Below are 50,000 nucleotides of genomic sequence, written 5' to 3'. Positions count from 1 at the left end.
TCAGGTTTTTCTCTTCAACCGAACCGGCTGTTTGTGTGAAGTGATTCACATCCGCCGTGTCGATGGAGGCGCATTATAGGGAGTTTCCTGTGGCCCGCAACCCTTAAATGACAGAAAAATGACTGACTGCTGCATTCCACAGCAAAACCCCGCCTTATACCCATTTACACACAGAGTTATCCACAATCATAAGGAAATTATCTGTCAGCGCCCCTGAAAAGGGAGAGAACCGGTATGAAAATCTCTATATAGAAAGAAATTCACTCTACGCTATATAAAGAAGAAGGACCGACAACTGAAGCGCCATAATCCCTACCACCTTTGAATTACGGACCCCATCAGGCAATAATACCCGCACAAACCGTGATTTCAGGACTGTGATGAGATACTCCCTGCAACGTACAGCTATACGCAAACGCCCGATGAAGCTTGGCACCACCGTGATCCTCATGGTTAGTGCAGTACTCTTCTCCGTGCTGCTTGTCGTTCATCTGATTTATTTCTCGCAGATCAGCAACATGACACGCGATGCATTAGCGAGTAAAGCGCTTGCGGTCGCGCGAACGCTGGCCAACTCTCCGGAGATCCGCCTGGGGCTCATGAAAAAACCAGAGGAAAGCGGCATTCAGGAGATTGCCCAGGCGGTGAATAAGAGCAACGACTTTTTGTTCATCGTCGTCACTGATATGCAAAGCATTCGTTACTCCCATCCCGAAGCGCAGCGAATCGGCCAGCCATTTAAAGGCGATGACATATTGCTGGCCCTGCAAGGTAAAGAGAATGTCGCCATTAATCGTGGATTTCTGGCTAAAGCTCTACGTGTATTTACTCCTATCTATGACGAACATCATCGGCAGATTGGTGTGGTGTCAATCGGCCTTGAGCTAAGCCGGGTGACTGAGCAGATCAATAACAGCCGCGGCAGCATCATCTGGTCCATCTTATTTGGCGTGTTGGTTGGACTGCTCGGTACATGGGTATTTGTCAAAGTCCTCAAGCGCATTCTGTTTGGCCTGGAACCTTATGAAATCTCTAATCTGTTCGAACAACGCCAGGCGATGCTGCACTCTATAAAGGAAGGTGTCATTGCCGTTGACGAATGCGGTGAGGTGACGCTGATTAACCAAGCGGCGCAGGAGCTGCTGGATTATCACAAATCGCAAGATGATGCCCAGCTCTCCACACTCAGCCATGCGTGGTCACAGGTGGTCGATTTTTCACAGGTACTACATGACGGAACGCCGCGCCGCGATGAAGAGATCATGGTGAAGGATCGGCTACTCTTAATTAACACGGTCCCGGTACTCAGCAACGGTAAAATCATCGGCGCCATTTCAACCTTCAGAGATAAGACTGAAGTCCGAAAGCTAATGCAACGCCTGGACGGTATGGTCAACTATGCCGATGCACTTCGTGAACGATCCCACGAATTCATGAATAAATTGCACGTGATTCTGGGATTATTGCATCTGAAAAGTTATAAGCAGCTTGAAAATTATATCCTGAAGACCGCGAACAATTATCAGGAAGAGATTGGCTCACTGTTAGGAAAAATAAAATCTCCGGTGATCGCAGGATTTTTACTCAGTAAGATTAATCGCACATCTGATTTAGGCCATAGTCTGGTGATCAGCAATGAAAGCCAGTTGCCGGAAAATAGCAACGAAGATCAGGTGGCGGTGCTGATTACCGTTCTGGGAAATCTGATTGAAAACGCCCTGGAGGCGCTAGGTCAAGAACCTGGTGGTGAGATCAGCGTATCCTTGCATTATCGACACGGCTGGTTGCATTGCGAAGTGAATGACGATGGTCCGGGGATCGCCCCCGAACACATTGAGCACATCTTTGAGAAGGGCGTTTCGTCAAAAGGAACCGAACGGGGCGTTGGTTTAGCGCTTGTTAAACAACAGGTTGAAAACGTTGGCGGCAATATTTCCGTCGAGTCTGAACCAGGGATCTTCACCCAATTTTTTGTACAGTTACCGTGGAATGGTGAGAGGGCCAGCAGATGATCAATGTCTTAATTGTCGATGACGATGCAATGGTAGCGGAATTAAACCGCCGTTATGTCGCGCAACTCTCCGGTTTTCACTGCTGCGGCACAGCCTCCACGCTGGAGAAAGCAAAAGAGATAATATTTCATAGTGGTCATCATATCGATCTGATTTTGCTTGATATTTATATGCAAAAAGAAAACGGTCTGGACCTGCTACCGGTTCTACACAGTGAAGGTTGCAAGTGTGATGTCATTGTTATCTCTTCCGCCGCTGACGCGACCACCATCAAAGACTCCCTCCACTATGGTGTAGTTGATTACCTGATCAAACCTTTTCAGGCATCCCGTTTTGAAGAGGCGCTCACCGGCTGGCTGCACAAGAAAAACGAGATGGAAAAGCATCAGTACTATGAACAGTCTGAGCTTGACCAGTTGATTCACGGTAGCTCCTCCAATGAACAGGAAACGCGGCGCTTACCCAAAGGGTTAACGCCGCAAACGTTACGCACGCTGTGCCAGTGGATTGATGAGCACCAGGATCAGGAGTTCTCCACGGATGAACTGGCCAACGAGGTCAATATCTCGCGCGTCTCTTGCCGTAAATACCTTATCTGGCTCGTCAATTGTCACATCTTATTTACCAGCATCCATTATGGCGTGACCGGCAGACCTGTTTATCGTTATCGCGTGCAGGCTGAACACTACTCATTGCTTAAACAATATTGCCAATAAATACACTTGGGATTATTTGTTATTTGAAAGTAACAATTATTAAAATAATGAAAAATCCCTATTTAACCAGCTAGCACTGCAAAATTATAAATTTGCGTTAGATCAAATATATTTGTATCCAGCATGTTAAATGTATTATTTTAATATTGATTAACGTCACACTGTTTTTAATTTCAAAATCGCTAACAAAAGTTAATTAAGTATTATCTGACTCACAGAGTGTGTATTTTTACCCATAAAGGATTAGTCTGAAATTAAGCAGACATACAAAATCTAGACTGGTAGCAATGGAGACCATGCTACGTACCATGGACACCGTACATTTTTGTGAGCAAATAAAAGTATCCGCACGCCAACCTCATCACATCATGACATGGCGTGAGCGCGATCACATTAATAACCCACTCACTCATTCTGTCGGTGATGCACGTAATAGCGGAAAACGCAAAACAGATAAATTACAGCGTCAACCGCGGCTCTCCATGTTCAGCTCTGCTTCCCATCGCCTGAGGATTCTCTCCTCTGATCAAAGCCACAGAAAAAAACAAAATATCGCCGTAACTTTAAAAAAACATTCTAGCAAGACATTTGAACATTAATCGCAAATACGGACATATCGAATACTGACCATTTTTTGATGCTTATTCTGGCAAAAAAGAATGTGGCACAGATCCATTTTTCAAAAAATTGACTGGGTTTTTCGCGAGGGTAAATAAAATGTTATTTAGTATACAACTTCTCATAATATTAATATGTTTGTTTTATGGTGCCAGAAAGGGCGGTATCGCACTGGGTTTATTAGGCGGTATCGGCCTGGTCATTCTGGTTTTCGTTTTCCATCTCCAGCCGGGTAAACCACCTGTAGATGTAATGCTGGTTATTATTGCCGTGGTGGCCGCATCGGCAACCTTACAAGCCTCCGGCGGCCTTGACGTTATGCTGCAAATCGCTGAAAAGCTGCTGCGCCGCAACCCAAAATACGTTTCCATCGTCGCCCCGTTCGTTACCTGCACCCTGACGATTCTCTGCGGTACAGGCCACGTGGTATACACCATCCTGCCAATCATTTATGACGTTGCCATTAAGAACAATATTCGCCCGGAACGTCCGATGGCGGCGAGTTCTATCGGTGCACAGATGGGGATTATCGCCAGCCCGGTTTCTGTAGCCGTTGTGTCACTGGTGGCAATGCTGGGTAACGTAACGTTTGAAGGCAAGCATCTCGAATTCCTCGACCTGCTCAGCATCACCATCCCATCTACCCTGCTGGGTATCCTGGCGATCGGTATCTTCAGCTGGTTCCGTGGTAAGGATCTGGATAAAGATGAAGAGTTCCAGAAGTTCATTTCCGTACCTGAAAACCACAACTATGTGTATGGCGATACCGCCACGCTGTTAGACAAAAAGCTGCCAAAAAGCAACTGGCTGGCCATGTGGATCTTCCTGGCCGCTATCGCCGTTGTTGCCGTGCTTGGCGCGTTCTCTGAGCTGCGTCCAACCTTTAGTGGCAAACCGCTGTCAATGGTGCTGGTTATCCAGATGTTCATGCTGCTGACCGGTGCGCTGATTATTATCCTGACGAAGACCAATCCCGCTTCAATATCTAAAAACGAAGTCTTCCGTTCCGGTATGATCGCGATTGTGGCGGTGTACGGTATTGCCTGGATGGCCGAAACAATGTTCGGCGCGCACATGACGGAAATCGAAGGTGTGCTGGGCAATATGGTGAAAGAGTATCCGTGGGCCTATGCAATTGTTCTGCTGCTGGTATCCAAATTTGTAAACTCCCAGGCAGCGGCGCTGGCAGCGATTGTTCCGGTCGCGCTGGCAATCGGGGTTGATCCAGCGTACATCGTGGCTTCTGCTCCGGCATGTTACGGTTACTACATTCTGCCGACCTACCCGAGCGATCTGGCTGCTATCCAGTTTGACCGTTCCGGCACCACCCACATCGGCCGCTTCGTTATCAACCACAGCTTCATTCTGCCTGGCTTGATCGGCGTAAGCGTATCCTGTGTCTTTGGTTGGATCTTCGCCGCAATGTACGGTTTCCTGTAATCACAGTTCGCGTGCCGTCCACGTTGGTACGGCACGCCACCATGAAGACACAGAGAATTTTAAAATTCCTGAGAAAAATGAAAAGGCTGGAAGCAAATGTCAAAAGTTGAATTCACTTACCAGGCGGCTTTCCCACTGGGGGAAGACAAAACTGAGTACTACCTGCTGACATCCGATCACGTCAGCGTCGGCGAGTTTGAAGGCGAAACAATCCTGAAAGTAGCCCCTGAAGCACTTACGCTACTGGCCCAGCAAGCCTTCCACGATGCCTCCTTCATGCTCCGCCCAGAACACCAACAGCAAGTCGCCTCAATTCTCCATGATCCCGAAGCCAGCGAAAACGATAAGTACGTGGCGCTGCAGTTCCTGAGAAACTCCGAAATCGCCGCCAAAGGCGTGTTGCCAACCTGCCAGGACACCGGTACGGCAATCATCATGGGTAAAAAAGGTCAGCGCGTATGGACGGGTGGCGGCGATGAAGCTGCGCTCTCCAAAGGCGTATTTAATACCTATATTGAAGATAACCTGCGCTACTCGCAAAACGCGGCGCTGGATATGTACAAAGAAGTGAATACCGGCACCAACCTGCCCGCACAGATCGATCTGTACAGCGTGGACGGTGACGAATACAAATTCCTGTGCGTGGCCAAAGGCGGCGGTTCAGCCAACAAAACCTATCTGTATCAAGAAACCAAAGCGTTGCTGACTCCCGGCAAACTGAAAAACTTCCTGGTTGAGAAAATGCGCACGCTGGGTACCGCAGCTTGCCCGCCGTACCACATCGCATTCGTCATTGGCGGCACGTCAGCGGAAAGTACCCTTAAAACAGTGAAGCTGGCAAGCACGCACTACTATGATGCGCTGCCGACTGAAGGCAATGCTCACGGCCAGGCGTTCCGCGATCTGCAACTGGAACAGGAACTGCTGGAAGAAGCGCAAAAACTCGGCCTTGGCGCTCAGTTTGGCGGGAAATACTTCGCACATGATATCCGCGTGATCCGCCTGCCTCGCCACGGCGCATCCTGCCCGGTTGGAATGGGCGTTTCTTGCTCAGCAGACCGTAATATTAAAGCCAAGATTAACCGCGAAGGGATCTGGATCGAAAAACTGGAACATAACCCAGGTCAGTACATTCCGGAATCTCTGCGCCAGGCGGGCGAAGGTGAAGTGGTTAAAGTTGACCTCAACCGCCCGATGAAAGAGATCCTCGCCCAGCTATCTCAGTACCCGGTTTCTACTCGTCTGTCACTGAGCGGTACTATCATTGTTGGTCGTGACATTGCCCACGCGAAGTTAAAAGAACGTATTGAGTCCGGCGAAGGTCTGCCGCAGTACGTGAAAGATCATCCGATCTACTACGCGGGTCCGGCCAAAACGCCTGCAGGCTATCCGTCCGGTTCTTTAGGCCCAACCACCGCAGGTCGTATGGACTCCTACGTTGACCTGTTGCAGTCTCACGGCGGCAGCATGATCATGCTGGCAAAAGGCAACCGTAGCCAGCAGGTGACTGATGCCTGCCACAAACACGGTGGCTTCTACTTAGGCAGCATCGGTGGTCCGGCAGCGGTACTGGCGCAGCAGAGCATTAAACATCTGGAATGCGTGGAATACCCGGAACTGGGTATGGAAGCTATCTGGAAAATCGAAGTAGAAGATTTCCCGGCTTTCATCCTGGTCGATGACAAAGGCAACGATTTCTTCCAGCAAATCGTCAGCAAACAATGCGCTAACTGCGCGAAGTAACCCATTCGGCCCGGCACTGGACTGACATCAGATTTTTGGCGTCAGTCCAGTGATCCCCCCGGGCCAACTTTATCCCCCCATTTACTGGCGTTGAATTTTTGCCGTTCACAGGGAATAGTAATCTTTTCCATTACTTGTGAATTCACAATGCTTCGCACACTGAACCCCACAATCTTGTACTTTGGCGCACTGATCCTGGTGCTAATCCTTATCTACACCGGTATCTGTGCTACTGAGAAAATCACCTGGCTGATGGAAGTCACGCCAGTCATTATTGTCGTCCCGCTGTTGTTGGCAACCATGAAGCGGTACCCATTGACGCCGCTGCTTTACACGTTGATTTTCTTGCACGCCATTATTCTGATGGTTGGCGGGATGTATACCTACGCCAAAGTTCCCATTGGTTTTCAGGTGCAGGAATGGTTGGATCTCAGTCGTAACCCCTATGACAAGCTGGGCCACTTCTTCCAGGGACTGGTACCAGCCCTGACGGCAAGAGAGATTTTAGTACGCGGCAATATTGTCCGTGGTCGTAAGATGCTGGCATTTTTGGTCTGCTGCGTAGCACTGGCGATTAGCGCAATGTATGAACTAATAGAATGGTGGGCGGCGCTGGCAATGGGACAAGGTGCGGATGATTTCCTTGGCACGCAGGGTGACCCGTGGGATACCCAGTCGGACATGTTCTGTGCCCTGCTCGGCGCATTAACAACGGTCCTCGCACTGGCGGGCTGGCACAATCGGCAGTTGAAAACGGCCGGAGAGCGCTAACGCTTTTCCGGCAATCTACGCTACCTACTGCGATACTTGATAACCAGAATCGGCAAGGCGAACAACAGTGTCAGAAAGTTCGCCATGCTGACGGCAGTATCTTCAATCAATAATCCGTAAATCAGCCACAAAACCAGCCCGCACACAAACATCACATACATCAAACCGGAGATGCCTTGCGTGTTGCGGGTGGTAATAACCTTAATGGCTTGCGGTAAGAAAGAGAGCGTCGTCAGGCTAGCCGCCATATACCCAATCCACGAATGCCATTCCATCGCTACGCCTTCACATCGCCTGGAGCCACTACCGCAATAGCCGGGATATCCGGTTGCTCATGGTGCTGCGGCACCTTGCGATACTTATCCAGTAAATGGATCTGGATCCTGCGCAGGGTGTCGCCATTCAGTCGATAAAAGCGGAAATACAGGACTAAGGTCACCACGAAAAAGAGTGCGGGTAGCGCTATCATAATAAACTGCATGCCAACGATGGTTTCGGCAGACTGCGCGACATTCGGCGCGTAATTAATCACCCCGAGTATCAACGCGATAAAGAAAGCGGCAAATGCTGACCCGCCTTTTACCACCATTGTCTGCACCGAATAAGCGATACTTTCACAACGAACATTAAGTTTGTATTCGCCGTAATCAACGGTATCCGCCACCATAATAACCTGCAACACCCAGAAAAGCGCAGATCCAATATTTAGTAAAACACCAGCAATAACAATCAGTAAGATATTATGGAAATCTGCCAGCGCCATCACCAGTAGTACGCTACAGCTAAGCACCGGCAGCACCGATGCCCCAGCCCACAAGATCCGTCGTGACAACGCGCTTACCAACCGAGGAAAGAAAATCAGCGTCAGCAGGTTTGCCGCACCTGCGTAAGACATGTAGTACGGGAAGAGACTTGCATCACCAATCACGTAGGTAAAATAGTAAATGGCAAAGCCAGCAATGATATTGGATGCAATATTGTAAGCCAGTGCCATACCTAACAGGCAGGTTAGCTGGTCATTTTTATAAATGAGCCCAACGATCGCTTTCAACCCAAGACGACTGCTGTCTGCCGTGGCCTCACTATCTGACGAAAAAACCTCATGCACATTCCGTAGCGTCACAACGGTGGAAACGATAAAGAACGCGATGAGAATCAGCGTAAACATCTGAAAACCAAAACCACGATCGGCTCCGCCAACATAGCTCACAAAAGGTAGCGTCACGCCTGCGGTAACAAACCCGGCAAGGCTGGCGAAGAAACGCGGATACGGCACCAGTTGTTCACGCTCGCGTTTATCCAGTGTAATGGTTGGCACCAGTGACCAGAATGGAATATCCATAATGGTGTAGGTCATTCCCCATAATATATACGTCACGCAAACAAATACGACCTGCGCAGTACCCTCAAAAAGATGTGCGCTAAAAAGCAAAAACAGCACCAATGAGTTCGCCAGCGTACCAAGTAAGATCCAGGGTTTAAATTTTCCCCAGCGCGATCGGGTGGCGTTCACAATCCAGCCCATAATGGGATCGTTTACCGCATCCCAGATCCTTGCCGCCAGAAACAACGTTCCGACCAGCCCCACCGATAATCCCACCACGTCGGTGTAGTAATACATCAGGTACATGTACACAATACCGATGGCGAAATCCTTACCAAACGCTCCAAATCCATAACTGAGTTTTGTTGTCAGAGAGATGCTCATAGGGTATCGGGTCGCTGTTACCAGCGCCCGCCTTCTGTAAGAGGAAACGTCAGAGGTTAAACGCCGGATGCACTGCCCGGCGTGATTGTGTATTAACGGTGCAGCCAGGCCGGCAGCCAGTCGCCGTGAGACGCGATCAGGTCGTCCACCAGCGCATAAATCTCTTCAATCCCCAGTACCGCGGCGGTATGCGGATCCATCATCGCCGCGTGATAAACGCGATCGCGATTCTCCGTCAGGATGGCTTCCGTTAGCAGGGTCTGAACATTGATATTGGTTTGCATCATGGCCGCCAAATGTGACGGAAGAGTCCCGACTTTCGTTGGCTGAATACCATTCGCATCGACCAGACAAGCGACTTCGACGCAGCAGCCTTGCGGCAGGTTATCGATCAGATTGTCATTGCGAACGTTGCCATACACGACGCTCGGTTCACCGGTCCAGATGGCGTTCATGATAGTGCTGGCATATTCACGCGACGGTTTAATGTCGATCCGCTCAGCCGTTTTGTACTCTTCCAGTTCTTTTTTCCAGTTCGCCAACTGCTCCACACAACGTTTCGGATATTCATCCAATGGCACCTTATAGCGCTCAATCAGATCTTCACGCCCCGGCTTGATAAACCACGGCGTATATTCAGCGAAGTGCTCCGACGATTCGGTGACGAAATACCCCAATTTTTTGAACATTTCATAGCGCACAATGTTCTGGCAACGGGTATTTCCGTGAATATTGGGTTTCGGCGCCTGACCGGATTCATAGGCCGCCAGCAGCTCCGGGTAGAGGTTCACATAGGCACCGTCCGCCGTTTTGCGCTCCAGCTCCAGATAAAACGCCATATGGTTGATCCCGGCACTGCGATAGCGCAAAGAAGCAGGATCGATGTTCAGATCGCGGGCCAACTCCTCCGCCGTCCCCTGCACCGAATGACACAACCCAACCTGCTTAATATGCGGATAGCGCGCATACATTGCCCAGGTGTTCATTGCCATCGGGTTAACGTAGTTAAGCATTGTGGCCTGCGGACAGACTTCGGTCATATCCTCACAAATCTGCCATAAATGTGGGATGGTGCGCAGCGCGCGCATGATGCCGCCCGGCCCCAGCGTGTCGGCAATCGTCTGCTCCAGACCATGGCGTTTACACACCGTAAAATCGGTGACGGTACAGGGTTCATAGCCGCCGATCTGGAAAGCGACCACCACAAAATCGGCATCCTGCAATGCCGCTTTTTGATCGGTATAGCAGGTGATACGCCCGGACGCGCCCGCAGAATCCATCAACTTGCGTACAACAACGTGTGACTCTTCCAGACGCGTAGGATCGAGATCCATCAAGGCGATATGCGCAGATTTAAGCGCATCGCGGTGAAAGACGTCCCCAAGAATATTTTTGACGAAAATCGTGGAACCGGCGCCGATAAAGGTAATTTTGGGTGCAGACATCATGACTCTCCAGAACATTAGTGAACACAGTCATGGTGGCACAGCGCATAGATGAAAACCTCCGACTTCCCTGCTGAGCATTCCCATAAACTCAGATCATCACTCTGCGCCCTATTGGATCTGAGTTTATGGGACAAAATTACCCAAAAAGCAGAGTATGCGGTCGCAAAATGTCGCTATGCTCAATGGTAACGGTCCAATTTGTGTCCTGATTCTCAGCCTTAATACGTGTTAAATGACATGATTCTGATAATTCAGGAAATGGAGCAACCATGAGTACATTACCGACATCGCCTCTTCCTCCCGATCCGCACATGTGCAGTAGCGATGAAGAACAAACTCGCAGCCCGCTATCGCTGTACTCAGAATATCAACGGATGGATATCGAGTTGCGCTCACCGCATGCTATGCCTGCCAGCCACTGGCATGGGCAGGTGGAGATCAATGTCCCGTTTGATGGTGACGTCGAGTATCTTATCAACAATGAAGTCGTGCAGATAAAACAGGGACACATCACGCTATTCTGGGCCTGTACACCGCATCAACTCACGCGTCCGGGCAGTTGCCAAAGTATGGCTATCTTCAATTTACCGATGCACCTTTTCCTCTCCTGGCCGCTGGATCGCGAGCTGATCAACCATGTTACCCATGGAATGGTCATCAAATCGCTGGCATCGCAGCAGTTGAGCACCTTTGAGGTTCAGCGCTGGCAACAGGAACTGAGCAACCCGAACGAACAAATTCGCCAGCTCGCCATTGATGAAATTGGTCTGATGCTCAAGCGATTTAGCCTTTCCGGCTGGCAGCCTATACTCGTCAATAAAACCTCGCGAACCCACAAAAACAGCGTGTCGCGGCACGCCCAGTTTTACGTCAGCCAAATGCTGAGCTTTATTGCCGATAACTACGATCAGGCGCTCACCATCAACGACGTCGCGGAGCACGTGAAGCTCAACGCCAACTACGCGATGGGGATTTTCCAACGCGTAATGCAACTCACCCTGAAGCAGTACATCACGGCAATGCGGATCAATCACGTCCGCGCATTGCTTAGCGATACCGATAAAACCATTCTCGACGTTGCGTTGACCGCCGGATTCCGATCCAGCAGCCGTTTTTATGACACCTTCAGCAAGTTTGTCGGCATGTCGCCGCAGCAGTACCGCAAACTAAGCCAGCAGCATCGGCAAACAATCGCTGGTTAATATCATTCGGCAATATCAGTATCAGCCAAAAAAATATTCCCCCTGTCGATAAACGGCGGTAAAAAACCGCCAACAAGAAAACATAACCCTCTGTTTAAAAACAAATTAAATACAAAACAGACTATTTTTCACCCGCTTTACAGCCCATTTTGACAGGATAATACTTGCCTGCGTCACATTCATACGGTGTGTCTGCAATTCATAGATTGCAACCTTTCCACAACCGGGTAAAAGATGATGAAAGTATTAATTGTTGAAAGTGAGTTTCTGCATCAGGACACCTGGGTCGGTAGCGCTGTCGAACGTCTGGCTGACGCATTAAGCCGCCAAAATGTTACTGTCATTAAGTCCACCTCATTCGACGATGGTTACGCAATCCTCGCCGCCAATGAAGCCATTGATTGCCTGATGTTCAGCTATCAAATGGAACAACAAGACGAACACCTGAACGTCAGGCAATTGATCGGCAAGCTCCACGAGCGCCAGCAAAACGTTCCTGTTTTCCTGCTGGGCGATCGCGAAAAAGCCACCGCATCGTTGGATCGCGACCTGCTGGAGCTTGTCGATGAATTCGCCTGGATTCTGGAAGACACCGCAGACTTTATCGCCGGTCGCGCCGTTGCGGCGATGACCCGCTACCGCCAACAACTTCTGCCGCCACTGTTCAGTGCGCTGATGAAGTACGGCGACATCCATGAATACTCCTGGGCAGCTCCGGGTCACCAGGGCGGCGTCGGATTCACCAAAACGCCAGCCGGTCGTTTCTACCATGATTACTACGGTGAAAACTTATTCCGTAGCGACATGGGTATTGAACGCGCATCCCTTGGCTCGCTGCTGGATCATACCGGCGCGTTTGGTGAGAGCGAAAAATATGCCGCCCGCGTGTTTGGCGCTGACCGTTCCTGGTCCGTAGTGGTCGGGACTTCCGGCTCTAACCGCACCATCATGCAGGCCTGTATGACCGACAACGACGTCGTAGTTCTGGATCGTAACTGCCATAAATCCATCGAACAGGGGCTGATCCTCACTGGGGCAAAACCGGTGTACATGGTGCCAAGCCGCAACCGGTACGGCATTATCGGGCCTATCTACCCGCAGGAAATGCAGCCTGAGACATTGCAGAAAAAGATCAGCGAAAGCCCGCTGACCAAAGGCAAAGCCGGGCAAAAACCGTCTTACAGCGTTGTGACCAACTGTACCTACGACGGTGTTTGCTACAACGCCAAAGAGGCCCAGGACCTGCTCGCGCAAACCAGCGATCGCATCCACTTCGATGAGGCCTGGTACGGCTATGCCCGCTTCAACCCAATTTATGCGGATCACTACGCCATGCGTGGCGCACCGGGCGATCATAACGGTCCTACCGTTTTTGCCACCCACTCGACCCACAAACTGCTGAATGCGCTTTCTCAGGCATCTTACATTCACGTTCGTGAAGGTCGCGGGGCCGTGAACTTCTCCCGCTTTAACCAGGCGTACATGATGCACGCCACCACTTCTCCGCTGTATGCTATCTGCGCCTCAAACGATGTGGCGGTCTCCATGATGGACGGCAACAGCGGCCTGTCACTCACCCAGGAAGTGATCGACGAAGCGGTCGATTTCCGTCAGGCCATGGCACGGTTGTATAAAGAATTCACCGCCGAAGGCGACTGGTTCTTCAAACCGTGGAACAAAGAAGTGGTAACCGATCCGCAGACCGGCAAAACCTATGACTTTGCCGATGCGCCAACCCAACTTCTGACCACCGACCAGAACTGCTGGGTAATGCGCCCGGGTGAATCCTGGCACGGATTTAAAGACCTGCCGGATAACTGGAGCATGCTGGACCCGATCAAAGTCAGCATTCTGGCACCGGGGATGGGCGACGATGGTGAACTGGAAGAGAACGGCGTACCGGCCGCACTGGTCACCGCCTGGCTTGGCCGCCACGGCATCGTGCCGACCCGTACCACCGATTTCCAGATTATGTTCCTGTTCTCCATGGGGATTACCCGCGGGAAATGGGGCACACTGATCAACACGCTGTGCTCTTTCAAACACCATTACGATGCCAATACCCCGCTGGCACAGGTGATGCCAGAACTGGTTGAGGAACATCCAGACACTTACGCCAACATGGGCATTCACGATCTGGGCGACACCATGTTTGCCTGGCTGAAAGAGAACAACCCTGGCGCACGTCTTAACGCGGCCTACTCCGGCCTGCCTGCTGCTGAAATCACCCCGCGTGAAGCCTATAACGCGATCGTCAGCGATAACGTTGAGATGGTGGCCATTGAAAATCTGCCGGGTCGTATAGCCGCGAATTCCGTTATTCCTTACCCACCAGGAATTCCGATGCTGCTGTCCGGGGAAAACTTTGGCGACGCCAATAGCCCGCAGATTAGTTATCTACGTTCGTTGCAGTCCTGGGACCACCACTTCCCTGGATTTGAACATGAAACCGAAGGAACGGAAATTATTGACGGTGTGTACCACGTTATGTGCGTGAAAGCATAATGTCGTTTTATAGATAGTCCGATGTTTAAGGTAGACATGTCATGCTTGAGTAATTCCTGAGTATTGCTGCAAAACAATAACATTGTCATACCTTTTTGCGCGGGACCACCCCGCGCTTTTTTTATACGCAAATAGCACCTTTCCACTTGCGTACAAAAATGTGTACATAAGAAAAACCCCACCAAACATTGTAATTAATTTCAGACACGTTATTTTATTGCAGTCCTGGTTTCATCATACAATTTCAATTTTGCCGATTTGGCTCATCTGATGTTGAGCTACGGTGTTTTATGTTCATATTCCTGGAGTTGGGTATGAGGCTTTGCAGCAAAGAAGCTTGTGTTGTTGTATTAACGGAGAAGGATGTTTGGTTAAGGATTAACGGTAAAGAAGCCATCAGTTTAAAAGCTAATCATATGGCACTGGTGGCATGCGATAATAATATTATCGATTTCTCATCACTTAATAACGCATTGGTCGTACATATCAACCGCGATATCATTAAAGATTATCTGCGATTTTTAAATAAAGACCTTTCACAGATCCCACTCTGGCAACGCAGTGCCAGCCCAGTGATGACCGCAGCGTGTCTGACGCCGGATGTCTTCAGGGTGGCAGCCCAACATAGCGTAATGGACACAGTGAACGAAGCTGAAAGAGAGCGTACGCGCTCGCTACTGTTCACGGTGTTATCCCGCTTTCTCGACAGCAAAAAGTTTATTTCTTTGCTCATGTATATGCTGCGCAACTGTGTCAGCGACAGCGTTTATCACATTATTGAGAGCGATATACATAAAGACTGGAATTTAAGCATGGTTGCCAGTTGCTTATGCCTGAGTCCCAGTTTGTTAAAGAAAAAGCTCAAAAGTGAAAATACAAGTTACAGCCAAATAATTACCACATGTCGCATGCGATATGCCGTCAATCAATTACTGATGGACGGCAAAAACATTTCTCAGGTCTCTCAACTGTGTGGATATAACAGTACCTCATACTTTATCTCCGTATTCAAAGAGTTCTATGGGATGACGCCTCTGCATTATGTTAGTCAACATAGGGAGCCATCTGCCGCCTGATTTTTAATCAGTCAGCGATAAGCCATAATAATATCAGCATTAGCGATACCCCAGCTCCGTCATCATTAAACAGACTTTTGACGAGGTATGATAAGGCGTCATTTATCCTTATCAGGAGTTAAAAAATATGTCGACGGATGCTGATGCTCACAAAGTGGGCTTAATCCCCGTCACCCTTATGGTGTCGGGGAATATTATGGGTTCCGGTGTATTCCTGCTACCCGCAAACCTTGCGTCAACTGGCGGGATTGCAATCTACGGATGGTTGGTCACGATTATCGGTGCTCTGGCACTGTCGATGGTGTACGCCAAAATGTCGTCCTTAGACTCCAGTCCCGGTGGTTCTTATGCTTATGCCCGCCGCTGCTTCGGTCCTTTTTTGGGCTACCAGACCAACGTGCTGTACTGGCTGGCCTGCTGGATTGGTAACATCGCCATGGTGGTCATTGGCGTCGGTTACCTGAGCTACTTCTTCCCCATCTTAAAAGATCCGCTGGTCCTGACGCTGACCTGCGTCGTAGTGCTGTGGATATTCGTATTACTGAACATTGTCGGACCGAAAATGATCACCCGCGTGCAGGCCGTCGCAACGGTACTGGCACTGGTGCCAATTGTCGGGATTGCCGTCTTCGGCTGGTTCTGGTTCCGCGGTGAAACCTATATGGCGGCCTGGAACGTCAGCGGGATGAACACCTTCGGCGCGATTCAAAGCACTCTGAATGTTACCTTATGGTCATTTATCGGGGTAGAAAGCGCCTCCGTCGCGGCTGGCGTGGTTAAAAATCCCAAACGTAACGTGCCTATCGCCACCATGGGCGGTGTGCTGATTGCCGCCGTGTGCTATGTGCTCTCCACCACGGCAATTATGGGTATGATCCCTAACGCGGCACTGCGTGTTTCAGCCTCTCCGTTCGGTGATGCCGCACGTATGGCGCTGGGTGACACCGCCGGGGCAATTGTCTCCTTCTGCGCTGCGGCCGGGTGTCTTGGTTCTCTGGGCGGCTGGACGCTGCTTGCCGGGCAAACCGCCAAAGCCGCAGCCGATGACGGCCTGTTCCCACCTATTTTTGCCCGCGTGAACAAAGCCGGTACGCCAGTAGCCGGGTTAATTATCGTCGGCATCCTGATGACTATCTTCCAGTTCAGCAGCATGTCGCCGAACGCAGCGAAAGAGTTTGGTCTGGTCTCTTCGGTCTCCGTTATCTTCACCCTGGTGCCGTATCTTTACACCTGCGCCGCGCTGCTGCTGCTCGGTCACGGACACTTCGGCAAAGCGCGTCCGATGTACTTACTGGTGACCTTTATCGCCTTTGTCTACTGTATCTGGGCGGTTGTCGGTTCCGGTGCCAAAGAAGTTATGTGGTCGTTCGTCACGCTGATGATCATCACCGCGCTGTACGCACTGAACTACAACCGGATCCATAAAAATCCGTATCCACTGGATGCTCCGGTAAACAATAACTAACGCCAACAATCGTCGTGGCCCGATGGCGTAAGTTCATCGGGTCAACGTTCTCCTACCGCGCTTCAAAAAATCAACATTAAGAACTTAAGGTTGGCTTAATTTTACTTTGAGAGGATTTGCGCCACATAGTCGATGGAACTCCCTTAATGTTAAAGCTCTTGTTTAAAAGGCCCACTCTCGGGCTAATCAGCTGGCTTCTGCTGATCTCATTTTATCTTGCGACCTTCCTGAACATTGCGTTCTATAAACAAGTGCTGCAAGACCTGCCTCTGGACTCTGTGCGTAACGTGCTGGTATTTTTATCAATGCCGGTGGTCGCGTTCAGCGTCATGAACATCGTGCTGACGCTGGCCTCATTCCTGTGGCTTAATCGCCTGGTGGCGTGCATTTTCATTCTGGTTGGCGCATCGGCCCAATATTTCATCATGACCTACGGCATCATCATCGACCGCTCGATGATCGCCAATATGATGGACACCACCCCCGCCGAAACCTTTGCTTTGCTGACACCACAGCTGCTCATCACGCTCGGGGTGAGTGGCATTCTGGCCGCGCTTATTGCCTGCTGGGTAAAAATCAAACCGATCGCGCCAGTCATGCGCAGCATACTGTTTCGTGGCGCGAACATTCTGATCTCCGCGCTGCTGATCGTGCTGGTCGCTGCGTTCTTCTATAAAGATTACGCCTCGCTGTTTCGCAACAACAAAGAACTGGTGAAATCCCTCAGCCCATCCAACAGCATTGTGGCGACCTCATCCTGGTATTCACACCAGCGACTGGCCCACCTGCCGCTGGTACGCATTGGCGAAGATGCACATCGCAATCCGTTGATGGTGAAAGAAAAGCGTAAGAACCTGACGATTGTGGTTCTCGGCGAGACCTCACGCGGCGATAACTTCTCGCTATCCGGCTATTCGCGCCAGACCAACCCACTGCTGGAAAAAGATGATGTAGTCTATTTCCCCCGCACGACATCCTGCGGAACGGCAACGGCAGTATCGGTGCCCTGTATGTTCTCGGATATGCCGCGCGCGCACTACGACGAGGAACTGGCGCAGCATCAGGAAGGCGTGCTCGACATTATTCAACGGGCAGGAATTAACGTTCTGTGGAACGATAACGACGGTGGCTGCAAAGGGGCATGTGACCGGGTTCCACACCAGAATATGACTAAGCTGAACCTGCCAGGGCAGTGTATTGACGGTGAATGCTACGATGAAGTCCTGTTCCACGGACTGGAAGAGTACATTAATAATCTGAAAGGCGACGGCGTGATTGTATTGCATACCATCGGCAGCCACGGTCCGACCTATTACAACCGCTATCCTGCGCAGTTTAAGAAATTTACGCCAACCTGCGATACCAACGAAATCCAGACCTGTTCGCAGCAACAGCTGGTTAATACTTACGACAACACCATTCTTTACGTTGACTATATTGTTGATAAAGCAATCAATATACTGAAAGAGCACCAGGATAATTTCACCACCAGCCTGGTCTATCTTTCCGATCACGGCGAATCCTTAGGGGAAAATGGCGTCTATTTGCACGGCCTGCCGTATTCGATTGCACCAGATACGCAAAAACATGTGCCGATGCTGCTGTGGCTCTCCGAGGATTATCAGCAACGCTATCAGGTCTCTCAGACATGTTTGCAAAAACGGGCAAACTCAGAGGATTTCTCGCAGGATAATCTCTTCTCGACCCTGCTGGGATTAACGGGCGTACAAACACAGAAATATCAGGCGGCGGATGATATTCTGCAACCCTGCCGGGGAGGCTAAACGAATGAAAATCCTGATTGTTGAAGACGATACGTTGTTATTACAGGGACTGATACTCGCCGCGCAAACAGAAGGCTATGCCTGCGACGGCGTATCAACGGCCCGCGCAGCGGAGCAGTGTCTGGAGACCGGACATTACAGTCTGGTGGTTCTGGACCTGGGTTTACCGGATGAAGACGGCCTGCATTTTTTGAAGCGGATCAGGCAGAAAAAATACACCGTACCGGTGCTTATTCTCACCGCCCGCGACACGGTGAAAGACCGGGTCAGCGGACTGGACGTGGGCGCCGATGACTATCTGGTCAAACCTTTCGCGCTGGAAGAACTGCACGCCCGCATCCGGGCGCTGCTGCGTCGTCACAACAATCAGGGTGAAAGTGAATTAATTGTCAGCAATCTGACGCTGAACATCGGTCGTCGCCAGGTGTGGATGGACGGACAAGAGATTATCTTAACGCCGAAAGAATACGCGCTCCTGTCACGCCTGATGCTCAAAGCAGGCAGCCCGGTACACCGGGAAATTTTGTATAACGACATCTACAGCTGGGATAACGAACCGTCGACCAATACGCTGGAAGTGCACATACATAATCTGCGCGATAAAGTCGGGAAATCACGCATCCGCACGGTCAGGGGATTTGGCTATATGCTGGTTGCCACTGAGGAAAGCTAAGTGAAGCTGCTGCAATATCTAAAACAACCGCTTCCGCTTCGTCATCGCCTGATGTTGACGATTGGTCTTATTCTGCTGGTCTTTCAGTTGATTAGCACCTTCTGGTTGTGGCACGAAAGTACCGAACAAATACAGTTATTCGAACAGGCGCTACGCGAAAATCGTAATAACGATCGCCACATCATGCATGAGATCCGCGAGGCCATCGCCAGTCTGATCGTCCCCGGCATCTTTATGGTCAGTCTGGCGCTGCTAATTTGCTATCAGGCGGTGCGACGAATAACCCGCCCGTTGGCAGATCTGCAAAAAGAGTTAGAAGCGCGAGCAGCCGATAACCTGGCTCCAATTGAAATTCACAGCTCCACCGTTGAGATCCAGGCCGTTGTCTCAGCGCTCAACGAGCTGGTGACGCGGCTGACCAGTACTATTGAAAACGAACGCTTATTTACCGCCGATGTCGCCCACGAACTCCGTACACCGCTGTCAGGCGTTCGCCTGCATCTGGAATTACTGTCCAAAACCCATAAGGTCGACGTTTCGCCGCTAATTGCCCGCCTTGATCAAATGATGGACAGCGTATCGCAGCTGCTGCAACTCGCCCGCGTCGGACAGTCGTTTTCGGCCGGGAGTTACCAGCGCGTCAAACTGCTGGAGGACGTTATTCTGCCCTCCTACGATGAACTCAGCACCATGCTGGACCAACGTAAACAGACGCTGCTCCTGCCACAAAGCATGGCGGACGTTGTCGTGCGTGGCGATGCTACGCTGTTGCGGATGCTGCTACGAAATCTGGTGGAAAACGCACATCGTTACAGCCCGGAAGGCACCCATATTACGATTAGCCTGAATACCGAGCATGATGCCGTCCTGGCCGTCGAAGATGAAGGGCCGGGCATTGATGAAAGTAAATGCGGGGAGTTGAGCAAAGCGTTTGTGCGTATGGACAGCCGCTTTGGCGGAATTGGACTGGGGCTGAGCATTGTCAGTCGTATCACCCAGTTACATCAAGGGCATTTCTATCTGCAAAATCGCCAGGGAGCTAGCGGCACTCGCGCATGGGTGGAATTGGCGCAAGATCAGTAAGAGTTCACCCACACATACAAAAAGCTGCTGACGATCAGCACACTGCACACGGTGGTCAAACTTTCATAAATACGGGTTTTCATGACACTCTCCTCCGAAACTATGGAGGAGAGTTTGCCTGACACAGATTAAGCCAACCTTAAGCCGATATCATAAGACGCTTTATCCGGCCTACTGAGCACAGAGCTGCCCGTAGGCCTGATAAACGTAGTGCCATCAGGCAATAACACAATTACTCATCAATACGCGGATGCTGCTGCACCAGACGCGTACGCTTAACCTGTAGCTCAGCAATTTCCTGATCGATATCTTCGATTTTCTGTTCAATGTTATCGTAGTGTTCGCCGAGGATCTCTTTCGCTTCCTGAATATCCGAAGCGGCAGGTGTCGCGCCTTTCAGCGGCTGATTAGCCGTCTCTTTCATGGTCACACCGGTAATCAAACCTATTACCGCAATCACCATCAGATAATAAGCAGGCATCATCAGATTCTGCGAGCTTTCCACCAGCCATGCGGCCAATGTCGGAGTCAGACCGGCGATTAATACCGAAATATTAAACGCGGCGGCCAGCGCACTGTAGCGAATATGCGTTGGGAACATCGCCGGTAACGTTGACGCCATCACCCCGGTAAAGCAGTTGAGGATCACCGCCAACATCAGCAACCCGGCGAAAATCAGGCCGATAACGTTACTGTTAATCAGAATAAATGCCGGAATTGCCAGCACAAACAGCGCAATACTGCCCATGATCACAAACGGACGACGCCCGAAACGGTCGCTGAGCAAACCCATAATCGGCTGCACAAACAGCATACCAATCATGATGGCGATAATAATCAACACGCCGTGGTCTTCAGAGTAATGCAGGTTATGCGACAGATAGCTCGGCATATAGGTGAGCAGCATGTAGTAGGTGACGTTGGTGGCAATCACCAGACCAACACATGCCAACAGGCTGCGCCAGTGCTTAGTCGCAATCTCTTTAAACGAGACCTTAGGACCTTCCTGCAGACCCTGACGATCGCCCTGCTCCAGTTTATCCACGTGCTGCTGGAACGCCGGAGTCTCTTCCAGCGCATGGCGCAGGTAAAGACCAATCAGCCCTAACGGCAGCGCCAGGAAGAACGGAATACGCCAGCCCCACTCAAGGAAGTTATCCTCGCCGACGATAGTTGAGATCAGGACCACCACGCCCGCACCCAGCACAAACCCGGCAATCGAGCCGAAGTCCAGCCAACTGCCCATAAATCCGCGCTTACGGTCTGGCGAGTACTCTGCGACAAAAATCGATGCCCCGGTATACTCTCCGCCGACCGAGAACCCCTGCGCCATCTTACACAGCAACAGCAGAATCGGCGCCCAGATACCAATTGAGGCATACGAGGGAATAAGACCGATACAGAAGGTACTGATCGACATAATCACAATGGTGATAGCGAGTATCTTCTGACGGCCGTATTTATCGCCGAGCATACCGAAGAACAATCCGCCAAGCGGTCGAATCAGAAAGGGAACGGAGAAAGTAGCGAGTGCGGCAACCATCTGCACGCTGGGGTCAGCCCCCGGGAAGAACACTTTACCTAATGCGTAAGCAACAAACCCATAAACACCAAAATCAAACCACTCCATCGCATTACCTAACGACGCTGCGGTAATGGCTTTTCGCAATTTACCGTCATCAATGATGGTAACGTCGCGCAGCGTTATTGGTTTTATTTTTTTCCTTTTTAGCATACTCGTCCTCTTAGACTTAGCCCTGTCACGCTCCAGTTCGAGTCCCCCAACGCCCATGCGTCAAGGTCATCACCGAGCGGGGAACGCACAGGCGCATTCCCTGTAACAAGCGTAGCAGGTTTACTTACACTGACGAGAAACACGCAGTACAACCGAACCTGTTGACGCCTGATTGGGCGGTTAATGACCTCTTTACCCTAACAGCGTTTAAATTTGTGATCAACTTCACATATAACTTTTAATTTCGTCAACATGCGTAAATTAGGTCATTCTTAGTCAGCTTTTTTACATGTAATGCTTGCGATTTACTGACAATTAAATACAAGAATAAATCGCTTTATTACACCAACAATCACAGCGGTCACTATTATTCTGCTAGCAAAAAAAACACCTAATCCCTTCACAAAAAGATCACAGCTTTTTTAATAATCAGAGCGACCGGGAACTTTTGCTCGGAATATGTGATGAAGATAACTAAAACATCGTTTTATTTTGATTGAATCAATGTTCCCATGAATGCAAACTAATTCCAGACGCAATATCCCTGGGAGCAGCAACACGCTCAACGTATGCCGCGTTAGATTTTATAAAACAAAGAGATAGCGATTTTCTTTGTTAAGAAACAAAAGTAACTATTTGAATTTATTAATTTTTACCCTCTTGCGCGAGTTTTAGAAGCGACAAGACATGAGGACGTTTATGAAAATTAAAGCCACGATTGAACGCATCCCCGGCGGAATGATGTTGATTCCTCTGTTATTAGGCGCAGTGTTAAATACGTTAGCTCCGGATACCGGTGCGTATTTCGGTTCGTTTACAAAAGGAATGATCAGCGGAACGGTACCGATTCTGGCAGTGTGGTTTTTTTGTATCGGCGCATCTATTGATTTACGGGCTACTGGTACGGTATTACGCAAGTCCGGTACGCTGGTAATAACAAAAATAGCCGTGGCGTGGGTAGTGGCAATGATTGCTGCTTCATTTATTCCTGATACCGGTATTCAAACCGGGTTCTTTGCAGGCCTCTCAGTTTTGGCAATTGTCTCCGCAATGGACATGACCAACGGCGGTTTGTACGCCAGCCTGATGAACCAGTACGGCACGAAAGAAGAGTCCGGCGCATTTGTGTTGATGTCTCTGGAATCCGGTCCGTTAATGACCATGGTGATCCTCGGCTCCGCGGGCCTGGCCTCCTTCGAGCCACACCATTTCATCGGTGCGGTATTACCGTTCCTGATTGGTTTTACATTAGGCAACCTGGATCACGACCTGCGTTCTTTCTTCAGCAAAGCCACACCGGTACTGATCCCGTTCTTCGGCTTCGCGTTGGGTAACACCATTAACCTGAGCGTGATCGTTGATACCGGTCTGCTGGGTATCCTGCTGGGTGTCGCGGTGATCGTCATCACCGGTATCCCGCTGATTATTGCTGACCGTGTTATCGGTGGCGGGAACGGTACGGCAGGCGTCGCAGCCTCTTCAGCAGCAGGCGCTGCGGTAGCAAACCCGGTGATTATCGCCCAGATTAACCCGGCGTTCGAACCGGTTGCCGCATCCGCTACGGCGCTGGTTGCCGCCAGCGTAATTGTCACCGCCATCCTGGTGCCGATTATCACCGCGCTGTACGCCAAACGTTTTAATAAAAACCGGGTCGCCAACGAAGCGGTGGCCACCCCGGCAGACTCTCTGCACCACTAAACCTGTCTTTATCCTACTCACCAGCCCTGCTCAATTGACGAGCAGGGTCGGTGCAAAAATCTCCTCAACCATCGCATCGACCAGCCGTTTTGCCGAACACAATCGCGGCATTCCCAGCGCCACATTTTGCCAACGCTGCGTCACCGACCAGCTCACCGGATGACGCTGCGCATCGCACCAGCTCCCCAGCCAGCTCAGCATATCGTTATACTCGCCCGATCCACCGACAGCTGGCGCGCTGAGCCAATGATGATAGTAATGACGCGTAGCAGGCGCAGCATTCACGCTGTCCGCCAACATCTGAGCAGCCATGGTTCGCAGGTTGTCTTTTAGCATTAACACCACATCGGCATTCGCTAACCGGCAGGCATCACCAAAAGCTCCCCAACGTAGCTCTTCCAGCGCGACAAAACAGCGTCCTGGTAACGACCAGCCGTCATACGCGCCAGCCCGCCAGCGGGTAAAAATTTGTTCGCTATGCTCGCCCGCCTGAACCGTCAGGCCGCGCTGGGTCAGCGCCTTCTCTTTATACGCAGCGCGTTGGGTAAACCAGTCAGTTAGTGAATTTATTTGCTGTAAAAGACCGGGAGTTGAAAGTCCACGCGGGTGTTCGGTTTGTTGCAAAAACTTCAGCCCTTCAACGATCCGTACCAGCGCCAGATGACCCGGATCAATCATGCCTGCCAGCTTCTCCACCAGCTTAAGGCGCATCACCAGATGTTCGCTGGACACTCCCGCCATCACCCACGCACGCAGTTGCGTTTGGGATAACACTTCCTGCGTCAGACGCGCGCGCAGCCGCTGCTGCTGTTGCAGAAAACCGCCGGAACGTTTGGTTTCATCTCCCTGAACCAGATCGACCATAAACTTCGGGTAGACACACTCCAGCGTCCTCCCGGGGCCTTCCAGTAAAACGTTAGTCATGTGTGCTCGGTTGCAAAAAGGGTATTGATATCATCACGCAGCAAACGGGAATCTTCATAAAGCCATGCCGCAATCGTAATGCGCTGCTGCAATTGCTCATTCATTGCATTTACCGCGGATTCATTTTGTTGGCGTAGCGTCAGACTCTCACTCAGACTCGCCTGCAATTGCGCCAGGCACAGAGAGAAATCAGCAAAAAATGTGGCCATGCCAGCCGTAACGGAAATATCGACCTGGGCAGCTAAAGCTTTACGAATTTGTTGGCAAAACTGGGAGACGTACTGCACAAGATTCTTATGCAATGCGCCCATATCTATGAGATAACGCGTTTTTGTTTCGACGTAATCATTCCATCCCCAGTTGGGTTGATTTAGCCAACGAGAGAAAGTGTCACGCACCACACCGCCAGTAGACGGCGCATTTTCTGCCGGAATATCCTGCTCAATGGCCTCGTTAAACAATTGGCGGGTATTGAAATTAAACATCGCCGTATGGAACGCGGGAAAACGGATCCGCGCACGAAAACCGGCGTGGTTTAGCTCCTCTTTCACCCTTTGCTCAATTGGCCGCATCGCATCATTTAGCGCCCGGGAGAGCGTCGACTCAAGCTGTTCAAAACGCAGGGCTAAGTCCCGGCTGATACTTTCCTGCGCCGCCAGCAATACCCCCTCACAGGACGAGCGAATTTTATCTAATACAATTTTCGCCTGCCCTTCATCATGCAGCACTAACATCTCTCCGGCCATTTCTGCCGTATTCACAGCAGTCCCCAGACCGTGTTGAGACATCATCAGGACGTTTTCTTTGACAAAGAACGTATTTATGCCGCAAAGAATCTCGGTTTGTTGCTCACTGAGATAGGTTGCAGCAGCCTCCAGCGCCAGTTCTACTTCATGGCTGACTTCATCGCTCACCCGCCCCTGGCTCACTTCTAACTGCTGCATATCCTCTTCAATATGCGTGATGTTCAGCCGCAGTTTGTCATAGGCGACCGTTAACCCGTGGGCACGAAATTCCAGATATTCGTGCACGCTTTGTGCATAGTTCAATAACTTATGTGACGCTGAGCGAAGCGCATACAGCGAAGCATTGGCATAAGCGGCGTGAATCACTTTCTGGATCGGCTGTTCAAACAGCGAGTCTTCCCACAACAGGTCGGCGGCATGACGGATGTGTTCCGTATCGTCAAGATCGGTGGTGCGCCAGCGCCTGCCAAGCGCCGCTTCGGCAAAATCCTGCACCCAACGTTGCTCCTGATGATCCGGCAGTCGCCCGTGCGTCGTCAGCTCATGACGCGCCCTGTTTGCCAGATAGCCCCACATTGAGGAAACCGGATAAATTCTCTCAGGGGCGATTCCGCCTTGCATCAACGTGCCGGAAATCAACGCCCGCACCTGCTCTTCATCGTCACTGTTGCGGTCTTTCTGATCGAACTTGTTCACCAGCGCATACAGCGGTACTGACTTGCCGACCGCCATGATCGCCTGACGCACTTCCTCATCGGAAATCGATTTCAGTTGGGTGTAATCCAACACCGCCAGCACCGCAGAGGCCCGTACCAGCTGTTCATTGAGCATTTTTTGTAAGTGCGGTTGTCCCGCCTCGTTCGGCCCCGGCGTATCCAATAGCGTTAATTGCCCTGGATAGCTTGCCTGTCCGGCCAAATGGACAAACTCAACCTCAATAACCGGAATATGCTCAATCGCGGCATAGGCAGCAAAAGGAAAATCAACGTCCAATGCTTTTGACAGGCGCACCAGGTCGTTCAGGCTTTTAAGGCAATGGAAAATAGGCTGTGCGCCAAGATAATACCGTTCAAATGCCACGCCGTTTTCAATATGCTGCAGCAGGACATTCATATCCTTGTCAATTTCCAGCGTCTGCGTAAGACGCAGGCGATCGCACTCGCGCACGCGCTGCTGTAAAACCTTCATTAAGGCATCAATCGGCGCGACATGTGAAAAATGCAGGACCGGCTCTTTCTGCCCCGGCGTATGGCGTATTAGCGTTGGTAACGCCGTCATGGGGCGATTACGATTAGGTAAAACTTCTGTCCCTACAATGGCGTTAATCGTCGTCGATTTTCCCGCTTTCATCGTGCCAACAATCGCCAGCACCATTTCCAGACGCGTAATCTTGCGAAGCTCATTATTGAGCGTTGCTTGCTGGACATCCATGCCACGCGCGCTGAAATGCAGGGGCTGAACAACCTGACTGCTATGCTCTCCTTTTTTTAGCGCGACATCATCTAACGACGTCATAGGCAATTTTTGCAATTGCCTGAGATGTTCAAGCGAGAGCATCAGCAAGCGTTCCGCTTCCTGACTTAATTCATATATTGTCTGTGTGTGCATGGAAAATCTTTCCTTAACGCAAATGGCATTGCTTTTATTTAGCCCAATCGTTTTATTTATAGATTTTTTGGCTTTTATAATTACGTGTGGAAATAATTAAAATCAAAACAACCAATTGATATTATTAAAATAAATTTGGCGTATAACTGCTGGCCTGATGCCTCTCACTTATGTAATAAGTAAGAAAGATAAACAGCGTAGTTCAGTTTTAAAAAATGCCAGCTTAATTCCCCTACTAAAATTAAGGGGGGCGATGATATTCAATCACAATGACTTAGGCATCAGTAAGCAATGTTACCTATGAATATCAGATATTTCGCCTAACCTTATCTTAAATATCTAAGCGTAGCAATTTCCCTTAAAAAATATTCCGCCATACTTTCATTGAGGTGAAAGCAGAGGGTCTTTACAGCAGATCATTTTGTGTAATCACGCAGTAGTCCCGACAAAAGCAGGGATTTTATGTATAATTGCGGCCTTTTTCGGCAATCTGCCATTTTTTGGGCGCATTTGCCCCTGCTGACTTTTGAGGAAATCCACATGTCATTACCACACTGCCCACAATGCAACTCCGAATACACTTACGAAGATAACGGCATGTTCATCTGCCCGGAATGCGCTCACGAATGGAACGATGCTGAACCGGCGCAGGACAGCGACGAACTGATCGTTAAAGATGCCAACGGCAACCTGCTGGCCGACGGCGACAGCGTTACCGTCGTGAAAGACCTGAAGGTAAAAGGTAGCTCTTCCATGCTGAAGATTGGTACCAAAGTGAAAAACATTCGTCTGGTTGAAGGCGACCACAACATCGATTGCAAAATCGATGGCTTTGGCCCAATGAAGCTGAAATCTGAGTTTGTGAAAAAGAACTGATGCCAATTGCCTGATAGCGTGACGCTAATCAGGTCAACACCAGCTCATCTGCCAGGCGGGAAGCTCATACTTCCCGCCTGGCTTATTTTTGCAGACGCTAACTACACTTAACTGGCTTCTTTTACCTGAGGTAAAGATTATGCCGTTAAGTCCCTATATCTCCTTTGCAGGCAACTGCGCTGACGCTATCGCCTACTATCAAAAAACGTTAGGCGCTGAGCTACTCTACAAAATCAACTTCGGTGAAATGCCAAAATCGGCGCAGGACAGCGAAGATGGTTGCCCTTCAGGCATGAAATTCCCCGACACCGCCATCGCCCACGCCAACCTGCGCATTGCGGGCAGTGACATCATGATGAGCGATAGCGCCCCGGACGGAAATGCCCGCTACTCAGGCTTTACGCTGGTGCTCGACACGCAAAACGTCGACGAAGGCAAACGCTGGTTTGATAACCTGGCGGCAAACGGAAAAATCGAAATGGACTGGCAGGAAACCTTCTGGGCCCACGGTTTCGGTAAAGTGAGCGACCAGTATGGCGTGCCGTGGATGATCAACGTCGTCAAACAACAGCAACCCCCTACAGAGTAATCCAACGGGAGGCCAGTCCTCCCGTGCTGTCATCAAATAGCGCTCAACTCTTCATCATCGAGTAACCATCCCTTAACGAAAACGTCACATTGATCCGCCACGATGGGGCCACTTTTTTAGGGAGGCCGCATCATGCAAACGATTATTCGCGTCGAAAAACTCTCCAAGTCCTTCAATCAACATCAGGCGCTCAATGCGGTTGATCTGAACATCTGTTCCGGTGAGATGGTGGCTCTGCTTGGGCCGTCTGGCTCCGGCAAATCCACCCTTTTACGTCATTTAAGCGGTTTGATCACCGGTGATAAATCACCCGGTAGCCATGTCGAGCTGCTGGGCCGCACCGTTCAACATGAAGGCCGCCTGGCGCGCGATATCCGCAAAAGCCGCGCCCACACCGGCTACATCTTCCAGCAATTCAATCTGGTGAACCGCCTGACGGTGCTGGAGAACGTCCTGATTGGCGCGCTCGGCAGCACGCCGTTCTGGCGTACCTGTTTTAGCTGGTTTAGCCAGGAACAAAAACAGCGTGCATTACAGGCTCTGACCCGCGTGGGCATGGCGCACTTTGCATACCAGCGCGTTTCCACGCTTTCGGGCGGTCAGCAGCAACGCGTTGCAATTGCCCGCGCGCTGATGCAGCAGGCCAAAGTGATCCTCGCCGACGAGCCGATAGCCTCGCTGGACCCGGAATCCGCACGCATCGTGATGGACACCCTACGCGACATAAACCAGACCGACGGCATCACCGTGGTCGTCACGCTGCATCAGGTGGATTACGCCCTGCGCTACTGCGAACGCATCGTCGCGCTGCGCCAGGGCAACGTCTTCTTTGATGGCAGCAGCCAGCATTTTGATAACGATCGTTTTGACCATCTCTACCGCAGCATGAACCGCGTCGAACAGAGCGCGCAGGCTGCCTGACATCCCCACAATGAGGAATGGAAATGAGTTATAGAACAGTTGCCGCGCTGGCTTTCACCAGCATGTTTAGTCTCAGCACACTGCTCACCCCGGCCCATGCCGAAGAGCAGGAAAAAGCGCTGAACTTTGGCATTATTTCGACCGAATCACAGCAAAACCTGAAACCGCAGTGGGAACCGTTCCTGAAGGACATGGAAAAATCACTGGGCGTGAAAGTGAACGCCTTCTTCGCCCCGGACTACGCCGGGATCATCCAGGGAATGCGCTTTAACAAAGTTGATATCGCCTGGTACGGCAACCTCTCGGCAATGGAAGCGGTGGATCGCGCCAACGGGCAAGTGTTTGCCCAAACCGTCGCCGCCGACGGATCCCCGGGTTACTGGAGCGTGTTGATCGTTAACAAAGACAGTCCGATCAATAACCTGAACGATCTGATCGCCAAACGTAAGGATCTGACCTTCGGCAACGGCGATCCCAACTCTACGTCAGGCTTCCTCGTCCCCGGCTACTACGTCTTCGCCAAAAACAACATCTCCGCCAGCGACTTCAAACGCACCGTTAACGCCGGACATGAAACCAACGCGCTGGCCGTCGCCAACAAGCAGGTCGATGTCGCCACCAACAACACCGAAAACCTCGACAAGCTGAAAACTTCCGCGCCGGAAAAACTGAAAGAGCTGAAGGTGATCTGGAAGTCACCGCTGATCCCGGGCGATCCGATCGTCTGGCGTAAAAACCTCTCCGAAACCACCAAGGACAAGGTGTACGACTTCTTTATGAATTACGGCAAAACGCCGGAACAGAAAACCGTACTGGAACGCCTGGGATGGGCACCGTTCCGCGCCTCAAGCGATCTGCAACTGGTGCCGATTCGCCAGCTGGCACTGTTTAAAGAGATGCAGGGTGTGAAGGATAACAAAGGGCTGAACGAGGAAGAGAAAACCAGCAAAACCTCGGCGCTGAAAGCACAACTCGATGACCTTGATCGTCTGACCGCCGCGCTGGGCGCTATGACCAGCGTCACCAAAGCAGTGCAGTAAACCTGGTGCCCAAATTGTAGGCCTGATAAGCGCAGCGCCATCAGGCAATGCAAGGGATTCCATGCCGGATGGCGGTGCCAGCACCTTATCCGGCCTACAACAGACCCGAAACATCGACACCCAGGAGCTAAACATGCAAACCATCACCGTCGCCCCGCCCAAACGTAGCTGGTTCTCGCTGCTGAGCTGGGCCATTCTGCTCGCCGTACTGGTGGTCTCGTGGAAAGGTGCCGAAATGGCCCCGCTCACGCTGATCCAGGATTCCGGCAATATGGCGACCTTCGCCGCCGACTTCTTCCCACCGGACTTCAGCCAGTGGCAGGACTATCTCGGTGAAATGGCCGTCACCCTGCAAATTGCCGTCTGGGGGACTGCCCTCGCCGTTGTGCTATCGATTCCCTTCGGCCTGATGTGCGCCGATAACCTGGTGCCGTGGTGGATTTACCAGCCGATGCGTCGCCTGATGGACGCCTGCCGCGCCATCAATGAAATGGTGTTCGCCATGCTGTTCGTGGTCGCCGTCGGGTTAGGTCCCTTCGCCGGGGTGATGGCGCTGTTTATCCACACTACCGGGGTGCTCTCCAAACTGCTTTCCGAAGCGGTAGAAGCCATTGAGCCGGGTCCGGTAGAAGGCATTCGCGCCACCGGGGCCAACAAAATTGAAGAGATTCTGTACGGCGTTCTGCCACAGGTCATGCCGCTGCTTATCTCCTACTCACTGTATCGCTTTGAATCCAACGTTCGCTCGGCCACGGTGGTCGGAATGGTGGGCGCAGGCGGTATTGGCGTGACCTTATGGGAAGCGATTCGCGGCTTTCAGTTCCAGCAAACCTGCGCCCTGATGGTGTTAATCATCGTCACCGTCAGCCTGCTGGATTTTCTTTCCCAGCGTTTGCGTAAGCACTTTATCTGATTAGCGAGGCATTGATTGCTATGCACTTGTCTACACATCCGACCAGTTATCCAACGCGTTATCAGGAAATTGCCGCGAGACTTGAGCAGGAGCTACGTCAACATTATCGCTGCGGTGACTATCTGCCCGCCGAGCATCAACTTGCCGCGCGCTTCGAGGTAAACCGCCACACCCTGCGCCGCGCCATTGACCAGTTGGTTGAACGCGGTTGGGTTCAGCGTCGTCAGGGCGTCGGCGTGCTGGTGCTGATGCGCCCGTTCGATTACCCGCTTAATGCCCAGGCGCGCTTTAGTCAGAATCTGCTGGACCAGGGCAGCCATCCCACCAGCGAAAAACTGCTGGCGGTGCTGCGTCCGGCTTCCAGCCACATTGCCGATGCGCTCAGCATAAACGAGGGCGATAACGTGATTCACCTGCGTACCCTGCGCCGGGTTAACGGGATCGCACTGTGCCAGATCGACCACTATTTTTCCGACCTCTCGCTGTGGCCGCTGTTGCAAGGTTTCAACAGCGGTTCGTTGCATGACTACCTGCGCGAACAGTCTGGTCTGACGCTGCTACGCACGCAAACGCGCATCAGCGCCCGCCGCGCGCAGGCCAAAGAGAGCAAGGTGCTGGAAATCCCCAATATGGCGCCGCTGTTGTGCGTGCGCACCCTGAACCACCGTGAAGGCGAAGAACACGCGGCGGAATACTCCGTCAGCCTGACCCGCGCCGACATGATCGAATTCACTATGGAGCACTGAATGCATTTCGATACCGCCACCCGCCAGCGCTGGATGCGCGCGCTGGCTTACAGCAATGCCGATGCCCTGAACGCCCGCATCAACGCGCTCAAACTGACGCCGGACTATGAACTTATCCGCGCCCCGGAAAGCGGACTGATGCAGATCCAGGCCCGTATGGGCGGTACCGGTAACCGCTTCTTTGCCGGTGACACCACGCTTACCCGCGCTGTGGTACGCCTGAAGAGCGGCACGCTGGGTTACAGCTACCTGCTGGGACGCAACAAACAACATGCCGAGCAGTGTGCAGTGATTGACGCACTGCTGCAGGAACAAACGCATTTCCAGAACCTAATGGAAACCTTAATTGCCCCGCTGGAAGCGGAACGCGATGCGCTGATTAACGCACGCCGTGCCGAAGTCAACGCCAGCCGGGTCGACTTCTTCACGCTGGTACGCGGAGATAACGCATGACCTTACAGACCGCTTTTAATTTACCCGTTCAGGATGCTCAGCAGAGCTTTCGTCGCCTGCTGAAAGCCATGAGCGAGCCGGGCGTAATCGTCGCCCTGCATCAACTGAAACACGGCTGGCAGCCGCTGGGCCTGGCAACCACCAGCGTGCTGCTGACCCTGGTCGATGGCGACACGCCGGTCTGGCTGGCTCCGTCGATGGATAACGATATCGCCCGCCAGAACCTGCGTTTTCACACCAACGCGCCGCTGGTGGATCAGCCGCAGCTGGCAGCCTTTGCCGTCGCCGACGAGCGCATCAGCAGCGAACAGCTTAACGCCCTCTCCGCCGGTTCCGCCGTCGCGCCAGAGAGCAGCGCCACGCTGATTGTACAGGTCTCTGGCTTAAGCGGCGGACGCATGCTGCGTCTGACCGGCGCGGGTATCGCCGAAGAGCGCATGATCGCGCCACAGCTGCCGGAATGCCTGATTCACGAACTCACCGAACGCCCGCACCCGTTCCCGCTGGGGGTCGATCTGATCCTCACCTGCGGCGAACGCCTGCTGGCTATTCCGCGAACCACCCATGTGGAGGTGTGCTGATGTACGTCGCCGTCAAAGGGGGCGAAAAGGCGATAGCCAACGCCCACGCCCTGCAGGAAAACCGACGCCGGGGCGATGAGACCATTGCTGAACTGAGCGTGGCGCAAATCGAACAGCAGATGAACCTGGCCGTTGACCGGGTAATGACTGAAGGCGGCATCGCCGACCGCGAGCTGGCGGCGCTGGCGCTGAAGCAGGCCAGCGGCGATAACGTCGAAGCCATCTTTTTGCTCCGCGCCTACCGCACTACGCTGGCAAAAGTGGCGGTCAGTGAACCGGTTAACAGTGCAGAAATGCGCCTTGAGCGCCGAATTTCCGCAGTCTACAAAGATATTCCCGGCGGGCAGCTGTTGGGTCCAACCTATGACTACACCCATCGCCTGCTGGATTTTACTCTGCTGGCTAATGGCGAAACGCCGCCCCTGCGCAGCGCAGACGGCGCGCAGGATGCCTCCCCGCACGTCTTTTCCCTGCTGGCCAACCAGGGGCTGGCAAAGCGTGAAGAGGATGATGGCGCGACACCCGACGACATCACCCGCACGCCGCCGGTTTACCCCTGCTCACGCGCTTCACGTCTGCAGCAGCTGATGCGCGGCGACGAAGGCTATCTGCTGGCGCTGGCCTACTCCACCCAGCGCGGCTACGGGCGCAATCACCCGTTTGCCGCCGAAATCCGCAGCGGCTATGTGGCACTGGAAACCGTCCCGGAAGAGCTGGGATTTGCGGTGAACGTCGGCGAACTGCTGATGACCGAATGTGAAATGGTCAACGGGTTTGTCGCGCCAGAAAACGAATCTCCCCATTTTACCCGCGGCTACGGGCTGGTGTTCGGCATGAGCGAACGTAAAGCGATGGCGATGGCGCTGGTGGACCGCGCTCTACAGGCAGCCGAATACGATGAAACGGTCACGGGACCGGCGCAGGACGAAGAGTTCGTGCTGGCGCATGCGGATAACGTCGAGGCGGCGGGTTTTGTTTCGCACCTCAAACTTCCCCATTACGTCGATTTCCAGGCCGAACTGGAACTGCTCAAACGCCTGCAACAGGAGGCCACCCGTGACCACTAACCTCTCCGGCTACAACTTTGCCTATCTTGATGAGCAGACCAAACGCATGATCCGCCGCGCAATTTTGAAAGCAGTGGCGATCCCCGGTTACCAGGTCCCGTTTGGCGGACGTGAAATGCCGATGCCCTACGGCTGGGGAACCGGCGGTATTCAGCTTACCGCCAGCGTGATTGGCGAGCCGGACGTGCTGAAGGTGATTGACCAGGGCGCGGACGACACCACTAACGCCGTGTCGATTCGTAATTTCTTCAAGCGTGTGACCGGAGTGAATACCACTGAGCGTACGGAAGATGCGACGCTGATCCAGACCCGCCACCGCATCCCGGAAACGCCGCTGGTGGAAGATCAAATCATTATCTTCCAGGTACCGATCCCCGAGCCGCTGCGCTTTATCGAACCGCGCGAAACGGAAACTCGCACCATGCATGCGCTGGAAGAGTACGGCATCATGCAGGTGAAACTGTATGAAGATATCGCCCGCTTCGGCCATATCGCCACCACTTACGCCTATCCGGTGAAGGTCAATGACCGCTACGTCATGGACCCGTCGCCCATCCCGAAATTCGACAATCCGAAGATGGACATGATGCCGGCCCTGCAACTGTTTGGCGCTGGCCGCGAAAAGCGTATCTATGCTGTTCCACCTTACACCCGCGTGGAAAGCCTCGATTTCGACGATCACCCGTTTACCGTGCAGAGCTGGGATGAGCCTTGCGCCATCTGCGGCTCAACCCACAGCTATCTCGATGAAGTGGTGCTCGATGACACCGGCAAACGCATGTTTGTCTGCTCCGACACCGACTACTGCCGCCAACAGAGCGAGGCCCTCAGCAAATGACGCAACCGCTGCTTTCAGTCAACAACCTGACCCATCTTTACGCGCCGGGCAAAGGCTTCAGCGACGTCTCTTTTGACCTGTGGCCAGGCGAAGTGCTGGGTATTGTCGGCGAGTCCGGTTCCGGCAAAACCACGCTGCTGAAATCGATCTCTTCACGGCTAACGCCGCAGAACGGTGAGATTTTGTATCAGAACCGTTCGCTGTACGGCATGAACGAGGCCGACCGTCGCCGCCTGCTGCGCACCGAATGGGGCGTGGTACATCAGCATCCGCTGGATGGCCTGCGCCGTCAGGTCTCCGCAGGCGGCAATATTGGCGAACGTCTGATGGCCACCGGCGCGCGTCACTACGGCGATATCCGCGCCACCGCGCAGCGCTGGCTGGAGGAGGTAGAGATCCCTGCCTCGCGTATCGACGACCTGCCGACCACCTTTTCCGGCGGCATGCAGCAGCGCCTGCAGATCGCCCGCAACCTCGTCACCCATCCCAAGCTGGTGTTTATGGACGAACCTACCGGCGGGCTGGACGTTTCGGTACAGGCGAAACTGCTGGACCTGCTGCGCGGCCTGGTGGTGGAACTGGATCTGGCGGTAGTGATTGTCACCCACGATTTGGGCGTCGCACGCCTGCTGGCCGACCGTTTGCTGGTGATGAAGCAGGGTCAGGTGGTGGAAAGTGGGTTAACCGACCGCGTGCTCGACGATCCGCACCATCCGTATACCCAGTTGCTGGTGTCGTCGGTGTTGCAGAACTGATGTTTTGTTGTGCCGGATGGCGGCTGCGCCTTATCCGGCCTACAGAGCGGCATTGGTTGTAGGCCTGATAAGCGAAGCGCCATCAGGCAATCGAACGCAAAAATGTCTAAAGAGGCTAAAAATGAACGCGATCCGCGTTGAAAATGTCAGTAAAACCTTTGTCCTGCATCAGCAAAACGGGGTGCGTCTGCCGGTGCTGCAAAACGCCACTCTGGACGTTAAAAGCGGCGAATGCGTGGTGCTTCACGGTCACTCGGGCAGCGGCAAATCCACGTTACTGCGTTCGCTGTACGCCAACTACCTGCCGGATGAAGGACACATCCACATCCGCCACAGCGATGAATGGGTCGATCTGGTGCAGGCCCCAGCGCGCAAAGTGCTGGAAGTTCGCCGTTCAACCATCGGCTGGGTGAGTCAGTTTCTGCGCGTGATCCCCAGGATTTCCGCGCTGGATGTGGTGATGCAACCGCTGCTGGATCTCGGTGTATCTCGCGAGGAGTGTGCAGCCAAAGCGGCTAACCTGCTTACCCGCCTGAACGTGCCGGAGCGGCTGTGGCATCTGGCGCCGTCGACCTTTTCCGGCGGCGAACAGCAGCGCGTCAACATCGCCCGCGGCTTTATCGTCGATTACCCGATTCTGCTGCTCGATGAGCCCACCGCCTCACTGGACGCCAAAAACAGCGCCGCCGTCGTCGCATTGATTGAAGAAGCGAAAGCCCGCGGCGCGGCAATTGTCGGTATTTTTCACGATCAAACCGTGCGCGACCGCGTAGCGGATCGTCTGCATCTGATGGGAACAACAGCATGATTATCAATAATGTAAAGCTGGTACTGGAAGATGAAGTGGTGCAAGGATCGCTGGAAATCGAGGGCGGGATCATTCGCGCTTTTGCTGAAAGTCCGAGCAGCCTACCAGAGGCGCTGGACGGCGAAGGCGGCTGGCTGCTGCCAGGACTCATTGAGCTGCATACTGACAATCTCGACAAATTCTTCACCCCGCGCCCGAAGGTAGACTGGCCTGCGCATTCGGCGATGAGCAGCCACGACGCCCTAATGGTGGCCAGCGGCATTACCACCGTGCTGGACGCGGTGGCGATTGGCGATGTGCGCGACGGCGGCGACCGTCTGGAAAATCTGGAGAAGATGATCAATGCGATCGAAGAGACGCAGAAGCGCGGGGTCAATCGCGCCGAGCACCGCCTGCATTTGCGTTGCGAACTGCCGCATCACACTACCCTGCCGCTGTTTGAAAAACTGGTCAGCCGCGAGCCGGTGACGCTGGTATCGCTAATGGATCACTCGCCAGGCCAGCGTCAGTTCGCCAATCGCGAGAAGTACCGCGAGTATTATCAGGGCAAGTATTCGCTCACCGACGAGCAGATGGCCCGCTACGAAGAAGAACAGTTAGCACTGGCGGCGCGTTGGTCACAGCCCAATCGCACGGCGATTGCCCAGATGTGCCGTGAGCGCCAGATTGCGCTGGCGAGCCACGATGATGCCACCCACGATCATGTGCTGGAATCGCACCAGCTTGGCAGCGTGATCGCCGAATTCCCCACCACCTTCGAAGCGGCTGAAGCCTCGCGCCAGCATGGTATGAACGTGCTGATGGGCGCGCCCAACATCGTGCGCGGCGGTTCTCACTCCGGCAACGTGGCGGCGCATAAGCTGGCTGAGCTGGGGCTGCTGGATATTCTCTCCTCCGACTACTACCCCGCCAGCCTGCTCGATGCGGCGTTTCGCGTGGCGGACGACGACGCCAACCGCTTTACGCTACCGCAGGCCATTCGTCTGGTGACCCGCAATCCGGCGGGGGCATTAAATCTCGACGATCGTGGCGTTGTTGCCGAAGGCAAACGCGCGGATCTGGTGCTGGCACACCGCAAAGGCGGCAACATCCATATCGACCACGTCTGGCGTCAGGGCAAAAGGGTATTCTGACTATGGGTAAACTGATCTGGCTGATGGGGCCATCCGGCTCCGGTAAGGACAGCCTGCTGGCAGAACTCCGCCAGCAGGAACCGGCGCAACTGCTGGTGGCGCACCGTTACATCACCCGCGCCGCCAACGCCGGGAATGAAAATCATATTGCGCTGAGTGAACAAGAGTTTTTTACCCGCGCCGGGCAGAACCTGCTGGCGCTGAGCTGGCACGCCAATGGCTTCTACTACGGCGTTGGCGTGGAGATTGACCTCTGGCTACACGCCGGTTTTGATGTGGTGGTCAACGGCTCGCGTGCGCATCTGCCCCAGGCGCAGGCCCGTTACGGCACATCTTTACTCCCCATTTACTTACAGGTTTCCCCGGCGATTTTACGCCAGCGCTTGCAGGCTCGTGGACGGGAAAGCGAAACGGAAATCGCCGCCCGCCTTGAACGCGCAGCTCGCTACGCCCCGTATGACTGCCACGTCCTGAACAACGATGGAAGTTTGCTACAGTCTGTCGATACACTACTCACACTGATGGGACACAAGGAGAAGAAACATGTCTGTCTGTGAATTACGCCGCGCAACGCTATACGATACCGATGCGGTTTATGCGCTCATCTGTGAGTTGAAACAGGGTCAATTCGACCTACAGGCCTTTAGCGCAGGCTACGCCGCAAATCTGCAAGATCCTAATATGCACTATCAGCTGGCGCTGCTCGACGGACAGGTCGTCGGTTTGATCGGTCTGCACCTGCAGTTTCATCTGCACCACGCCAACTGGATTGGCGAGATTCAGGAACTGGTGGTGATGCCACAGGCACGAGGGTTAAGGGTCGGCAGTCAGTTACTGGCCTGGGCCGAAGCCACCGCGCGCGAAGCGGGCGCAGAAGTCACCGAGCTTTCCACCAGCACCCAACGCCTTGACGCACACCGTTTTTACCAGCGTGAAGGCTATACCATGAGCCATTTTCGCTTCACCAAACCGTTGTAGGGGGAGCCATGAGTCTGACCATTACGCTGACGGGAACGGGCGGCGCACAGCTGGTGCCGACATTTGGCTGCGACTGCGCGGCCTGCCAACGAGCACGCTTACAGGCACAATACCGTCGACGCCCATGTAGCGGGGTGGTCAAATTCAATAATGCGGTGACGCTGCTGGACGCGGGGATCCCGCATCTGATGGACGACTGGCCGGCGGGCAGCTTCCAGCAGTTTCTGCTGACCCATTATCATATGGATCATGTACAGGGATTGTTTCCGCTACGCTGGGGCGTGGGGACGACCATCCCGGTGTACGGTCCGCCGGATGAACAGGGTTGCGACGATCTGTTTAAGCATCCGGGCATCCTCGATTTTAGCCATACCGTCGCGTCGTTCGTGGTGTTCGACCTGCAAGGATTGCAGGTAACGCCGCTACCGCTCAATCATTCAAAGCTGACGTTTGGTTATCTGCTGGAGACCGCACATAGCCGCGTGGCGTGGCTCTCCGATACCGCCGGACTTCCCGACAAGACACTGAAGTTTCTCCACAATAATCAGCCTCAGGTGATTATCATCGACTGCAGCCATGCCCCGCGCGCCGAGCCACCGCGCAATCATTGTGATTTAAACACCGTTATCGCCTTGAACGAGGTTATCCGCTGTCCACGGGTGATCCTGACGCATATCAGCCATCAGTTCGACCTGTGGATGATGGAAAATCCGCTTCCCGCAGGGTTTGAGGCAGGATATGACGGAATGGAGATTGTGCTGGAGTAAGGAAATTTGCCGGATGCGATAAAAACATCTTATCCGGCCTACAAGCTGACATTCAGGCGACTTTTTTAGACTCGCCATTTCGCTGAGCAATAAAATCTTTAACCGAAACAATGCGGTTCAGTTCTTCTTGCGCCCGCATGTCATTTTCAACTTCCCACAGGTCAACCGCCGCCTGTAAGTTACGCCAGAAATCAACGGAGGTATCAAACGCTTTGGCCAAACGAAACGCCATATCCGTTGTTAATTTGCGATTATTGTTGACCAGTGCGCTCACCGTATTGCGATGAACATGCAGTATTTCAGCCAGATCATTAATTTTCAGCTCGAGCGGCTCCAGGTATTCATATTGCAGGATATCACCCACAGTCGTTGGTTTTCTGGTTGCCTGTTTCATATCGTTACCTTAGATTTTCTCTAGTTCTAGTAGATGTGTGGATCTAAGTACACATCTTCGGCCTTACCGTTAATCCATTTAAATATTAATCGGTACTGCTTGTTTACTCTGATTGAAGAATATTCCTGTAATTTTCCAGTTAACTCTTCATATCTGTTACCGGGTGGCGAGCGAAAATCCCGATGCGAAACAGCCGCATTAATGATATCCAGCTTTCTGGCTAATGCAGTGTGAATATCCGCAGGTATTTTTCTGTGCGGTGTCGCCCGTTCAAAAAAATCTTCAAGCCATGTATCCCGAAAATTTCTGATATTTAATGATTTAGACATTCCATTGCCCGCTCCTTTTCCATAAGCATAGTGAGATTGTAATGCATACACGCACTGTGCTCAAGTGCATACATTAACATAAAATGGCGAGATGTTTAGCTGAAAGCTAAATCCCTTACAGGGGATAAAATACTCTTAAATTTAAATAGTTATAGCTAGCGATCGTAATCTTCTTCCATTCTGCGTTCGTCGTCTTCTAACTGACGCCGTTCCTGATCGAGCTGGCGCTGACGATCATCCAGTTGGCGACGTCGATCTTCAAACTGGCGGCGGCGATTGTCATATTGCCTGCGCCGGTCGTCACTCATCTGGCGCTGCCAGCTTTCATCACGGGAGTCGTCATAATCCCGCCCGTTGTCCGGTTTGTATGCGTCGTTAATCGCCTGCTGAATATTACCAATGGCGTCATCGATAATATCCGCCTGCGCTGACATGGTGGTCAGTGACAGCAAGCTAAACAATAAAAGCATGGGGTAACATTTCATAAGCCAGACCCGAAGTTGAACTGGCTTTACGTTAGTCAACGCAGAAAAGAAGGTGTAGCGGAGGAATCTCAAACTCGATAGGACGCCCCTGGCTCCATCAACTGGTAAGCGCGTTGTTTTTCCTCTGCCACCAAAACAACACCGTGGCATTTTGTATCTGGTGACATGCTCCATATCCGCTCTTCTGGGATACATCCCCCATCATATATAACCTTCGAACCATCATATGGCCAGAATGCGTTTTGCTCCGTGTCCAGGATAAAAACTGAGATGTATTCAGACTCACGCGCAATTTTCTGCCAGAGCATTTTCCCGCCATCATATTGCTCAAAATCGCTAATCAGCGTTACACCACAGCGCAAAATCAGTGCTTCATACAGGCGCGTCGCCAACCCTTTATCTCGTTCGGACGGATTAACACATATCCCTTCTATCTGAAACACAGACGCCTCTTCCCAACATCGTTCCACCGTTAGAATATCGTTGTCCAGGTAGGGTTTACGCTGCAAATCCAGTGCAGCAAGAACCCGATGGCGAGGCACGCCATTAAAAATCTCAATATCAGCTTCAATGATTGCTGCGCGTGGAGTTTGCCTGTCATAAATAACCAGCAGAATACGCCCGGAAAGCTCAAACGTATCCACCACCTTAAACGAGCGGGCGACGGCCATCGGGCTATACGTTGTCGGCATCACAATCATCTGCGAATCACCTCTTGTTAGTACTGGCATAATTCCTTTTATATCCTAATCGGGCTGTGTTTGCTCAGATTAGCATCACCCGTTTGCTCCCTGGTCTTGATGAATTCCTAATCTCTTTGGCAGGTTTAGTTTTCCGAAGGAAGCTCGCAAAATAGTATGCAAAGAGGACAATGTCTTAGCGGTATGACTGTTCACTTTTCCGCAGCGCCTGCGCCAGCTCTCCCCGGGTAAAAGGCTTACGCAATAGCGCCACATCCGGCAGCGCCGGGTTATGCGCCGGCCGTAAATCCTGACCGCTTATCAGCAGGATGGACAACTGCGGATAATGTGCCTGGGCATGGTTAACCACATCCACGCCGCTTAATCCACCGGGCAGCATGAGGTCGCTGATCAGAATATCAATCTCTGAAGACGCGGCGAGCAGATGCATTGCCTGCTCGCCGTTGGCGGCTTCTAACGTCAGATAACCCAGCAGGTGCAGTTGCTCGCACAACGTCTGGCGTACATCGTCCTCATCCTCAAGCACCAACACCAGTTTTTCATCGTTGGTCGTTGTGTGTTGCGCTAGCGCTTCCACTTGAGCCTGCACCGGAACAACGGCGCGAGGCAGTTGCAACCTGACCGTCGTTCCCTGCCCAGGAGCACTTTCAATCTCCACCCGGCCACCGGACTGGCGCACAAAACCGTAAACCATCGACAGCCCCAGTCCGCTGCCGCTACCGGTCTGTTTGGTGGTGAAAAACGGCTCGAAGACCTGGGCTTTCACCTCCTGCGACATCCCACTGCCCTGGTCGGCAACCTCCAGCATTACCATATCCTGCTTGCGCCCATCGCTGCGCGTGACCCGCTGATTCCAGGTACGGATTTTAATCGTGCCCACCTGCCCGTCCATGGCGTCACGGGCGTTCATCACCAGATTGATAATGGCGTTTTCCAGTTGGCTGACATCAATCCACGCGGGCCAGGCGGGAGACTGGGCTTCAATCTCCAGCGTCAACGTGGCCGGAAGAGAGTGGCGCATCAGTTCGCCCAGGTTTTCCAGCAGCGTTTTCAGCTCCACCGCATGGGGATGCAACGACTGTTTGCGCGAAAAGGCCAGCAGGCGTTGGGTAAGCAGCGCCCCGCGCTCGGCGGCTTTTAGCGCCCGATTGACCCGTGGCGCGTCGGGTGACTCCGGATTCACCAGATCCAGACTGCCAATAATAACCGCCAGCAGGTTATTGAAATCATGTGCTAATCCACCCGTCAGTTGCCCCACAGCCTTCAGCTTTTGGCTGTGCAACAGCGCTTCTTCCAGCCCCTGACGCTCGGTGCGATCGATTTCCATCTGGCTGGTTTTTTCTTTTAGCAGTCGGGTGGTGTGCTCCAGCGACGCCGTATTCCGGGCAAAGACGCTAAAGGCGCGGGCCAGCTCGCCTAACTCATCACGCCGCTGCAGGGCCGGGACGCTGACATCTGATTCACCGTGCGCCAGCCGGGTCATCGCCCGCGAAATGGCCGTCAGGTTGGAACCGAGATTACGGTAGATATACCACCCGGCAAAACCGGTGATCACCACCGCCAGCAGCGCAAACACTAAAATAAATAACGCGCCAGATTGCAGTTCCTTATGGCTTTGCGCTACCCGCTGCTCTGAGATCAGCGCCACCTGCGAGGCATACTGATTGATATCGCTGTTGAGGATCGCCACCAGCGCTTTGATATGAAACATATACCAGTTGATCGCCAAATCGCTCTGCTCCAGCGCGGAAGATAGCGGCTCCAGCTTATGCAACTCCTGGTTGAAGTCGTTGAGGATACCGTTAATCAGCGGATTAGCATGACGCAAGGGAAGCGCAGGCATCACCGCATCCAGTTGTTTCACCACCGAACGCGGCGTGGGTGTATCGATGGCGGCAACAATTAAGCGGTCCATCTGCCCCAGCAGCACATCGTCCTGCGCGCCGGTGAGCTTTTGCAGATGACGTAAATAGCTTTGATTTTGATACAGCGAACTGAGCAACGCGTTACGCTCCAGATGCCGCCGCTGCCCGCGCTGCAACATCCCTTCTACACTGCTTTGTAGTTCATTACTGCGCTGGATAATACGCTCAACCAGCACCGGCTCCTGCTGCGCCAGCGGCGCGGTAGCCAGTTGTTCCAGCGACTGCTTCAGCGCCCGTTGCGTCTCCTGCAGCCGCTCCGCTTCCCCTTTGTATTCCAGCGCCCCAACCACCTGCGACAGCCGCACCGCCGCCGTCGCCACGTTCGCCGTATCCCGCGCCAGGTTCATGCTGCCGGTCATGTCGTCAACGGTTTGCTGCTGTACCTGCTCCTGAATCTGGCTTGCGTGTTGAAAACCCAGCACCGCCACGCCGCTCACCATCAGCGTGACAGCCACCACCAACAGATTGAAGAACAGCAATCGTCCGCGCGCACTGGCGAAAAAATGACGTCCCGGTTGCGGCATATCACGCTCCGTGAAGAAAAATCGCAATATGACAAATATGAACGGCTTCTGACATTTTGCATTTACATTCCTGTGATGGACTGCTGATATCGGCCACCCCACAGGAGATCCGCCATGAGCAGGACACCGGTTCTGGAGATGCGCAACATTGCTAAAGCGTTTGGCAAATTTTACGCGCTGAAAGGGGTCGATTTAACGGTCTGGCCAGGTGAGATTCATGCCCTGATGGGCGAGAACGGCGCAGGGAAAAGCACCCTGATGAAGATCCTCGCGGGGGCCTATACCGCCACCAGCGGTGAGATCCTGATTGACGGTCAGCCGTTCCACATTCGCGGACCTAAAGATGCACTTAGCGCAGGCATCACGCTGATTTATCAGGAGATGCAGCTCGCACCGAACCTGACGGTGGCGGAAAATATCTTTCTCGGCAGCGAGCTGTCGCGCGGCGGTCTGGTCCAGCGAAAAGAGATGGTGATGCAGTCGCAGAAAGTCATCGACCGACTCGGTGCCCAGTTTAAGGCCAGCGACCGTGTGATGACGTTGACCATCGCCGAACAGCAGCAGGTGGAAATTGCCCGCGCCCTGCACCGTAACAGCCGCATTCTGGTGATGGATGAACCCACCGCCGCCCTCTCCTCACGTGAAACCCATCGCCTGTTTGAACTGATCATGCGCCTGCGCGATGAGGGGATGGCGATTATCTACATCAGCCACCGCATGGCGGAAGTGTACGAACTCTCGGACCGCGTCAGCGTCCTGCGCGACGGACAATATGTTGGCAGCCTGACCCGCGACAAGCTCAACGCCTCGGAGCTGGTGCGCATGATGGTGGGCCGTCCGTTAAGCGATCTGTTCAACAAAGAGCGCGACATTCCCTTAGGTAAAGCACGCCTCAATGTTCATCACCTGACCGACGGCCATAAAGTCCAGCCGTGCAGCTTGCTGGTACGCTCCGGGGAGATCGTCGGCCTGGCCGGGTTAGTCGGCGCCGGGCGTTCTGAACTGGCTCAGCTGATTTTTGGCGTGCGTAAAGCCATCGGCGGCATGATTGAAGTAGACGGTGAACCGGTAGTGATCCACTCCCCGCGCGAGGCGATTGACCACGGCATTGGCTTTCTGACGGAAAACCGCAAAGAGCAGGGATTATTTTTAGAGCTGGCAGCGGCAGAAAACATCACCATGGCGACTCTGGAACGTGACGCCAACTGGGGCATGCTCGATCGCAAAAAGGCGCAGGCTATTTCCGATGACGCCATCAAGCTGCTCAACATCCGCGTTCCGCACGCACAGGTACGCGCGGGCGGGTTGTCCGGCGGAAATCAGCAAAAACTGCTGATATCACGCTGGGTCGCGATCGGTCCACGTATTTTGATCCTCGATGAACCCACGCGCGGCGTGGACGTTGGTGCCAAAAGCGAGATCTACCGGATCATGAACGATATGGCGCGCAAAGGCGTGGCGATCCTGATGATCTCCAGCGAACTGCCGGAAGTCGTTGGTATGAGCGATCGCGTTTACGTCATGCGGGAAGGCAGTATTGCCGGCGAGCTGAACGGACAAAGTATTACCCAGGAAAATATTATGACGCTGGCAACCGGCGTGAACGACTCCCACCATCAGGCGGTGCCCCATGAATAATCCAACCACTCCCCAGCAGGTGGCGAAATCCGCCTCCGCGAAAAGAATGCTGATGAGCGATCTGATGCAAACGGTCGGCATCTTACCGATTCTCATCCTGATTGTGGCGGTATTTGGCTTTATCGCGCCTAACTTTTTTACCGAAAGCAACCTGCTGAATATTACCCGTCAGGCCTCGATCAACATCGTGCTGGCGGCTGGCATGACCTTCATCATTCTGACCGGCGGGATCGACCTCTCAGTGGGTTCTATTCTCGGTACCACTGCCGTCGCAGCCATGGTCGTTTCTCTTATTCCTGAGTTTGCCATGCTGTCGATTCCGGCGGCGCTGATGCTTGGCCTGGTGCTGGGATTGTTTAACGGCGCGCTGGTCGCTTTTGCCGGACTACCGCCGTTTATCGTCACGCTTGGAACCTATACGGCGCTGCGCGGCGCGGCCTATCTGCTGGCCGACGGTACAACGGTGATTAACTCCAATATCAGCTTTGAGTGGATCGGTAACAACTATCTCGGCCCGGTTCCGTGGCTGGTGGTCATTGCGCTGGCGGTGGTGGTGGTGTGCTGGTTCATTCTGCGCCGCACCACGCTCGGCGTTCATATCTACGCGGTCGGCGGCAATATGCAGGCCGCACGTTTAACCGGTATCAAAGTGTGGCTGGTGCTGCTGTTCGTCTACGGCATGAGCGGTTTGCTCTCTGGTCTTGGCGGGGTGATGAGCGCCTCGCGGCTGTATAGCGCCAACGGCAACTTAGGCATGGGTTACGAGCTTGATGCCATCGCGGCGGTGATCCTCGGCGGCACCAGCTTTGTTGGCGGGATCGGCACCATCACCGGCACGCTGGTGGGGGCATTGATAATCGCCACGCTCAATAACGGCATGACGCTAATGGGCGTCTCCTATTTCTGGCAACTGGTGATCAAAGGGGCGGTGATCATCATAGCGGTGCTAATCGACAAATACCGTACCCGACACCATCAAAGTGCATAGACAAGCTTACTGGCCTACTCATTCGTAGGCCTGATAAGCGCAGCGCCATCAGGCGTATAACAACAATACCCTACGTGAGGAAACGAGTATGCGTTTGAAGCCATTAGTGACCGCGCTCTGTGCTGGCGCCCTGCTTGCTGCAGCTCCGTTTGTGCAGGCAAAAGAACTGAAATCGATCGGCGTTACGGTGGGCGATCTGGCCAACCCGTTCTTCGTGCAGATCACCAAAGGCGCAGAACTGGAAGCACGCAAGCTGGCAGGTGATAGCGTTAAAGTAACGCTGGTTTCCAGCGGCTACGATTTGGGGCAACAGGTGTCGCAAATCGACAACTTTATTGCCGCCAAAGTCGACATGATTATCCTTAACGCCGCCGACTCCAAAGGCATCGGCCCGGCGGTAAAACGCGCGAAAGACGCGGGGATTGTGGTGGTCGCCGTTGACGTGGCGGCGGAGGGCGCAGATGCGACCATTACCTCCGATAACACCCAGGCAGGTGAAATGGCCTGTAAATACATTACCGACCGCCTGAAAGGCAAAGGCAACGTCGTCATCATCAACGGGCCGCCGGTTTCCGCCGTCCAGAACCGCGTGGAAGGCTGCCAGACTGAGTTTAAACGCCACCCGGACATCAAGGTGCTGTCGCATAACCAAAACGCCAAAGGCAGTCGCGAAGGCGGGCTGGAGATCATGACCGCGCTACTGGCGGCAAATCCGAAGATCGACGGCGTATTCGCCATTAACGATCCGACGGCGATCGGTGCCGATCTGGCGGCAAAACAGGCGCAGCGTAGCGAATTCTTTATTGTCGGCGTAGATGGATCCCCGGACGGTGAAGAAGCGCTGAAGCGCGAAAACTCACTATTTGTGGCGACTCCGGCACAAGATCCGCAGGTGATGGCTGCCAAAGCGGTCGAAATCGGCTATGACATATTGCAGGGGAAACCCGCCCCGAAAGAACCCGTGCTAATTCCGGTGACGATGATCGATAAAAACAACGTCGGCAGTTATAAGGGTTGGACGGTTAAATAAATCCTGAACCGACTAATGCTCTCCTGTCACAAAGAGAGTCAAAGAAGCAAGAGCGCCCGTCAGGGCGCTTACCTCATAAAAACTGAGAGTAATAAATATTCATTTCCTCCTCTATATTATGACTCAGTATAAAAGAAAAAATCATAACCGCCGTGTAAATAACCGGAATACCAATAACTAAAGGTGTAAACGTATACCATGGGTGACTTTGGAACAGTTCCAGTGGTACGAGACTTACAACTCCCATACACCATAAAATAATTGCGCACAATTTTATGACTCTCCAATAATCATGGAAATCCAGCTTATCAAGTGCCGGACAAGAGCCTGGATATTTAGCAGCTATTATGCCGGATTGAATAGTATCTGCGGATGTACTGGCGAATAACTGATGGCCTTGACCATATTTTGCAGCATCCGCAGCCAACGCTAATACAACCCAGCGCTGAACCTCTGTGCTTCGCCCAGTGACGGCCTCCAGTTCATATCGACTATCGGCCAAAATACTCGTTTTTGCGTTTTCTATCCCACTAAACAATACGAATTTTGACTGCTTATCCAGTGAGTTGAACCATAGTTTTTTAATTTTACTGACATCAACTTGCTGTGCAGAAAGATATGTACTTACGATTTCATCAAGATAGTAAGGGGTACTGTCCATCATGCGTAATAAATATAAAGGTGTGTCTTTATCTTTAAGCAGTTGTGTATTGGTAAAAATAAAGGCATTAGCACTTTCAAAAAAATCAGAATTATTTTCATCATGCAATTCAACGGTAATAACCAGGTTATTTTCAGAGATGTTTAAATCAACCCAGTCATTTATTAAAAAATAATCAGGACATTTGTGAAGAATATTAATTTTTCCGACCTTATCGTTGGGGATGCTCAGACTTGCCAGCACCGCCTTGAAACTATTGCCGATAGTGTCATCCGCTCCCTTAACGTACAGCCAGGTAGTAAAAGGCCGATAATCCCTGACAAGAGAACATTTGAGGGGCTCTATCAACTGCCTTAGTACTTTATCAACTCTGGTGTCATCCATTGAGTCAACTTCAATATCAATGCGTAACGGCGTTGCAGAACCTGCTGGCGCTTCACCCTCTAGTTTCTGAATTTTTAATGCCAGTTCAGGCACCGGGAGAATGGATGAATAGTCTAAAAGAGGCAATGCCCGTATTGCCCAGTTTTTCCACTGGTTCATACCATACTGCTCAAGATAACCCGCATAGTAACATGGAAAAGATATAACACCGGAAGTGATTACCACCACACACCAGATTGCTAACACTATTAGCGACGGGATACCTATTGCATTCCATATCAGATCATCAGGAACTTTCTTGTCCTGCAACCAGCTGAATATATTGTACGTTATAAAAAACAGAAATATAGCAAAGCTAATGATCAGCATAATATTAAGCGGGAATTTTTCTGGTTCCTGATAGGGATTCTTGTTTGGTATCTTCCATTTTCTCATTTGCTTGTCCCCGCCGTTGGCAGAGTGGTTTTAATTGCGCAACCACATGCGGCCCTACAACCATCCACAACGACACCTTTGCCATCCATTGTCCAGTCAGGCTCAAAATCAAGTATGGGAAAGATTCCTTTGTGCGGTATACAAACGACAGTATCCCCCTGTAAAGCGACAGGAATTCCCATAAACTTGCTACCTGAAGCTTTATTAACATATCCGCCATTTTCCAGCGGATCGTTTAGCCTGATTACACCTTTCATATTATCTCCCTGCATCCATATCGCAGTACATCCGGGTCCAGCCCTTATAGCCCACCACCTCCGGTTCTTTGTCCGGCAGATTTTGATAATTCGCTTTTTCTGACTCAACAAGATTATCCAGTCCTTGTTTCATAAAAATAACCATACCCCACGCATATCCTGGAGATTCAGGTCTGATGTGGGCATTCACATACTTGCCACCGGATTTATGCTTGCCAGGCCTGTAGAGATAATAGGTGTCATCAAAGTATTGATAATCTATACCCGGACCACCCGGCGCCAGACGCGGGTCGTCAAAAGGATATGAACTCATATACAAATGGTCCTGCGCTGTGGAAATAAACGCCTGGTTATTGACCACCACCACTCTTTTTATTTCTTTTCCTTCAGGGCTGTCACGCATAACACCATCTGAGTTTCTCTCCAGCGCTGGGAAAGGGGCCATATATGTTGCTACCTGCCATGTTTGTCCGTAATCTTTAGATATTTTATATGCCCCAGGTTCCCATCGCGGTATAAGAATATACTTATCGGATGGATGAATATATACGCCGGAAAAGATCTGATACGTTGAATAAACGCCATCTACTAATTCCTTATGTATATTCCTCCTGGTATCATGATACCAAAGTGCACCTTCGCAATCGAAGCCCTTTAGTTCAAGATACCGGTTATCGTCATAACGATAAATAACTTGAGTTGGTACTTTTTTTGTACATGCAGTGATAGCGCATAGCGAAACCGCGCCGATTAATACTCTTATCGTAATTCCTGGTTTCATAATTCATCCTTAAACGTTAAGCGGTTTTGGCATATCCCATTGCAGATT

48 protein-coding genes are annotated in these 50,000 nt (G+C 52.4%); 33 read left to right on the top strand and 15 right to left on the bottom strand.

Annotated elements, in window-relative coordinates; translation table 11 throughout:
- Nucleotides 1-380: 380 nt before the first annotated feature.
- The 6 genes from OGY83_RS12790 to OGY83_RS12765 all read left to right on the top strand — a co-directional run bounded on the left by OGY83_RS12790 (nt 381) and on the right by OGY83_RS12765 (nt 7,300).
- The gene (locus tag OGY83_RS12790; protein ID WP_286636002.1) at nt 381-2,012 is read left to right on the top strand and encodes a sensor histidine kinase; all 1,632 of its coding nucleotides are present in this window, start codon (nt 381-383) and stop codon (nt 2,010-2,012) included.
- Nucleotides 2,009-2,728 carry a two-component system response regulator DcuR gene (gene dcuR / locus OGY83_RS12785; protein WP_079939018.1) on the top strand — a complete coding sequence of 240 codons (720 nt, stop codon included), beginning with the start codon at nt 2,009-2,011 and terminating at the stop codon, nt 2,726-2,728. Before OGY83_RS12790 ends, dcuR begins: the two co-directional genes overlap by 4 nt.
- A gap of 296 nt (nt 2,729-3,024) precedes the next feature.
- Nucleotides 3,025-3,327, top strand: coding sequence for a hypothetical protein (locus OGY83_RS12780; protein ID WP_191213523.1), 303 nt, complete (start codon nt 3,025-3,027; stop codon nt 3,325-3,327).
- Between the two features lie 118 nt (nt 3,328-3,445).
- Nucleotides 3,446-4,786, top strand: a complete 1,341-nt coding sequence (dcuB, locus tag OGY83_RS12775; RefSeq protein WP_003031873.1) for an anaerobic C4-dicarboxylate transporter DcuB — start codon at nt 3,446-3,448, stop codon at nt 4,784-4,786.
- A gap of 96 nt (nt 4,787-4,882) precedes the next feature.
- On the top strand, nt 4,883-6,529 hold the full coding sequence (gene fumA, locus OGY83_RS12770) for a class I fumarate hydratase FumA (protein WP_008786974.1): 1,647 nt from the start codon (nt 4,883-4,885) through the stop codon (nt 6,527-6,529).
- A 147-nt stretch (nt 6,530-6,676) separates the two neighbouring features.
- Nucleotides 6,677-7,300, top strand: a complete 624-nt coding sequence (locus tag OGY83_RS12765) for a DUF2238 domain-containing protein (RefSeq protein ID WP_079939017.1) — start codon at nt 6,677-6,679, stop codon at nt 7,298-7,300.
- A gap of 20 nt (nt 7,301-7,320) precedes the next feature.
- Here OGY83_RS12765 and OGY83_RS12760 read toward each other — a convergent pair whose 3' ends face one another.
- From OGY83_RS12760 to melA, 3 genes are all read right to left on the bottom strand, one after another.
- On the bottom strand, nt 7,321-7,575 hold the full coding sequence (locus OGY83_RS12760; RefSeq protein ID WP_079939016.1) for a SemiSWEET transporter: 255 nt from the start codon (nt 7,573-7,575) through the stop codon (nt 7,321-7,323).
- A 2-nt stretch (nt 7,576-7,577) separates the two neighbouring features.
- Nucleotides 7,578-9,008: a melibiose:sodium transporter MelB gene (melB, locus tag OGY83_RS12755; RefSeq protein ID WP_032934134.1), complete on the bottom strand. Its 1,431-nt coding sequence runs from the start codon at nt 9,006-9,008 to the stop codon at nt 7,578-7,580.
- Nucleotides 9,009-9,100: 92 nt separating this feature from the next.
- A complete protein-coding gene (gene melA / locus OGY83_RS12750; protein WP_008786970.1) occupies nt 9,101-10,456 on the bottom strand; it encodes an alpha-galactosidase in 1,356 nt (451 codons plus the stop codon).
- 269 nt (nt 10,457-10,725) lie between these two features.
- Between melA and melR the strand changes: the two genes are divergently transcribed.
- The 7 genes from melR (at nt 10,726) to pmrB (ending at nt 20,244) form a co-directional block, all read left to right on the top strand.
- On the top strand, nt 10,726-11,658 hold the full coding sequence (melR, locus tag OGY83_RS12745) for a transcriptional regulator MelR (RefSeq protein WP_003826756.1): 933 nt from the start codon (nt 10,726-10,728) through the stop codon (nt 11,656-11,658).
- A 237-nt stretch (nt 11,659-11,895) separates the two neighbouring features.
- Nucleotides 11,896-14,163, top strand: coding sequence for an arginine decarboxylase (gene adiA / locus OGY83_RS12740; protein WP_123269153.1), 2,268 nt, complete (start codon nt 11,896-11,898; stop codon nt 14,161-14,163).
- Between the two features lie 314 nt (nt 14,164-14,477).
- Nucleotides 14,478-15,239 carry an AraC family transcriptional regulator gene (locus OGY83_RS12735; protein ID WP_079939012.1) on the top strand — a complete coding sequence of 254 codons (762 nt, stop codon included), beginning with the start codon at nt 14,478-14,480 and terminating at the stop codon, nt 15,237-15,239.
- Between the two features lie 127 nt (nt 15,240-15,366).
- A complete protein-coding gene (adiC, locus tag OGY83_RS12730) occupies nt 15,367-16,704 on the top strand; it encodes an arginine/agmatine antiporter (protein ID WP_003031853.1) in 1,338 nt (445 codons plus the stop codon).
- Between the two features lie 146 nt (nt 16,705-16,850).
- A complete protein-coding gene (eptA, locus tag OGY83_RS12725; RefSeq protein WP_286636001.1) occupies nt 16,851-18,488 on the top strand; it encodes a phosphoethanolamine transferase EptA in 1,638 nt (545 codons plus the stop codon).
- A gap of 4 nt (nt 18,489-18,492) precedes the next feature.
- A complete protein-coding gene (gene pmrA, locus OGY83_RS12720) occupies nt 18,493-19,161 on the top strand; it encodes a two-component system response regulator PmrA (protein WP_286636000.1) in 669 nt (222 codons plus the stop codon).
- Nucleotides 19,162-19,170: 9 nt separating this feature from the next.
- A complete protein-coding gene (gene pmrB / locus OGY83_RS12715) occupies nt 19,171-20,244 on the top strand; it encodes a two-component system sensor histidine kinase PmrB (RefSeq protein ID WP_286636003.1) in 1,074 nt (357 codons plus the stop codon).
- Here the strand turns inward: pmrB and pmrR are convergent.
- On the bottom strand, nt 20,238-20,327 hold the full coding sequence (gene pmrR / locus OGY83_RS12710; protein WP_286635999.1) for an LpxT activity modulator PmrR: 90 nt from the start codon (nt 20,325-20,327) through the stop codon (nt 20,238-20,240). The genes pmrB and pmrR overlap by 7 nt on opposite strands.
- A 149-nt stretch (nt 20,328-20,476) precedes the next feature.
- Nucleotides 20,477-21,979, bottom strand: a complete 1,503-nt coding sequence (gene proP / locus OGY83_RS12705) for a glycine betaine/L-proline transporter ProP (protein WP_286635998.1) — start codon at nt 21,977-21,979, stop codon at nt 20,477-20,479.
- A gap of 699 nt (nt 21,980-22,678) precedes the next feature.
- Between proP and kdgT the strand changes: the two genes are divergently transcribed.
- Nucleotides 22,679-23,677 carry a 2-keto-3-deoxygluconate transporter gene (kdgT, locus tag OGY83_RS12700; protein WP_079935045.1) on the top strand — a complete coding sequence of 333 codons (999 nt, stop codon included), beginning with the start codon at nt 22,679-22,681 and terminating at the stop codon, nt 23,675-23,677.
- Nucleotides 23,678-23,707: 30 nt separating this feature from the next.
- On the opposite strand, the gene OGY83_RS12695 is transcribed toward kdgT, so the two are convergent.
- Nucleotides 23,708-24,601: a diguanylate cyclase regulator RdcB family protein gene (locus OGY83_RS12695; RefSeq protein WP_286635997.1), complete on the bottom strand. Its 894-nt coding sequence runs from the start codon at nt 24,599-24,601 to the stop codon at nt 23,708-23,710.
- On the bottom strand, nt 24,598-26,955 hold the full coding sequence (gene crfC, locus OGY83_RS12690; RefSeq protein ID WP_286635996.1) for a clamp-binding protein CrfC: 2,358 nt from the start codon (nt 26,953-26,955) through the stop codon (nt 24,598-24,600). The genes OGY83_RS12695 and crfC overlap by 4 nt, the downstream gene beginning before the upstream one ends.
- Nucleotides 26,956-27,495: 540 nt before the next feature.
- Between crfC and OGY83_RS12685 the strand changes: the two genes are divergently transcribed.
- The 16 genes from OGY83_RS12685 to phnP all read left to right on the top strand — a co-directional run bounded on the left by OGY83_RS12685 (nt 27,496) and on the right by phnP (nt 39,420).
- Complete coding sequence (locus OGY83_RS12685; protein WP_003031835.1) at nt 27,496-27,831, top strand: zinc ribbon domain-containing protein YjdM; 336 nt, start codon at nt 27,496-27,498, stop codon at nt 27,829-27,831.
- Between the two features lie 139 nt (nt 27,832-27,970).
- Nucleotides 27,971-28,420 carry a VOC family metalloprotein YjdN gene (yjdN, locus tag OGY83_RS12680; protein ID WP_286635995.1) on the top strand — a complete coding sequence of 150 codons (450 nt, stop codon included), beginning with the start codon at nt 27,971-27,973 and terminating at the stop codon, nt 28,418-28,420.
- A 132-nt stretch (nt 28,421-28,552) separates the two neighbouring features.
- Nucleotides 28,553-29,341 carry a phosphonate ABC transporter ATP-binding protein gene (phnC, locus tag OGY83_RS12675; protein WP_286635994.1) on the top strand — a complete coding sequence of 263 codons (789 nt, stop codon included), beginning with the start codon at nt 28,553-28,555 and terminating at the stop codon, nt 29,339-29,341.
- Nucleotides 29,342-29,364: 23 nt separating this feature from the next.
- Nucleotides 29,365-30,381 (top strand): phosphonate ABC transporter substrate-binding protein, encoded by a 1,017-nt coding sequence (phnD, locus tag OGY83_RS12670; protein ID WP_079939002.1) that lies wholly within the window; start codon nt 29,365-29,367, stop codon nt 30,379-30,381.
- Nucleotides 30,382-30,514: 133 nt separating this feature from the next.
- Nucleotides 30,515-31,294, top strand: coding sequence for a phosphonate ABC transporter, permease protein PhnE (phnE, locus tag OGY83_RS12665; RefSeq protein WP_016155398.1), 780 nt, complete (start codon nt 30,515-30,517; stop codon nt 31,292-31,294).
- A 20-nt stretch (nt 31,295-31,314) separates the two neighbouring features.
- On the top strand, nt 31,315-32,040 hold the full coding sequence (phnF, locus tag OGY83_RS12660; RefSeq protein WP_003826721.1) for a phosphonate metabolism transcriptional regulator PhnF: 726 nt from the start codon (nt 31,315-31,317) through the stop codon (nt 32,038-32,040).
- On the top strand, nt 32,041-32,493 hold the full coding sequence (phnG, locus tag OGY83_RS12655) for a phosphonate C-P lyase system protein PhnG (protein WP_123269096.1): 453 nt from the start codon (nt 32,041-32,043) through the stop codon (nt 32,491-32,493).
- Nucleotides 32,490-33,074 carry a phosphonate C-P lyase system protein PhnH gene (gene phnH / locus OGY83_RS12650; protein ID WP_123269097.1) on the top strand — a complete coding sequence of 195 codons (585 nt, stop codon included), beginning with the start codon at nt 32,490-32,492 and terminating at the stop codon, nt 33,072-33,074. Before phnG ends, phnH begins: the two co-directional genes overlap by 4 nt.
- Nucleotides 33,074-34,141, top strand: a complete 1,068-nt coding sequence (locus OGY83_RS12645; RefSeq protein ID WP_003844770.1) for a carbon-phosphorus lyase complex subunit — start codon at nt 33,074-33,076, stop codon at nt 34,139-34,141. The genes phnH and OGY83_RS12645 overlap by 1 nt, the downstream gene beginning before the upstream one ends.
- A gap of 46 nt (nt 34,142-34,187) precedes the next feature.
- Nucleotides 34,188-34,979 (top strand): alpha-D-ribose 1-methylphosphonate 5-phosphate C-P-lyase PhnJ, encoded by a 792-nt coding sequence (gene phnJ / locus OGY83_RS12640; RefSeq protein ID WP_049259807.1) that lies wholly within the window; start codon nt 34,188-34,190, stop codon nt 34,977-34,979.
- Nucleotides 34,976-35,734 carry a phosphonate C-P lyase system protein PhnK gene (gene phnK, locus OGY83_RS12635; RefSeq protein WP_003826710.1) on the top strand — a complete coding sequence of 253 codons (759 nt, stop codon included), beginning with the start codon at nt 34,976-34,978 and terminating at the stop codon, nt 35,732-35,734. The genes phnJ and phnK overlap by 4 nt, the downstream gene beginning before the upstream one ends.
- 121 nt (nt 35,735-35,855) lie before the next feature.
- A complete protein-coding gene (phnL, locus tag OGY83_RS12630) occupies nt 35,856-36,542 on the top strand; it encodes a phosphonate C-P lyase system protein PhnL (RefSeq protein WP_003826708.1) in 687 nt (228 codons plus the stop codon).
- Nucleotides 36,539-37,675 (top strand): alpha-D-ribose 1-methylphosphonate 5-triphosphate diphosphatase, encoded by a 1,137-nt coding sequence (phnM, locus tag OGY83_RS12625; protein ID WP_286635993.1) that lies wholly within the window; start codon nt 36,539-36,541, stop codon nt 37,673-37,675. Before phnL ends, phnM begins: the two co-directional genes overlap by 4 nt.
- 2 nt (nt 37,676-37,677) lie before the next feature.
- Nucleotides 37,678-38,232 (top strand): ribose 1,5-bisphosphokinase, encoded by a 555-nt coding sequence (gene phnN / locus OGY83_RS12620; RefSeq protein ID WP_079938996.1) that lies wholly within the window; start codon nt 37,678-37,680, stop codon nt 38,230-38,232.
- Nucleotides 38,219-38,653, top strand: coding sequence for an aminoalkylphosphonate N-acetyltransferase (gene phnO, locus OGY83_RS12615; protein ID WP_079938995.1), 435 nt, complete (start codon nt 38,219-38,221; stop codon nt 38,651-38,653). Before phnN ends, phnO begins: the two co-directional genes overlap by 14 nt.
- Nucleotides 38,654-38,661: 8 nt before the next feature.
- Nucleotides 38,662-39,420, top strand: a complete 759-nt coding sequence (gene phnP / locus OGY83_RS12610; RefSeq protein ID WP_286635992.1) for a phosphonate metabolism protein PhnP — start codon at nt 38,662-38,664, stop codon at nt 39,418-39,420.
- Nucleotides 39,421-39,472: 52 nt separating this feature from the next.
- Here phnP and OGY83_RS12605 read toward each other — a convergent pair whose 3' ends face one another.
- The 5 genes from OGY83_RS12605 to OGY83_RS12585 all read right to left on the bottom strand — a co-directional run bounded on the left by OGY83_RS12605 (nt 39,473) and on the right by OGY83_RS12585 (nt 43,778).
- Nucleotides 39,473-39,814: a HigA family addiction module antitoxin gene (locus tag OGY83_RS12605; protein ID WP_103771872.1), complete on the bottom strand. Its 342-nt coding sequence runs from the start codon at nt 39,812-39,814 to the stop codon at nt 39,473-39,475.
- Between the two features lie 26 nt (nt 39,815-39,840).
- Nucleotides 39,841-40,143 (bottom strand): type II toxin-antitoxin system RelE/ParE family toxin, encoded by a 303-nt coding sequence (locus OGY83_RS12600; protein WP_286635991.1) that lies wholly within the window; start codon nt 40,141-40,143, stop codon nt 39,841-39,843.
- 155 nt (nt 40,144-40,298) lie between these two features.
- Entirely contained in the window at nt 40,299-40,628 is a 330-nt protein-coding gene (gene yjdP, locus OGY83_RS12595; protein WP_003826698.1) for a DDRRRQL repeat protein YjdP, read from the bottom strand.
- A 68-nt stretch (nt 40,629-40,696) separates the two neighbouring features.
- Complete coding sequence (locus OGY83_RS12590) at nt 40,697-41,329, bottom strand: GNAT family protein (RefSeq protein WP_063941245.1); 633 nt, start codon at nt 41,327-41,329, stop codon at nt 40,697-40,699.
- 175 nt (nt 41,330-41,504) lie between these two features.
- Nucleotides 41,505-43,778, bottom strand: coding sequence for a hybrid sensor histidine kinase/response regulator (locus OGY83_RS12585; protein ID WP_286635990.1), 2,274 nt, complete (start codon nt 43,776-43,778; stop codon nt 41,505-41,507).
- A 114-nt stretch (nt 43,779-43,892) separates the two neighbouring features.
- Here OGY83_RS12585 and OGY83_RS12580 point away from each other — a divergent pair, with 114 nt between their 5' ends.
- From OGY83_RS12580 to OGY83_RS12570, 3 genes are all read left to right on the top strand, one after another.
- A complete protein-coding gene (locus OGY83_RS12580; protein ID WP_003844755.1) occupies nt 43,893-45,416 on the top strand; it encodes a sugar ABC transporter ATP-binding protein in 1,524 nt (507 codons plus the stop codon).
- Nucleotides 45,409-46,404 (top strand): ABC transporter permease subunit, encoded by a 996-nt coding sequence (locus OGY83_RS12575; protein WP_079938991.1) that lies wholly within the window; start codon nt 45,409-45,411, stop codon nt 46,402-46,404. The genes OGY83_RS12580 and OGY83_RS12575 overlap by 8 nt, the downstream gene beginning before the upstream one ends.
- Nucleotides 46,405-46,492: 88 nt before the next feature.
- Nucleotides 46,493-47,434 (top strand): ABC transporter substrate-binding protein, encoded by a 942-nt coding sequence (locus OGY83_RS12570; protein WP_003826688.1) that lies wholly within the window; start codon nt 46,493-46,495, stop codon nt 47,432-47,434.
- 73 nt (nt 47,435-47,507) lie between these two features.
- Here the strand turns inward: OGY83_RS12570 and OGY83_RS12565 are convergent, their stop codons facing one another.
- Genes OGY83_RS12565 through OGY83_RS12555 form a run of 3 tightly spaced genes read right to left on the bottom strand, consistent with a single transcriptional unit; the run spans nt 47,508 to nt 49,952 of the window.
- Nucleotides 47,508-48,914: a KPHS_23130 family T6SS system protein gene (locus OGY83_RS12565; protein WP_286635989.1), complete on the bottom strand. Its 1,407-nt coding sequence runs from the start codon at nt 48,912-48,914 to the stop codon at nt 47,508-47,510.
- Nucleotides 48,911-49,171 (bottom strand): PAAR domain-containing protein, encoded by a 261-nt coding sequence (locus OGY83_RS12560; protein WP_079938989.1) that lies wholly within the window; start codon nt 49,169-49,171, stop codon nt 48,911-48,913. The genes OGY83_RS12565 and OGY83_RS12560 overlap by 4 nt, the downstream gene beginning before the upstream one ends.
- Before the next feature lies 1 nt (nt 49,172).
- Nucleotides 49,173-49,952, bottom strand: a complete 780-nt coding sequence (locus OGY83_RS12555) for a T6SS immunity protein Tli3 family protein (RefSeq protein ID WP_286635988.1) — start codon at nt 49,950-49,952, stop codon at nt 49,173-49,175.
- Nucleotides 49,953-50,000: the final 48 nt, after the last annotated feature.

The sequence above is a fragment of the Citrobacter sp. Cpo090 genome, from assembly GCF_030332665.1.
Lineage (GTDB): Bacteria > Pseudomonadota > Gammaproteobacteria > Enterobacterales > Enterobacteriaceae > Citrobacter > Citrobacter portucalensis.
Note: the sequence above shows the minus strand (reverse complement) of the source record. Positions and strands in the feature narration are given on the sequence as shown.

Coding starts and splice junctions, on each gene's coding strand:
- eptA (WP_286636001.1), top strand. CDS start 16,851: ATGTTAAAGCTCTTGTTTAAAAGGCCCACTCTCGGGCTAATCAGCTGG.
- phnN (WP_079938996.1), top strand. CDS start 37,678: ATGGGTAAACTGATCTGGCTGATGGGGCCATCCGGCTCCGGTAAGGAC.
- phnO (WP_079938995.1), top strand. CDS start 38,219: ATGTCTGTCTGTGAATTACGCCGCGCAACGCTATACGATACCGATGCG.
- OGY83_RS12555 (WP_286635988.1), bottom strand. CDS start 49,952: ATGAAACCAGGAATTACGATAAGAGTATTAATCGGCGCGGTTTCGCTA.
- yjdP (WP_003826698.1), bottom strand. CDS start 40,628: ATGAAATGTTACCCCATGCTTTTATTGTTTAGCTTGCTGTCACTGACC.
- OGY83_RS12565 (WP_286635989.1), bottom strand. CDS start 48,914: ATGAGAAAATGGAAGATACCAAACAAGAATCCCTATCAGGAACCAGAA.
- melR (WP_003826756.1), top strand. CDS start 10,726: ATGAGTACATTACCGACATCGCCTCTTCCTCCCGATCCGCACATGTGC.
- dcuB (WP_003031873.1), top strand. CDS start 3,446: ATGTTATTTAGTATACAACTTCTCATAATATTAATATGTTTGTTTTAT.
- OGY83_RS12645 (WP_003844770.1), top strand. CDS start 33,074: ATGTACGTCGCCGTCAAAGGGGGCGAAAAGGCGATAGCCAACGCCCAC.
- OGY83_RS12575 (WP_079938991.1), top strand. CDS start 45,409: ATGAATAATCCAACCACTCCCCAGCAGGTGGCGAAATCCGCCTCCGCG.
- OGY83_RS12760 (WP_079939016.1), bottom strand. CDS start 7,575: ATGGAATGGCATTCGTGGATTGGGTATATGGCGGCTAGCCTGACGACG.
- OGY83_RS12695 (WP_286635997.1), bottom strand. CDS start 24,601: ATGACTAACGTTTTACTGGAAGGCCCCGGGAGGACGCTGGAGTGTGTC.
- phnF (WP_003826721.1), top strand. CDS start 31,315: ATGCACTTGTCTACACATCCGACCAGTTATCCAACGCGTTATCAGGAA.
- adiA (WP_123269153.1), top strand. CDS start 11,896: ATGAAAGTATTAATTGTTGAAAGTGAGTTTCTGCATCAGGACACCTGG.
- pmrA (WP_286636000.1), top strand. CDS start 18,493: ATGAAAATCCTGATTGTTGAAGACGATACGTTGTTATTACAGGGACTG.
- phnP (WP_286635992.1), top strand. CDS start 38,662: ATGAGTCTGACCATTACGCTGACGGGAACGGGCGGCGCACAGCTGGTG.
- phnC (WP_286635994.1), top strand. CDS start 28,553: ATGCAAACGATTATTCGCGTCGAAAAACTCTCCAAGTCCTTCAATCAA.
- phnK (WP_003826710.1), top strand. CDS start 34,976: ATGACGCAACCGCTGCTTTCAGTCAACAACCTGACCCATCTTTACGCG.
- OGY83_RS12560 (WP_079938989.1), bottom strand. CDS start 49,171: ATGAAAGGTGTAATCAGGCTAAACGATCCGCTGGAAAATGGCGGATAT.
- proP (WP_286635998.1), bottom strand. CDS start 21,979: ATGCTAAAAAGGAAAAAAATAAAACCAATAACGCTGCGCGACGTTACC.
- OGY83_RS12685 (WP_003031835.1), top strand. CDS start 27,496: ATGTCATTACCACACTGCCCACAATGCAACTCCGAATACACTTACGAA.
- yjdN (WP_286635995.1), top strand. CDS start 27,971: ATGCCGTTAAGTCCCTATATCTCCTTTGCAGGCAACTGCGCTGACGCT.
- fumA (WP_008786974.1), top strand. CDS start 4,883: ATGTCAAAAGTTGAATTCACTTACCAGGCGGCTTTCCCACTGGGGGAA.
- adiC (WP_003031853.1), top strand. CDS start 15,367: ATGTCGACGGATGCTGATGCTCACAAAGTGGGCTTAATCCCCGTCACC.
- kdgT (WP_079935045.1), top strand. CDS start 22,679: ATGAAAATTAAAGCCACGATTGAACGCATCCCCGGCGGAATGATGTTG.
- pmrR (WP_286635999.1), bottom strand. CDS start 20,327: ATGAAAACCCGTATTTATGAAAGTTTGACCACCGTGTGCAGTGTGCTG.
- OGY83_RS12585 (WP_286635990.1), bottom strand. CDS start 43,778: ATGCCGCAACCGGGACGTCATTTTTTCGCCAGTGCGCGCGGACGATTG.
- OGY83_RS12570 (WP_003826688.1), top strand. CDS start 46,493: ATGCGTTTGAAGCCATTAGTGACCGCGCTCTGTGCTGGCGCCCTGCTT.
- phnE (WP_016155398.1), top strand. CDS start 30,515: ATGCAAACCATCACCGTCGCCCCGCCCAAACGTAGCTGGTTCTCGCTG.
- phnH (WP_123269097.1), top strand. CDS start 32,490: ATGACCTTACAGACCGCTTTTAATTTACCCGTTCAGGATGCTCAGCAG.
- OGY83_RS12600 (WP_286635991.1), bottom strand. CDS start 40,143: ATGTCTAAATCATTAAATATCAGAAATTTTCGGGATACATGGCTTGAA.
- phnD (WP_079939002.1), top strand. CDS start 29,365: ATGAGTTATAGAACAGTTGCCGCGCTGGCTTTCACCAGCATGTTTAGT.
- phnJ (WP_049259807.1), top strand. CDS start 34,188: ATGATCCGCCGCGCAATTTTGAAAGCAGTGGCGATCCCCGGTTACCAG.
- phnM (WP_286635993.1), top strand. CDS start 36,539: ATGATTATCAATAATGTAAAGCTGGTACTGGAAGATGAAGTGGTGCAA.
- OGY83_RS12765 (WP_079939017.1), top strand. CDS start 6,677: ATGCTTCGCACACTGAACCCCACAATCTTGTACTTTGGCGCACTGATC.
- melB (WP_032934134.1), bottom strand. CDS start 9,008: ATGAGCATCTCTCTGACAACAAAACTCAGTTATGGATTTGGAGCGTTT.
- OGY83_RS12790 (WP_286636002.1), top strand. CDS start 381: ATGAGATACTCCCTGCAACGTACAGCTATACGCAAACGCCCGATGAAG.
- phnG (WP_123269096.1), top strand. CDS start 32,041: ATGCATTTCGATACCGCCACCCGCCAGCGCTGGATGCGCGCGCTGGCT.
- OGY83_RS12735 (WP_079939012.1), top strand. CDS start 14,478: ATGAGGCTTTGCAGCAAAGAAGCTTGTGTTGTTGTATTAACGGAGAAG.
- phnL (WP_003826708.1), top strand. CDS start 35,856: ATGAACGCGATCCGCGTTGAAAATGTCAGTAAAACCTTTGTCCTGCAT.
- dcuR (WP_079939018.1), top strand. CDS start 2,009: ATGATCAATGTCTTAATTGTCGATGACGATGCAATGGTAGCGGAATTA.
- crfC (WP_286635996.1), bottom strand. CDS start 26,955: ATGCACACACAGACAATATATGAATTAAGTCAGGAAGCGGAACGCTTG.
- OGY83_RS12605 (WP_103771872.1), bottom strand. CDS start 39,814: ATGAAACAGGCAACCAGAAAACCAACGACTGTGGGTGATATCCTGCAA.
- OGY83_RS12780 (WP_191213523.1), top strand. CDS start 3,025: ATGCTACGTACCATGGACACCGTACATTTTTGTGAGCAAATAAAAGTA.
- melA (WP_008786970.1), bottom strand. CDS start 10,456: ATGATGTCTGCACCCAAAATTACCTTTATCGGCGCCGGTTCCACGATT.
- OGY83_RS12590 (WP_063941245.1), bottom strand. CDS start 41,329: ATGATTGTGATGCCGACAACGTATAGCCCGATGGCCGTCGCCCGCTCG.
- OGY83_RS12580 (WP_003844755.1), top strand. CDS start 43,893: ATGAGCAGGACACCGGTTCTGGAGATGCGCAACATTGCTAAAGCGTTT.